Here is a 56,652-nt window from a genome sequence, read left to right on the forward strand (position 1 = left end):
GGTACTGCATCATGGTGGAGATGGTGATCGTCGATGTGTCGTGCGCAGCCATCAGCAGGAAGATCATGTGATCGATGACCTCGTCGTCGCTGAACCGCTGTCCTGCTTCGGATTCGATATGGCAGAGGACGGAGAACAGGTCGTCGGTCTCCCGCGATCGTCGCGCCGGTAGGTACTGCCGGAAGAACTTCTCCAGAACCCGGCGACCGTCGAGTCCTCGCTTCCATCTGGTGCCCGGGAGAGGATAGCGGACCATCGAAGTCGCTGCCTGCACGCAATCCACGAATGCTTTTTTCACCGCTTCGATTTCGCGGTCGGTGGACTCCTCGGCCCCACCCATGAAGATCTCGGTGGCGAGATCGAGGGTGAGCGTCTTCAGTGCCGTGTAGGCCAGGAAATCATCGGTGGGTTCCCAAGCGTCGAGCGCGTGGCCGATCGCCGGGTTCAGGGCATCGACGGTCTTCTCCAGGCGTGAACGGGTGAAGGCCTGCTGCATTATCCGGCGGTGGCGCAGATGCTCATCCGAATCGAGAAGCATGAGGCCACCGTGGAAGAAGGGGCCGATCAGCGCCGACCAGCCGTCGCTGTTGACGAACACCCGATCCTTGTTCTGCAGTACTTCCTGGCAGGCGTCGGGTCCGAGGACTGCAACCCAACGCCGACCGGCCACCGAGAACCAGGAGATCTCGCCGTAGCTGTCCCACTGCCGGCGCATCATCGCGAGCGGATCGCGGATGTACTCGAGGACGTGCCCGATACCGGGCAGCCCCGGCCGCCCCGGGATCGGGCGCAGCTGCGACTGGGCGGGGGGAGCAGCCAGGATCTTCACCACGACGAACCTCCACTTCAGAGTTGATCTGACATGGCAGCCTGTCAGATAAGGGGTAGTGTGCGTCACACTTGCTTTCTCTGTCAAGATCGATGCATGGTTTCCTCCACTTCCCGCCGCTACGCCGGTTTGAGCGGTGAGCAACGGGTCGCGCTACGGCGTGAAAGCCTGCTCGAGGCGGGCCTGGACCTCTTCGCGGCCTCGGGTAAGAGTGGCGCCACCATGACCGCGATCTGTGCGCATGCGAAGTTGACCGAGCGCTACTTCTACGAGAGCTTCACCAGCAGAGACGATCTACTGCAGAAAGTTCTGGACAGAATCGCCGACGAGGTACGCGAGGCCGTGCTCGTTGCTCTCCGGGCAGGCACCGGAACACTCGACCAGCTCGTGCGAAATGCCATCGCCTCGTTCGTAGCGATTCTCACCGACGATCCGCGCAAGGGCCGTGTCGCGCTGATCGAGTCCGCCGGTTTCGAGCCGTTGCGCACCCACAGGCGCGCAGCCCTGCGAGGTTTCGCCCAGATGGTCGCCGACGAAGCGACTCGCATGTACGGCGATCGTGCGTGGCCAGGGGATCGCGGAGAGATCAACGGATTGTTGTTCGTCGGTGGCTTGGCGGAACTGGTCACCGCCTGGTTGAACGACGAGATCACCATCACGCCCGACGAGATCGTCGATGCGGCGACCTACCAGTTCATCTCCACGGCCCACAGGTAGGACCGTCACCGTGGCGCGGCACGGCGCACCTGCTCGTCGATCGTCAGTCGTCGCCGTTGGATTCCTTGTCCTCTCCCCGCCGGCGCAGGAAGTTGAAGCCGGGCACTCCGACGATGGCCTGTCGCACGTCCTTCGCGACGAGGAGCAGTTCGTGGATCTCGGGTGCGACGGTGTCCAGCGTCGCCATGATCGGCAGCACTGCGTCGACCCGCTCGGTGATGACCGGCAGCATATCGATGAGCTGGACCGCAGCATGCACCTCTGCGGGTGAGAACTCTTCGACGAACCGGGCGGCCAGCGGGGCGGCCCGCTCGGCGAGGGGGCGATAGGTCTCGAGTAGTTCAGCAGCGGCATCCGAGCTGCGACCTGCAGATTCGACGACGACCCTCGCATCCGTGGCGACTGCGGTGGCATCGCGCACCACCCCGCCCGTGGAGTCGATGATCTCGGTTGCCCGCGAGACGGCATCGGCGGCTTCCTCCACCACACCGATGGTCGACGCGATCACCTGTGTCGCCTGCGCGACGGCCACCGAAGCCCCTTCGACGATATCGGTGGCATCGGTGACGACCGTCTCGATGCGGCGAACCAGGGACTCGACGGAACCGATGAGCGATTCGGCCTCGTCGAGCAGGGCTTCCACCCGCGCCGGGATCGATATCGCGAACTCCGCAGTGTCGAGTGTGCGTCCGAGCACCGTCCGAGTGACGTCGACGACGGAGCCGACGACCGAGAGTCCGAGCGTGGGCACAGGCAGCGAGATCATCTCGTCATAGTGCAGCACGGCCCACGGTCGTGATCACGGACCTCACATTTTCGACGTCCGGCCCGTCTACCCGGTACGAAGCGCACACCGGATGGAAGGATCGTAATCGTGACGGTATTGCGTACCCACACCGTGATCGACTCGCCGATCGGAGAACTGACGTTGGTGAACACCGACGGCATCCTCAGCGGCGTCTACATCGCCGAACACCGTCCCGCTCCCGATCGCGGGAGTTTCGGCGAACAGGCCCCGGAAGGGTTCGACGAGGCCATCACCCAGTTCGAGGAGTACTTCGCCGGTCGTCGCATCCACTTCACCGTCCCGACGTCGCCTACCGGAACACCCTTCCAACGCGCGGTGTGGGAGACGCTGAAGAAGATCGAGTACGGCACCACACGTACCTATGCAGAGATTGCGCTCGACCTCGGCCGGCCCACTGCGGTACGGGCGGTGGCCGCAGCCAACGCTCGTAACCCGCTGTGCATCGTCGTCCCGTGCCATCGGGTCATCGGTAGCGGGGGCAAACTCACCGGCTATGCCGGGGGTCTCGAGCGCAAGCGCTTCCTCCTCGATCAGGAGGCACGGATTCTGAGCGCAGGACATCCTCGTGGCCCGGGCAGCACCCATGTCCCTGCCTGACCACATTCCGCAGGCGCACCTCCCGCCCTTCGAGGAAGTGGTGAGCCGGCACGGCACCACCGTGCTGAAGGTCTGCCGCGCACTACTCGGGCCTGTGGAGGCCGACGACGCCTGGTCCGAAACCTTCCTCGCGGCGTTGCGTGCTTATCCGGCGCTGCAGCCGGGCAGCAACCTCGAAGCGTGGCTCGTGACCATCGCGCATCGGAAAGCCGTCGACATCCACCGGGTGCGCGGACGGAACCCGATACCCACGGAGAAGATGCCCGACCCCGCGTCGACCACGGGGATACCAGGGGAGGGTGACGACGAATTGTGGGCCGCGGTCGCAGAGCTTCCCTTCACACAGCGTGCGGCCCTCGTCTACCACTATGTCGGGGGCCTTCCCTACGCCGAAATAGGCACGATCCTCGGCAACAGCCCCGCCGCAGCGCGCCGTGCCGCAGCCGACGGCCGGGCTGCTCTGCGTCGTCACATCGAATCCGGAACAGGATGCCGCTCATGACTTTTCCACAACCGTCGGTCGGGCCGGCCGATCTCGCGTGGTTACGGGAGAAGCTCGTGCTCGATGCCGAGCAAGCGGGTCTACTCGACGTCGCCTTCCGCGTCGCCGACACTCCCGTGGGGCCGCTGCTGCTGGCGACGACCGCCGCCGGACTCGTGCGGGTCGCCTACGTCGCCGACGGGCCCGACGCCGTCCTCGACGAACTCTCCCGGCGAATCAGCCCGCGTGTTCTCGGCTCGCCACGGCGGCTCGACCCCGTCGTCCGGCAACTCGACGAGTACTTCTCGGGCACCAGAACGCATTTCGATATTCCACTCGATCTGCGTCTGGCCGGTGGGTTCCGTCGAGAGGTGATCACCCGATTGCCCGACATCGCGTACGGGCGAACGGCAAGCTACGCCGAAGTCGCGGCTGCGGCAGGGAGCCCTCGCGCGGTGCGGGCGGTCGGCACTGCGTGTGCAAAGAACCCCCTTCCGGTGGTGGTGCCGTGTCACCGTGTGGTGCGCAGCGACGGCAGCATGGGCAATTACGTCGGGGGTCTCGAAGCGAAGAGGGTTCTGCTACAACTCGAGTCGGCGACATGATCACAGTCCTCCGGATCCCGATGGCGGAACCCGTTGCGGTAGCACCGATGCTCGCGATGCTGCGAAGTCATGTCGTTCCCGGTCACGAACACCATGATGCCGAGAGCGGCACTCACCGTCGCGCGGTCCGTACGAAGGGCGGCGCCGCACATGTCACCGTGCGTTTCGAAGACCTGATGAAACCGTCCTCTCGAGAGCCGGGGGAAGTGCGACATCTCGAAGTTGTCGTCGAGACCGCCTACGCCGTCGAGGTCGAGGAAGTCGTCGCGGTCGTGGAGCAGTGGCTCGACCTCGCAACAGATCCCACGGTCGTGGATTCGGCATTCCGGTCCGATCCCGTGCTCGGTCCACTCGTGCGAGCCAATCCAGGGCTACGGGTGGTCGGTACCACCGATTGGTTCGCGACGGCGGTGTCGACGGTCCTCGGACAACAGGTGAGTGTTGCTGCGGCATGCACATTCGGCGGGCGTCTCGTCGCAGCATTCGGCGACGATGCCACTGGCGGGTTGCGGTGCTTCCCCGGTCCGCATCGACTCGCGAGAATCGACCCCGACGAACTTCGCGCCGCGATCGGCACGACGCAGTCTCGTGCCCGCACGCTCGCGCACCTGGCCCGCGCGGCAGCCGACGGCCTGGCTCCGGAGCAATCGTCGTTCGCAGAAGACCTCCTCGCCCTCCCGGGTATCGGGTCGTGGACCGTCGACTATCTGTCTCTGCGGATCGGTGATCGAGACGCCTGTCCGTCCGGCGACCTCGTCCTCCGGCGAGCTCTGGGGGTGACGACGGCGCGGGAGGTCGCCCGGCAAGCAGAGAGGTGGCGCCCCTGGCGGGCCTATGCCGTCATGCACCTGTGGATGCAGGCCGCCTATTCGCTTCCGAAGTCCTCGGCGTAGACGGTGCGCACCGCGGTGTCCATCGGGAAGCGAACCTGGGTGTCGCCGAACATCAGTCGCGTTGCCACGTCGACCGCCGCCGTGATGTGCGAGGACGCACGTTCCGGGTTCCCGGTATGCACCACGACCTCGTCGTGCTGAAAGAAGACCAGGTCGCCGACATCCGGATCGGGGTCGGTGGACAACCGCCGACGCAGTTCGGCGAGCAGGCACAGAGCCCACTCGGCTGCAGTGGCCTGCACGACGAAATTCCGCGTGAAGCGGCCACGTGCGTGCGCGTCGCCGTGCGAGTGGAAGCTCGGAGGAGCGGGTGGGCACGCCCGGCCCAGCCACGAATGCACCACCTCGCCTCGTTCACCGGCGCGCGCTGCACGTTCGACGAACTCGACGGCGGTGGGGAAGCTTCGGCGCAGCACAGCCAGCAGAGCTCGTGAATCACCGGACGTGGCCCCGTACAGTACACCCAGCACCGCGACCTTCGCTTTCGCGCGGTCGCCGCCGAACGACGTGGCGGCGATGGGGGCGTACAGATCGTCCGCACCGGCGGCGGCGACCATGCGCCTGTCACCCGACATCGCCGCCAGGATGCGTGGTTCGAGCTGGCCCGCATCGGCAACGACGAACCACCGGCCGGGATCCGCTACCACGCTCGAACGCAAAGCCTTCGGGATCTGCAGAGCGCCACCGCCCCGACTCGCCCATCGACCCGAGACGACGGCACCGGGCACGTAGACCGGGCGAAACCGGTCGTCGCGTACCCAGGTGTCGAGCCAGTGCCAGCCGTTCGTGCTGAACAACTTCGACAGCTCGCGGTGCCGCAGCAACAGGGGCACGGCCGGATGGTCGATCTGCTGCAGCACATGCTTGCGCGTCGACTCGACGGCGATCCCTTCCCTCCGGAAGGCTTCGAGTACCTCGCTGTGCGATGCAGGATTGACGGGCCGGCCGAACACAGCGCCGATCTCCTCGACGACTTCGGCGATGCGGCTCGGTAATTCGTAGCCGGCGGGGCGTGGCCCGAGAGTGTCCTCCAGCAGACGACGATGGGCCTGCGCCGAGAACGGTAGGCCGTCGAAACCCATTTCGGCGGCGGCGAGTGTGCCGGCCGATTCGGCGGCGGTGAGCAACTCGAGGCGGGCATCGCCCGCTATGCGGCGTCGCTGGTCGGCGTACTGCTCGAGGACGGCGTCGATGCCGATCGTGGGCGCGGCGTCGAAGAGACCGGGCCGCTCGTCGGCGGGTTCCTCCACGGCGGGTGGGAACGACCCCTCCCGCACGGCGAGAATGGCTCCGGTGGTGGCGAGGTCGTGGCACCGCTGCACCCGAACCCCTGCGCGCAGTAGTTCGGGGTAGACGGTCGCCGTCGATGCCCACACCCATCGGGGCCGAGATTCGGCTTCGATCTCCGCGACCGCCGCCGCGAAATCCTGGTGTTCACGGACAGGTCCGAGTGGCTCGCCGGTTGCGTCGGCCTCGACGACACTCGCGCCACGACGACCGTGGCCGTCCGCAGGATGAGGAACAACGACGGTGCGCACTCCTACAGTGTGCTCCTCCGCTCCGGCAGGCTTCGACGCGCCGGTAACCCTGCCAATCACCCCCGAAATCACCCGAAGCGGGCGAGAAGCCGGCAGCTGCCGCCGTTACCGTGAAAGCCGGGGGACTCCGCCGCTACCCCCGACGCGCGGCGGGGTCCCCGTCTCCTGCGAAGGCTCCTCCTGCTCGTCGGGATCGACAATCCTGCGGTCGTCCGTGCTGTGCGCGGTGACCGTGAGATCCGACAGGCGGTTTCGAGACGGTCTCCAGGGCAGTCGTGCAGGCGCGTCCGGGGTTCGGTGGAATCCGATGCGGTCGTAGGTCCATGTCACGAGGGCGCCGACGACGACTCCGAACACGAGTCCGGCCAATGTCATGGTGGCGCCGTGACCGAGCCCTGCATCGGACCGTCCGTCGAAATAGAGGATGGCTCGCACCGCGAGGTAGACCTGATGCATGGGCTCGAAGGTCGACAACCATTCGAACAACTTCGGGGTGGCCTCGATCGGGATGGTGCCCCCGGATGAGGGAAGACCGAGCACGATGAACACGACCAGGTTCACCAGCAGGCCCGCCGCGCCGAAGATCGACATCACGGCCAGGGAGGTGATTCCCACCGCGGAGATCGCGAGTGCCCCGTACTCCCACAGCAGCAGTGCACGCGGTACCGGCATTCCGAGACCGGTGGCGATCCACAGATACAGCGCCGAGACGATCATCGACATGACGACAGTGATGCCCCACTTGAGCATCAGCACCTGCAGCCGCGACATCCGGGTCGTCTCCTTGGCGATATAGAGCGGGCCGTACTCGGTGGGTACGAATCCGAGATTGCCGTCGACGACCGCGTTGATGATCGTGGCGCCCGTGAACCCGGCCAGGATCAGCAACAAGGTGTAGAAGAAGGCGGACAGACCCGCACCGGTCCCGTCGGGCAGGGGTTTGTGTTCGACGGTGAGGACAGCGATCGGTTCGGCGAGCGTGAGACTGCTCGCTCCGGATACCTGGAGGTCGGGGGCGGTTTCGGTGAGGGTCGCGGTAACCCTCGCGGTCAACTCCTCACCGACCGCGCCGTTGACCTCGGTCATGGCACGGTCGCCGATCGTGGTCACGATGCCGGTCGCGAACGCGCCTGTGCGGGGGTTCGTGTACACGGTGATGATCGGTTTTTCGATGTCGCCGGGGATGACCGAAGCCTGCGCCAGGATGGAGACGCGTTTGGTGAAGTCGCTGGGGATGACGATCGCTCCGTAGAGGCTGCCGTCGTCGAGGCCGTCGGTGGCGGCCGCGATCCCCATCGGTTGCAGGTCGATCTGCTCGGGATCGATGCCCTCGAGGATCCCCTCGGCGATCTGGTCCCCGAAATTGCGTTGCTCCTCCGATCCGGGGAGAACATCGCCGACGTCCTGATTGACGAGGGCCATCGGGAACTGTCTCAAGTTCTCGCTCGGATCGAGGAGTGCGCCGAGATAGAAGTACGCCAGGGCGCTCATCACCGCCGCGACGACGGCGAAGGGTGCGAGCCAGAAGCGCGCGCTGCGCACTGTGCCGTGGTGTGGATCGGACAACGATCGGGATGAACTCACCTGTCGATTGTGCACACAGGTGTGTTCCGTTGTCGGCATCGAGTGCGCGAATGCACCTGAAGACCGCGGGTGCGGAACTCCTCACTCCGGGTTCCGTCGACCGTGTTCGCTCACCTCAACAATTCGCCGAGGGCCGATGCGGCAGAAACCACGGCGGCCGCGAGGCGTGGTTCGTCTGTGGCATCGAAAACCGAGACACCTATCGCGGCCTGGGTGCCGCCGGCACGGCTGGGCACTGCGGCCGAAATGCCGATGGTGGTGGATACGACCTCGCCTGTGGAGACCGCGTAGCCCATCCGTCGGGCGCGCGTCACCTCCGGCCGTTCCTCCGGACGTGGAGGCATCGAGCCGAGAATCGCCAGGCCGGCCGAACCTCGATCAAGGGGATGCACCTGCCCGGGACGGAACGCGATGTGGACATCGGATCGGCGAGGTTCGATCACCATCATTGCCCGCACCGTGGTGTCGGATTCGCGGACGACGAGGTGGGCTGTGGCCTCGACGCTGTCGGCAAGGTCTTCGAGGATCGGCCTGGCGAGAGTGCGCAGATCCTGCTCGACGGATTCGGCGAGGGTCACCAGGCCCGTGCCCAGGGTGATGCGCTTGTGGTCGTCGCGTCGACAGAGGCGGTGGGCCTCGAGGGTTCGGACCAGTCGGTGGGCGACCGTGCGGTGGACGGCGAGTCCGTCGGCGATCTCGCTGACCGACAAACCGTGCGGATTCCGGGCGAGCAGTTCCAGGATCTCGAGGCCGTTGTGCAGCGTCTTGGACATTCCGGCATCGGGCTCGACCCGAAGATCAAAATTCTCCGTTTGTGCAGGTAGTTCCCGCATTCGTGGCATGACTCCCGTTACCTCTCTTGACGTCTGTGAACTGTAACACCTAGCATTTTCGTTAATCGCACGCTGAGTGCGATTATCGCACACAAGACGAAACGGTTTCGAACGACATGACACGGACTGACGACAGCGTGGACGAGGCGGTTCTCGCCCGGATCCACCAGCTGTACGGGCGGCAGAGCCACCTCATCGACGGAGGCGCTGCCCGCGAGTGGGCCGAGACGTTCACACCGGACGGTGAGTTCTGTTCACCCAGCTACCCCGCCCCCGTGGCAGGTACCGACGCGCTCGAGGATTTCGCCGAGCGCTTCTATGCCGCTGCGCAGGACGCGGGTGAAGTGCATCGGCACGTCGTCACCAACCTCGCGGTCTACCGCCTCGACCGCGACACCCTGCGAGTCCAGGCCTATCTGCAGATCGTGGCCACCGCACGCGGCGGAGAATCCCGCCTCGTCCGGTTCACCACCATCGACGACCGCCTCGTCCACATCGACGGCGAATGGCGCATAGCCCGCCGCGTCGTCTCCCGCGACGACCGCTGACCTTCACACCCTCTTTCCACATTCGTTTCGCACTCCCGGAGGAATCACCCATGACCGCTGACGCCCAGAACCCGGGCCGCACCGTCACCACCCCGATCGCTGCCGTCTACCCGGAGATGGCGAACAAGGTCGCCGTCATCACCGGCGCGGCCCGTGGGATGGGTGCACAGTTCGCGCGAGGACTGGCCACGCGCGGTGTGAACGTCGTCGGTGGCGACATCAACGACGTCCAGATGAAGGAAACCGCCGAGCAGATCAACGCGGAACTCGCAGTCGAGTCCCTCGTGGAGAAGCCCGGGGTCGTGGTGGGAGAGCGGGTCGACGTCACCGACCCCGACGAGCACGAAGCACTCGCTCAGCGCGCGGTGCAGGAGTTCGGCCGCATCGATTTCTGGATCAACAACGCCGGAATCTTTCCGTTCGCACTCGCCGAAGAAATCTCCAGGGAGCAGATCGCGGCAACGCTGGACGTCAACGTCGAGGGCGTGCTGTTCGGTGCCCAGGCTGCCGCCCGGCACCTCGAGCCCGGTGGCGCGATCGTGAACATGTCGTCGGTTTCGGCCTTGCGGGTACGCAAGGGGCGCGGCGCCTACTGCGCGTCGAAGGCAGCCGTTGCCCACCTCACCGAATCGCTCGCAGTCGAGTTCGGCGACAAGGGGATTCGTGTCAACTCCATCGCGCCCGGATACATCGACACGGAGATGACCCGTTGGGTTCAGGACGACCCGGCCGCACTGAAGCACGCGCTCGACGTCGTACCGCTGCACCGGATCGGTTCGCCCGAAGAGGTCTTCGGGCCGTTGCTCTTCCTGCTCTCCGACAGTGCCCGCTACGTCACCGGACACTCGATCGCCGTCGACGGTGGATCGCGGCATGTCTGACGGTGTCCTCGAATCCGTGTCCTACCCCTCGGTCGTACTTGTGACGGGCGCGGCCGGCGGGATGGGAGCCAACCACGCGCGTGTACTCGCGGCACGAGGATCGCATGTGTGCGTGGCCGATATCGCCGACCCGACCGAGGTCGTCGAACAGATCGAAGCGGCGGGCGGGTCGGCGTCGGCACACACGCTCGACGTGTCCGATGCTGCCGAGTGGATCAGGGTCGTCGCCGAGATCCGCTCACAGCGCGGTGAACTCGGCGGACTGGTCAACAACGCTGGGATATCCCGGCGCCTCGAGTTCATGGACACCCCGGACGACGTCTGGGAGAGAACCATGCGGATCAATCTGTTCGGCCCGTTCTACGGCATGAAAGCCGTCGCTCCGCTCATGCGGGAGAGCGGTGGCGGCTCCATCGTCAACATCTCGTCGATCTCCGGACAGATCGGGTACTTCTCTCCGGCCTACTCGTCGAGCAAATGGGGTCTGCGCGGACTGTCCAAATCGGCCGCGGGGAACTTCGCACGCTGGGGCATCCGGGTCAACTCCGTGCATCCAGGACTCGTCGGCACACCCCTGCTCGGCGGCGCCGACGCCTTCGTCGACGCAGCGCTGAACAGTGTGCCCGCCGGCCGGATGGCCACCGTGGACGAGATCACCGACGCCGTGCTGTTCCTGCTGTCCGATCGCTCGAGCTACATGACGGGCAGCGAAGTAACCGTCGATGGCGGAATGACGTCCAACGGCCTCTACCACCGCATCATCGCGGAGACGGGAGATCAACTCTCATGAACGACGACATCATCGACGTCGTAGTGATCGGTGGCGGCGGTGCCGGACTGGCTGCTGCCGTCTCGGCAGCCGAAGCCGGTGCGAGCGTGCTCTTGTTCGAATCCGAGACCGAGCTCGGCGGCTCGACCCAGTTGTCCGCAGGGCTGTTCACCGCGGCGGGAACGAGCGTGCAACGCGGCCTCGGCATCGAGGATTCGGCCGAGAAATTCTTCCAGCACTACATGGATCTGAACCAGTGGGTGCTCGCGCCCGGACTGGTCCGCGCGTTCTGCGAGAACGCGGGCCCGACTCTCGAATGGCTGATCGGACTCGGTGTGGAGATCCCGGCCCGGGAATCGTCGAACGCACACATGCCCGGCCTGTGCCAGGCCGGCGTCGAAGACGTCTGGCGCGGCCACGTGCCGAAGGACCAGGGTTACGGACTGGTGCAGACCCTCGATCGTGCTCGTCGCGCGCACGGCGTGGAGGCGGTACTCGGCACACGCGTTCAGCGGTTGATCGTCGAGGACGGACGTGTTGTCGGTGTCGTCGCCGACGACATCGAGGTGCGTGCCCATGCCGTCGTGGTCGCCTCCGGTGGGTTCGCGCAGAACCGCGACCTGCTCGAACAGTACTACCCGTATCCGCTCGGAGCGGGCGAGTCGCTGTTCGTGGTCGCCGCGCCCGGTAGTCGCGGTGACCATTTCCGGTTCGGAGAGCAGGTCCGTTCGGCGATCACGGGCAAGGACTGGGGGCTGACCATGCCCACCGCATACTTCCAGCGCTATCACCACTGGCAGGCCGGCTTCCCGCCCAAGTCGCGGGTGTACGTCAACGCATCCGGTCGTCGATTCATGGACGAGGACGCCTCCTACGCGGTGTCCGGCGGCCTCATGGATCTTCAGGACGGTCCCGTGTGGGCGATCTTCGACGAGAAGGCACGCACCGAATTGCCGTCCGGATACACCGACTGGGATGCCGACCGGATCGCCGAGGAGGCCGACGCCGGTCGCACCCTGCGCGCCGGCAGTCTTCCCGAACTCGCCGAGCTCATCGGGGTGCCGGCGGACGCGTTGGTCACCACGATCGAACGCTGGAACAACCAGTTGCCCAACGGAATCGACGACGACTTCCTGCGGCACCGCACACTCGCCAACAAGGGCTCCACCTCGAATCCCGACCCCATCGTGGAGGGCCCGTTCTACGCGGCACGTATGCTGCCCGCCGAACTGGTCTGCACCCACGCCGGACTCGAGATCAACCGGAACGCCGAAGTTCTCGACACGATCGGGAACGTCGTACCCGGCCTGTACGCGGCCGGGGAAGCGGGCGCCGGCATCCTCGGCCTCCGTTATGTCGGTGGCGGCAATGCCGTCGCCAATGCACTGACCATGGGCCGTATCGCGGGTCGCAATGCGGCGCGGTCGGCTGTATCCGGCGCCGCTCCACGCGCCGAACTCGGCGTGTGACGCCGTCTCCCCTCACACTCGAAAAGGACACGAACATGCTCGGATCGGATGCGGTATCACCCGCGGAGAGTCCAGCTCAGACCGGCACTCCCCAGCCGAAGCAGTCGACGACGAAGGTCATTCGTGCTGCCGTGGTGGGCACCATCGTCGAGTACTACGACTTCGGTATCTACGGCTACATGGCGACGATGGTCGCCACCTTGTTCTTCGTCGCCGAAGACGAGACCGCGGCCCTGCTGGGCACGTTCGCGGCGTTCGCGGTGGCGTTCTTCCTCCGGGTGCCCGGTGGCATCTTCTTTGGGCACATCGGTGACAAATACGGGCGGAAGAACGCCCTGTCGTGGACGATCCTGCTGATGGTCGTCGCGACGGCGGCCATGGGCCTGATGCCCACCTACGCCACCCTGGGCGTGTGGGCGACCGTCATGCTCGTTCTCGCGCGCTGCCTGCAGGGCTTCGCCGCAGGTGGTGAGCTCGGCGGTGCGAACGCATTCGTCTCGGAGTCCGCACCCACCCGCTGGCGTGCCACGCAGACATCGCTGGTCAACTCGGGTACCTATCTCGGTTCGCTCGTCGCCTCGCTCGTCGCACTCGGTATCACCACGATCTTCACCGAGGAGCAGATCCTCGAGTGGGCGTGGCGTATTCCTTTCCTGCTCAGCGTCGTCATCGGCGTCGTCGGCATCTGGATTCGGAACCATCTCGAGGACACCCCGCAGTTCGAGGAGCTCGAGGAGAAGGGGGAGACGAAGAAGCTGCCGATCGCCGAGCTTCTGAAGACCTCGGGCGGCAGCGTAGTCAAGATCATTCTGCTCGGGGCACTCATCATCGGTGGCTACTACATCGCCTCGGTGTATGCCGCGACCTACCTGCAGACCACGGGTGGCCTGTCTTCGTCGGTGGCGTTCCTGTCGACGTGCCTTGCGCTGATCCTCGGCGTGATCACGTTGCCGATCGCCGGTTACCTCGCCGACAAGTACGGCCGCAAGCCGGTGCTGTTCGCCGGCAGCGCGGCGTCGGCGGTGGTCGGCGTCCCGATGTTCATGCTGATGTCCGGCGGGACGGTCTGGCAGGCGATCATCGGGCAGTCCGTGCTGTTCATCTGTGTTTCGGTGGTCAACGGAGCGTCCTTCGTGACCTACGTCGAGATGCTCAAGGCATCCGTGCGGTACAGCGGAATCGCGCTCGGCAACAACGTCACGAACATGTGTCTCGGTGGTACCGCGCCGTTCATCGCGACGTGGCTGATCGACCTCACCGGGAACTCGCTCGCACCGGCCGGGTACTTCGTGTTCTGCGCCCTCCTCACTCTGGGTGCCGTCTTCTTCATCGAGGAGACGAAGGGCATCGAACTGCGCACTGACTGAGTGCAGTCGACGGCCGGAATTGTCGGTACCCGTCGGGACCGGCAATTCCGGCGTTCGCGCCGTAGACGGCTACCGTCCGTGCTTCGATGTCCTGGAACACGGATGAGGGGGGACGATGGCTACCAGTTCTGTCGGATGCCGGAGAAGCCTCCGCGCGGGAGTGATCGCCGCGCTCACCGGGGGAGTCGTTCTCGGCGGAGCCGGAATAGCGACCGCACAGGACGAATGGCCCACCCAGGTCCCGGGCAGTGCGGTAACCGTCTCCGATGCCGACCCCGATTCCTGGCTCACCCCGGAAGACCCGGCCTACTGGAATCCGTCGGTGGACGAGCCTCGGCTCACTTCGCCGTTCGGCACGAGTACCCGCATCGTCTGTCAGCACTTCCACGGGGTGTCGATAGGTTGCTGGCAGGCAGACCAGGACGGCCGTCCGCACAGACTGGTGCCCCTGCCGGCCAACCTGCCCAACGTGACGGGTTCGAGCATGCCCGGTGGCGGCGTGCAGCATTACGTGTACCCGATCTTCTGACCGCCGAGATGATAAACATCTGAATCAACTCTGCACTGCGGTACTGTGACCGCATGTCCGGACCCCGCGACCTCGACTACTGGTCCTTCGTCGAACTCGCACAAGAGCGATTGAACAGCAAGTTCGGCGAGCACCACCGCAGCGCGACGGAAGTTCTGCTCACCCTCAACCGGGCCTCGGACATCGTCACCTACGACCTCGAGGCCGCGGTGCACCGCCCGCGCGGCAGGTCGTGGTCGGCGTATCGGCTGATGTTCGTCGTCTGGCTCGCCGGCCCGATCGAGCCGAATGCGGCCGCCCGTCTGACCGGGATGAGTCGCGCAGCCGTTTCGAATCTTGCGAAGCCGCTGGTCGAAGCTGGGATTCTGGAGAAGACCCCGGTCAGTCACGACGGGCGTTCGGTGCAGTTGTCGCTCACCGATGCCGGGGAGAAGGAGATCGCGGAGACCTTCCGCGCGCAGAACGAGCGCGAAGAGGCGTGGGTGGAGGTCCTCAGCCCCACCGAGCAACAGATCCTCGTGATGCTCCTGAACAAACTGATCACCAACCGCAGCCAGTTCGACGTGCGCGGACGCAACTGACACGGGGACGTGACCTGTCTGTGGTTGCGCTCACGCCCACCTTTTAGTTAAGGTGTTTACTAATTCGGGCGGCGACCACTCGCACGCCCGCGATCCGCGAGGAGTCACATCATGGCGTTCTATCGACAGCTCGGTTTCATTCCGCCGAAGCGTCACACCCAGCATCGTGACGAGAACGGCGACCTGTACTACGAAGAGCTCATGGGCGAGGAGGGCTTCTCGTCCGACTCGGCGCTGCTCTACCACCGGTACATTCCCTCGGCGCTCGTCGACGCCACCGAGTGGAAGCTGCCCGATCAGACCACCACGCCCAACCATCCGCTCAAGCCGCGGCACCTGAAGCTGCACGACCTGTTCCCCGAAACAGTCTGGGCGGAAACGGATGTCGTGACCGGTCGCCGCCTGATCCTCGGCAACGCAGATGTCCGGCTCTCGTACGTGGTGTCGAAGAAGCCGTCACCCCTGTACCGCAACGTCGTCGGCGACGAGATGGTCTACGTCGAGTCCGGCGCCGCCACCGTCGAGACCGTCTTCGGTCCGCTCGAAGCGAAGGCCGGCGACTACGTCCTGCTGCCGATGGCGACCACCCACCGCTGGGTCCCGAAGGGCGACGAGCCGCTGCGTGCCTACACCATCGAGGCGAACAGCCATATCGTCCCGCCGAAGCGATACCTGTCGAAGTTCGGACAGTTCCTCGAACACGCACCCTTCTGTGAGCGCGACCTGCACGGCCCGACCGAACTGGTGCAGGTCGAGGAGGAGAACGTCGAGGTTCTCGTAAAGCACCGCACCTCGCACGGCATCGTCGGAACCCGCTACGTGATGCCCCATCACCCCTTCGACGTCGTGGGCTGGGACGGTTGCCTGTATCCCTACACGTTCTCGATCCACGACTACGAGCCCATCACCGGCCGTGTCCACCAGCCGCCGCCGGCGCATCAGGCGTTCGAGGGCAACAACTTCGTCATCTGCAACTTCGTGCCCCGCAAGGTGGACTACCACCCCCTGGCCGTTCCCGTGCCGTACTACCACTCGAATGTCGACTCCGACGAGGTGATGTTCTACTGCGGCGGAGACTACGAGGCCCGCAAGGGTTCCGGCATCGGTCAGGGATCGATCTCCGTCCATCCGGGTGGTCATGCGCACGGCCCGCAGCCGGGTGCCTACGAACGCAGCATCGGCGTCGAGTTCTTCGACGAACTCGCCGTCATGGTCGACACCTTCCGCCCGCTCGAACTCGGTGAGGGGGCGCTCGCGTGTGAGGATGCCGCCTACGCGGGGAGCTGGAGCCGCAACGCGGGGTCCGGAAAATGAGTTTCGGTCCTCTTCTCACGGGATTGTGCGACGACGCAGCGCTCTTCCCTCCCGGAAACGCCCCGCTGCCTGTCGCCGTCCCCGCACACGCCGAGCACCGTTCTGCCGCATACGCGCCACTGGTCGGAGCGTTCGTCTTCCCGGTGGGTCGACTCGACGAACTCGAGGAGTACCTCGCGCAGCATCCGTATCCGGGTGAGCTGTCCCTGAGCCTGACCGCCCCCACCGGTACCGACGCGGTCGGACCCGCGCTGGAGAAGGTCGAGGCGCTGGACTCGGTTTCCGTCGTGGCGCTCGAGATCGCAGTTCCCGCAGAACAATCCGTAGACGAGCTGTTCTCGGCGCTCGGCGAGATCGCGGTGGCGAATCCGGAAGTGGATGTCTTCGTCGAGGTCCCGCGGGACGAGCGTCGTGCCGAGATTCTGGCCCGTTTGGCCGGGACGCCCTACGCGGCCAAGTTCCGCACCGGTGGCATCGTGGCGGAGGCATACCCGGACGAGGACGAACTCGCCGCGGCAATCACCACGGTGGTCACCACAGGAGTGCCGTTCAAGGCGACCGCCGGACTGCATCATGCAGTGCGCAACACCGATCCGAAGACGGGATTCGAACAGCACGGATTCGTGAATCTGCTGGCCGCGGTGGACGCGGTGCTGGGCGGAGCCGACACCGGCGAGGTCGCCACCGTGCTCGCCGACCGCGACGGGGGTGCGCTCTCCGCACGCCTCCGTGAACTGTCCGACGACCGGGCCGCGGAGGTCCGGCGCCGTTTCCTGTCGTACGGCACCTGCAGCATCGCCGAGCCTCTCGAGGACCTGTTCGGCCTGTCGCTGGTGTCGTCGACGGTTTTCCCGATCACCGAAGGAACGAACGCATGACCACCATCGCTATTCCGGAGGGTTCGCTCTTCGGCATCGACAACCTCCCGTACGGGATATTCTCCACCGCCGACACCGAACCCCGAGTGGGTGTCCGGGTCGGGGATTCGGTTCTCGACCTGAGCCGTGTCTTCGAGGATGACGTCGTGTTCGCCGAACCGTCGCTCAATGCCTTCATGGCGCAGGGCCGCGCACGGTGGGACGAAGTCCGCGCTGCGATCAAGGAACTCGTGACCGGTGACGTCGCCGACGACGCCGTCTTCGATGTCGCCGATGTGACGATGCACCTGCCGATCGAGGTGGCCGACTACGTCGACTTCTACGCGTCCGAGAACCATGCGTCGAACCTCGGCCGGTTGTTCCGCCCGCAGAACCCCGATCCGCTGATGCCGAACTGGAAGCACCTGCCCGTGGGCTACCACGGCCGATCCAGCACCGTCGTGACCTCGGGTGTGGACATCGTGCGGCCGTGCGGTCAGCGCAAGGGCCCGAACGATCCTGCTCCGGTGTTCGGTCCGTCGATCCGCCTGGACATCGAAGCCGAGATGGGCTTCATCGTCGGTGTCGGTTCACCGATGGGGTCGCAGATCCGTCCCGACGAGTTCGCCGACCACTGCTTCGGTGCCGTGATCCTCAACGACTGGTCGGCCCGCGACATCCAGGCGTGGGAGTACGTGCCGCTCGGCCCGAACCTCGGGAAGTCCTTCGCGACTTCGATCTCCCCGTGGGTGGTGCCGCTCGCCGCGCTCGAAGCTGCACGCATCGATACGCCGGTGCAGGATCCCGAACCGTTGCCGTATCTGAAGGGCACCGAGAAGTGGGGCCTGGACATCGATCTCGAGGTCGAGTGGAACGGCCACGTCGTCTCACGCCCGCCCTACGCGCAGATGTACTGGTCACCGGCACAGATGCTGGCCCACACCTCGGTCAACGGTGCCGCCACCCGCACCGGTGACCTGTTCGGATCCGGCACGATCTCGGGACCGGAGAAGGACCAGCGCGGCGCGTTCATCGAACTCACCTGGGGTGGAGCAGAACCCGTTCAGGTCGGTGACGAGACCCGGACCTTCATCGAGGACGGGGACGAGATCGCCATCTCCGCAACCGCTCCCGGACCGAATGGCACCCGTATCGGCTTCGGCGAGGTCCGCACCCGCATTCTTCCCGCAACAGGGGAATAGAAGGTCCGCGTCGAGCCGGAGCGCCACCGGCCGGACCGTCCGACGATGCCCGGAACCCACAAGGTTCCGGGCATCGCTGCGTTGCGGCTCGATCAGTCGACCGAAAGAATCTCTCCCACAGAACAATCCAGCACACGACACAGAGCGGTGAGGGTGGAGAACCGGATCGCGCGGGCACGTCCGTTCTTCAGCACCGACAGGTTGACGACGCTGACACCCACCTGCTCCGCCAGTTCCGTCAAGGTCATCCCTCGCTCCGCGAGGAGTTCGTCGAGGTGACACCGCACGGCATGCTCGGCCTCCGGGGGCATCAGACGAGCCCTTCGTTGTCGCGTGCCATGCGGTTACCGATCCGCAGGACCACGGCCACCGCCGAGAGCGCCATGCAGAAGACGTAGGCGTACCAGAATTCGGGACCGAGCGGCGCGTTCTCGAGCATATCGTTCATACCCACGTCCCGGATCAGCATGTTGGTGCCCAGGGTGCGGGGAATCGTGGGGACGATGATGGTCGCTATCGCCACGATCGACGCGATCCACACCAGGCGGATCACCCCCTGATCGAACAGCCGGCCTCGGACGAACCGCACCACGATCCAGCTCAGCAGGCCCAGAGCGGACAGGTAACCGAGAGTCTGCAGCGCTTCGGCCGCGCGGAGGAATCCGACGGTGACGGGCGAGAGGGAGTCGGTGGACACGTCGACGACGACGGTCGAGGCGATTTCGACGCCGGCGTCCGTTGGCGTCGCCAGTGCCGGCGGAGCCGTGTCGCCGAACTCCACCCGTGCTGTCACGATGCCGTCGCCGAGGGAGTGCACGAGTGTGTGGATGTAGGTGGCGAGCACGATCAGTGCGGTGAGGGCGAAGACCGCGAGTGAGGCCCACAGGTCGGTGCGGTCCTTCTTCGAGGTCTCGGTGGGGGAGACCGCACCGGGGGCGGCGTCTGCGCTTTCGGACATGGGTTTCATGGTCGTCTCCGAACTTCTCGCACGGCGGACTATCGATTATCGATAGTATCGACAATCGTTATACCCATCGACAAACGATATGTCCAGAGGTGGTGGGTCACCGAATCTCGACCGCGTCGCCCTCGGCGATCGTGCCTTCCGCTCGGACGGTCGCGTACACGCCGATGCAGGGCGCGGGCTTCTCGTCCGGGAGAGTGGGCACCTGATGGATCTTCATGAGGTCGCGCAGCATGTCCCTCCTGGCCGGAACCTCCTGATGGTCGAGGGTCACCATGACGCACCTGGCGGTGCGTTTGCTGGGCTCGAGCACAGCTGCGCTCATGGTGACCTTGCGCCCGATCCAGTCGTCCTCGACGAAGCCGGCGGGACCTGACGTGGCGACGACGATCTGCGGCCGGAAGCGCCGCAGCGCCACGTCCGCGGGTTCCCCGGTGCCGAGGGCGTCGACCGCGGCCCGCGACACCAGGTGCAGTGGTGCCTCGTCGTACGACCGTGGCTGCGCTTCGAGCCGAACGGGTCGTCCGACGACCTGCGACAGCAGATCGTGTACTTCCCGGTCGCAGCCGCGGACCGTCGTGCCGTCGGGCAGGACGAGTTCGAGAGCCTCGGGGTCGCGAGCATCGGTATCGTCGACGATCCGTGCCGCGCAGCTCAGCAGGACTCCGAATCGGCGAAATTTCTTCGCGCTGACGATATTTCCCGAATCGGAATCGACCACCGCCCACACATGGTCGCCGCGCACGCCGTCGGCCTCGATCGTTGCCGCGTCGATCCGCTCACCACCGAACGACTTCACCGGGTAACGCCACAACTGATCTATATGCACGGAATACGAGCATAGGGGCTGCGCGCGCGCCAGGAGGGTGACCGATTTCGCGACGGATCTCGCGCGCTCGCACATGACGTGGACCACACGGTCGCTAGGGTGGCGGCATGACGGAGAACACAACGAGACGATGGGGCCTGACCATTCCCCTCGACGGCATCCCGCTTCCCGACCAACGTCGCATCATCGAGGAACTGCCCGACCTCGGTTACACGGACGTGTGGTCGTCCGAGGCGGGCGCGGCGGACGCATTCACACCGCTCACCCTTGCGAGTGTCTGGGCGCCGTCGCTGCGCCTCGGAACGGCGATCGTCCCCGTCTACACCCGCGGTCCGGCAACGCTCGCGATGTCGGCGGCGTCGCTGGCGTCTGCGGCTCCCGGACGTTTCGTCCTCGGGGTGGGCACCTCGTCCGATGTGATCGTCGAGAAGTGGAACGGCATCGACTTCGACGAGCCGTACAAGCGTGCCCGCGACACTCTGCGGTTCCTACGGGCGGCCCTCTCCGGGGAGAAGGTCACCGAGAAGTACGACACGTTCGCCATCGACGGATTTCGTGCGGGGCTCGTCGCCGAACCGGCACCGCCCCTGCTGCTGGCCGCCCTGCGGCCCGGCATGCTCCGGCTGGCCGGCCGCGAAGCCGACGGCGCCATCGTCAACTGGCTCTCGGTGGACGACGTCCGGACCGTCGCGCCGTATGTGCACGAAGGCGGCGAGGGCAGGGAGATCGTGGCCCGGGTGTTCGTGTTGCCCGGTTTCGACACCGACACCGCCCGCGCCATCGGCCGACGCATGATCGCCGCCTATATGAATGTCCCCGTGTATCGGGCATTCCACGAATTCTTGGGTCGCTCCGAGGATTTCGCGGCGATGTGGAAGCTCTGGGCAGAAGGCGACCGCAAGGGTGCCCTCGAAGCGATCCCCGATCATGTCGTGGACGCTCTGGTGATCCATGGTGAACCGGAGGCCTGCCGCGAGCATGTGGAGCGGTACATGGAAGCCGGCGTAACGACACCTGCGATCGCGCTCGTCCCGGCCGGCGACCCGATTCCGATGATTCGGGCCCTCGCACCACGGCGATGATCCGTACATTGGGTGTGAGGGGAGGCGGGGCGGTGGTATCGCCGACGATGTGCATGCATGCCCGGACGGACCGCGGCAGGACGGGTGGTGCGCCCCGCGCCCATCCGGCAGGCTGACCGTATGACCGAGACTTCCGGAACCGAAACCACCGCACCCGTGCTGATCGCCGTGGACGACGCCAGTGGAATCGGCGTACTCACACTGGATCGTCCGCGGGAGCGCAACCCGCTTTCCGTACACGCGATGCGAGAGGTGATCGCAGGCCTGACGGCGCTGTCGGCGGACTCGAAGGTGATCGTGGTCCGCGCAGAAGGCCCGGTCTTCTCCGCCGGCCACGACCTGCGGGAAATGATCGGCCGTACGCTCGACGAGGAACGTGCGATCTTCGAGACCTGCAACGAGATGATGCGGACGGTGCAATCGATCCCGCAACCGGTGATCGCATCGGTGCAGGGAACGGCGCTCGCGGCGGGTTGTCAGCTGGTAGCCGCATGCGATCTCGCCGTCGCGGCCACGGACGCACGGTTCGGTACCCCCGGGGTGCGGATCGGGTTGTTCTGTTCGACACCGATGGTCGCGGTCAGTCGTGCGATCGGACGCAAACGGGCGCTTCAGATGCTGCTCACCGGTGAGACGGTCGACGCGCGGACCGCCGCGGACTGGGGGCTGGTGAACCACGTCGTCGAGCCGGAAGCGCTGGAGACCGCGACCACCGAACTCGCCCTCAGGATCGCGAGTGCGTCGCCCGCGACGATCCGGATCGGTAAGGAAGCGTTCTACCGCCAGATCGACCTGCCGCAGGAGACGGCGTACGCGGCGATGGCGGAGACGATGGCGTCGAACGCGATGATCGAGGACGCTCAGGAAGGAATGACTGCATTCGTCGAGAAGCGTGCACCGATCTGGCAGGGGCGCTGAACTCGGCGATCGCTGAACCTGGACTATATGGTTGGACGTCCTATAACCTTCGCTCCATGACCACCGATCCGCGTCGGAGCACTGTCGACGGCATCCTCCACCGCACCGCCGCGCGTTACCCGGACCGCGTCGCGCTGCGCTTCGGTGACCGGGAGTTCACCTACCGCGAACTCGACGACGCGGTCACCCGGTCCGCCGCCCACCTGCTTTCTCTCGGGCTGAGCAGCGGCGACCGTGTGGCCGCCTACGGCACGAATTCCGACGCCTATGCGATCGGTTATCTCGCCGCCGCACGTGCCGGACTGGTGCACGTGCCGATCAACTACGCACTGAGCGGTGAAGAACTGTCGTACCTGCTCGGTCAGTCGGGCGCGAAGGCAGTGCTCGTGGATCCCGCTTTGGCGGACAACCTCCGGCAGGTGCTTGCCGAGATACCGGCCGAGACCGTCGTGCCCCTGCGGGACGCCGACGATTCGCTGCTGTCGGTGGCGCAGTCCGGCGCCGTGCCGGCGCTCGACGTGACCGTCGCCGACACCGATCTCGTGCAGCTGCTCTACACATCCGGTACGACGTCGAAGCCCAAGGGCGCCATGATGACCCACCGGGCGCTGATCTTCGAGTACGTCTCGTCGGTCGAGGCGCTCGACCTGTCCGCGGACGACGACCCGCTCGTGTGCATGCCGCTCTATCATTCGGCCGCCATGCACGTCTTCCTGCTCCCGTATTTCGCGGTCGGTGCGACCGTGCGATTGCTGCCCGCACCCGATGTCGCCGAGATTCTCCGGCTGGTCGAGGAGGAAGGCATCGGATCACTGTTCCTCGCCCCGACCGTGTGGGTGCCGCTGACCAACCACCCCGATCTCGACACCCGCGACCTGTCGTCGCTGCGCAAGGCGCAGTACGGGGCGTCGATCATGCCCGTCACCGTCCTCGAACGACTTCGCAGTCGATACCCCGATCTCGGCTTCTACAACTGTTTCGGGCAGTCCGAGATCGGCCCGCTCGCCACCGTGCTCCGCCCCGAGGAGCACGACGCGCGTCCCGCCTCGTGCGGCCGGGCGGTGCTGTTCGTCGAAACCCGTGTCGTCGACGCCGAGGGTAACGACGTTCCCGATGGTGAACCCGGCGAGATCCTCTACCGCTCACCGCAATTGTGCCTCGGCTACTGGGAGAACCCGGACGCCACCGAAGAAGCGTTCCGCGACGGATGGTTCCATTCCGGCGACCTCGTCACCCGGGACGAAGCAGGATTCATCACCGTCGTGGACCGCATCAAGGACGTCATCAACACCGGCGGCATCCTCGTCGCCTCGCGCGAGGTCGAGGACGCGATCTACACGCACTCGGCTGTCGCGGAAGTCGCCGTGATCGGCACCCCCGACGACAAGTGGATCGAGGCGGTCACCGCGGTGGTCGTACTCAAGGACGGGCACGAGGTCACCGAGAGCGAATTGACCGATCACGTCAAGCAGCGTCTGGCGCCGTTCAAGGTGCCGAAGAAGGTGCAGTTCGTGGACACGCTGCCCCGCAACCAGAGCGGAAAACTCCTCAAGCGCGAATTGCGCGGTTCCTGACTCGATCCCTTCCGATCCGACCCCTGCGAAAAGGAATCCACCGAATGGCGAAGAAGCATGTCCCCTCCTGGCACGACGAAGAGGTCTCTGCCGTCTACGATCTCGCACGCGACTTCTTCGAGCGCGAGGTCATGGCGAAGGCCGAGAAGTGGGACTCGCAGCGTCGCATCGACCGTGAGGTGTGGCTCGAGGCCGGCAAGCTCGGTCTGCTGTGCTGTTCGATCCCCGAGGAGTACGGCGGTGGCGGCGGCACCTTCGCTCACGACCTTGCGGTGTTCGATGCGCAAGGTTATTCCGGCGATCTCGCCTTCGGCAATTCCGTCCACAGCGGCATCGTCGCGCACTACATCCTCGAGTACGGCAACGAGGAGCAGAAGAAGGCATGGCTCCCGGGCATGGCCACCGGTGAGATCCTCGGCGCAATCGGCATGACCGAACCGGGCGCCGGCTCGGACCTCAAGGCCATCAAGACCACCGCGACCCGCGACGGCGATCACTACGTCGTCAACGGTTCGAAGACCTTCATCACCAACGGCTCGTCGGCCGACGTCATCGTCCTCGCCGTCAAGACCGACCCGAAGGCCGGCGCCAAGGGCGTGTCGCTGCTCATCGTGGATCTTCGTGACACACCGGGCTTCTCGGTGGGCCGCGTGCTCGACAAGGTCGGCCAGCACGCCGCCGACACCTCCGAGCTGTCGTTCGTCGACGTGCGAGTGCCCGTGACGAACCTGCTCGGCGAATCCGAAGGCCTCGGCTTCGGCCAGCTCATGGCGCAGCTCGTGCAGGAACGCCTGATCATCGGTGCGCAGGCCGCCGGTGCGATGGACCGGGCTGTCGAGGAGACCGTTCGCTACACCAAGGCGCGACAGGCGTTCGGGCACAGCCTGTTCGAGTTCCAGAACACGGCGTTCGAACTCGCCGAGTGCCAGACCATCGCTCGCACGAGCCGCATCTTCCTCGATCACTGCATCGAGCAGCACCTGAAGGGTGAACTCGACGCGTCCGACGCCGCGATGGTCAAGTACTGGCTGACCGACAAGCAGTGTGAGGTCATCGACCGTTGCGTGCAGTTGCACGGCGGATACGGCTACATGCGCGAATATCTCATCGCGCGGATGTACGAGGACGCCCGCGTCCAGCGAATCTACGCAGGTGCCAACGAAGTTATGAAATCGCTTATCGCACGGTCGCTCTGAGGTAGACCTCGGGGCGGTACCTCACCACGGCCGACTCGTGGTGAGGTACTTCGCCATCTCCTGGCTCTGCCGGCGGTGCACTCGGCGATGCTCCGCCCGCTCGTCGCCGGACTTGTTGAGTTTGCGTTCCTCTTCGGACTCCGGGAGTACCGGAGGGACGTGCGTGGGTCGTCCGCCGTCGTCGATCGCGACGAAGGTCAGGAAGGCCGTTGCGGCGATGCGTCGATCACCGCTGCGCAGATCTTCGGCGGTGACCTTCACGAACACCTCCATCGAACTGTGGCCGGTCCAGGTCACGAACGATTCGAGGCACACGGAGTCCGAGGGGCGGACGGGTTCGAGGAAGGCCACCGAGTCGGTCGACGCCGTCACAACGGAGGCGCGACTGTGGCGTGTCGCCGAAATCGACGCGGTCATGTCGATGTCGCTCATCAGTTTCCCGCCGAACAACGTGTTGTGGTCGTTGACGTCGTTGGGAAACACCCTGCTGGTCTTGATGACTCGTGATTCTCGGCAAGGTTTGGCCTGCACGCGTGGTCCTTTCGTAGGTCGTGCTCGCGGCGGGATCTCCGCCGGATGCACCTCGTCAAGCCTACGGCTGTTTCGCAGGGACGGACGCCGGCCGCGTGTGATGTTCGACGAGCTTGGTCAGCATCGAGCAGAGCAGGTCGCGTTCGTCCGCGTCGAGGGGTGCGAACGCCTCGTCCTGCGCTTCGGTCAGCACCTGTTCGAGATCGAACAGCCGCCTGCGACCCCTGCTCGGGAGAGTGATGATGTTGCGCCGCCGATCGGCAGGGTCGGGAGTGCGTTCGACGTACCGCCGATCGACGAGCGCGTCGACGGTGGCCGCGACGTCGCTGCGATCGAGGCCGCAGCGTCGGGCCAGGTCGACCTGGCTGGACGGACCGTACTCCGCGAGGGCTGCCAGGATTCGATAGTGGTGTCCGCGGGCGTCGGTGGAATCGAGTCGGTCGAACACGACGCGATGTACGTGTCGCGCTGCCTGGGTCATGAGGTAGCTGGGAAGGTGCCCGAGGCGATCGGGACCGGCCGCGTCGTGGGTGGCGGACATGCGGTCGAGTCTACGAGCACGCCGATGGTGGATCGAGACCCCGTCACCGCTGTCGGTGGTCGGTGATCGGCGTGCGGGGCCCGCGCTTGGGCACGCGTGCAAATCCCCCGGACTCGACGATCAGTCGTACGGCCCGATATCGTTGGGGGCGCAACGGTTCGAGGTACTCGATCATGCCCGCATCGTCGAGAGGCCTGCCGAGCAGTGCCCACCCGACGACCTTCGCGAGATGGTAGTCGCCGACGGAGAGCGCGTCGGCGTCGCCGAACGCGCGTTGTGCGACCTCCGCGGCCGTCCACACTCCTACTCCCGGCACGACCCGCAGCGTGCGCCGGGCCTCGGCGGCCGGTTCGTGCACGAGTCGCTCGAGGGAGTCGGCGAGCCGGGCACATCGCACGAGGGTTCGTGCCCGCCCGGGATCGACATTCGCACGATGGAACTCCCACGACGGCACCGTCCGCCACGTCTGTGCCGACGGCGGGACGTGCATACCTTCCGGTGCCGGCCCCGGCGCCGGATCACCGAACCGTGTGACGAGGCGCCGCCACGAGGCGAACGCCGCCACCCCGTGCACGCGTTGTTCGAGGACGGCCGGCACCAGGGATTCGAGCACCCGGCCGGTGCGGGGAATCCGCAGGGCGGGCATGCGCCGGTGAGCCTCGACGAGCAGAGGGTGCTCCGGAACGAAGCCGGACGGGTCGTCGTCGGCGCCCAGCAGCGCCGGCAGTCGCTCGACCAGTTCGGATGCACCCGGACCCCACGCCAGACACCGCGCGCCGTGCGGGCCGTCCTGGGTGAGCCGGTAGGTCACGGCTCCGGTGTCCATGCGGGAGGTGCGCCAGACGGCGCCTGCGACGACGCGATGACACGGATCCCACGGCCCGCGCTGAAGCGGGCGCAGGGTGCGCACCACATCGACCGGCCACGGCACGCGCACGCGGGTATCGAGAGGTGCGTCGTCCACCACCCTCGCGATGCGACGGTCACGCTCGTGGGACACGGTCACCGTCCTACCGTACTCCGGGCGCTGGAGCCGACTTTCGCGGTGTCGGAGGGTGCGGCTATGGTCGGGCGCATGATCATCGTGAGCACCGACGGATCCTGCCTTCGCAATCCCGGCGGCGCCATCGGGTGGGCGTGGGTCAATCACGAAGGGCCCAGCGCCTCGGGCGGCGAGCGTTCGGGCACGAATCAGATCGCCGAGCTCCGAGCGGTGCTCGAGGCGCTGCGCGCGCATCCCGGTTCCGAGCCGATGATCATCGAATCCGATTCGCAGTACGCGATCAAGTGCGCCTCCGAATGGCTGCCCGGATGGAAGCGCAAGGGCTGGAAGACGGCCACGGGCGCGCCGGTGAAGAACCTCGAGCTCGTACGCGCCATCGATCACGAACTCACCGAGCGCACCGGTCCGGTGCGCTTCCGGTGGGTGCGCGGCCACGTCGGCAACCACTTCAACGAGATGGCCGACACCCTCGCCGGGCAGGCCGCCCGCGAGATCGCGGCGCGTCCCGGTCCGATCGAGGTGCCCAGCACGCCTGTGGTCGCGCACAAGCCGGCGAAGCGCGTCGACGACGCCGAGTTGACCCTGTTCTGAGCGGCCCCCGGCGGGGATCCCGGTCCGTCAGCGTGCGTAGACGGCTGTGGGTTGCCCGTTGATGTCGTGGACGGTCACGGGGGTGTCGAACACGTCGGTGAGGATCTCGTCCTGCATGATCTCGGCGGATGGGCCGCTGGTGACGATCAGACCGTCACGCAACGCGATGATGTGATCGGAGTACGCGGCGGCGATGTTCACGTCATGGATGACGAGCACGATCGTCTTGCCGAGTTCGTCCGCTGCGCGTCGCAGCTGACGCATCATCAGCACGGCGTGCTTCATGTCGAGATTGTTGAGCGGCTCGTCGAGCAGGACGTACTTGGTGTCCTGCGCCAGCACCATCGCAACGAAGGTGCGTTGCCGCTGTCCGCCGGAGAGCTGGTCGAGGAAGCGGTCGGCGAAGTCGGTAAGGTTGAGGAACTCCATCGCCTCGTCGACATGCCGCTCGTCCTCCGCGGTGAGCCGGCCCTGGCAGTGCGGAAACCGGCCGAAGCCGACCAATTCGCGGACCGTCAGGCGCGCGGTGATGTGGTTCTCCTGCCGCAGGATCGACACATGCTTGGCGAGTTCCTGCGTCTTCGTGGAATGAACGTCGAGCCCGCCGACGGTGACGGTGCCGGTGGTGGGCTGGAGGAGGCGCCCGATGATCGTCATGAGCGTCGACTTGCCGGCGCCGTTCGGTCCGATGAGCGACGTGATGCCGCCTTCGCGGATCGTGCCGGAGACTGGGCCGAGGACCCGCTTGTCCAGGTACGACATCGAGACGTCGTGGAACTCGATCACAGCGTTCCCTTTCTCAGGAGCATGAACAGGAACAAGATGCCGCCGACGAACTCGATGATCACCGTCAGGAATCCGCCCGCGTAGAAGACGTGCTGCATGAAGAACTGGCCGAAGGCCAGGGTCGTCACACCGAGCAGGAAGGCCATGGGCATGACGTACTGGTGCTTGTACGAACCTGTGATCTGGTAGGCGAGGGTGGCGATGAGGAAACCGAAGAAGGTCATCGGTCCGGCCAGTGCGGTCGCGAACGCCACGAGCAGCGCGATGAGGACGAGCATCAGCGTCAGCTCGCGCTTGTAAGCGACACCGATGTTGGTCGCGGTGTCGCGTCCGAGCAGCAGTGCGTCGAGGCGGTGACGACGACGCCACAGGATCACACCGACGACGATGCAGATGCCGAACGCGAGAGGCAGATAGTCGCCGGGTACCGAGGACAGCCGGCCCATCAGTTCGACCGAGAGCATGTCGTACTCGGTGGGGGAGAGCACCCGCTGGATGAACGTCGAGAGACTGTCGAAGGCCATACCGAGCACGACGCCCACGAGCAGCATCAGGAACAGGCTGCCGAAACGCCCGGAGAACAGCCAGCGGTAGAGCAAGGTCGCCAACGCCACCATGAGGGCGGTCTGCAGCACGAGCTTCGGGATGCCCTCGGACGTCGCGATCGCGGTCGCTCCGAAGAAGAAGACGGTCAGCGTCTGCATCAACGTGTACAGGGAGTCGAACCCGATGATGGACGGCGTGAGGATGCGGTTGTCCGTGACCGTGTGGAACACGACCGTTCCCATGCCGTGCGCGAACGCCGCGACCAGCATGGCTCCGAGGACGGTGAGACGGCGCGGGAAGGTGAAGTCGAACGAACCGCGGATGAACAGGAACAGATAGCAGGCGACCGCCAATGCGGCGATCACCGCGACGATCGCCAGACGCACACCCGGCGACAGACGGCGACGTTCGGCCTTACCGGCCGAAACGGCCCGCGTGCGTACGGAATCAAGCACTGACATGACGACGCTGCCTCAGAACCAGAGTGATGAAGACGACGGCGCCGACGACGCCGAGGACGACGGACGCGGGAATCTCCATCGGAGCGACGATCGTGCGGCCCACGAGATCGCACGCGAGAAGCAGCCCGGCGCCGATGACGGCGACCCACGGCAGGTTCTTGTGCATGTCGTCGCCGAGCATCATCGACACGAGATTCGGGACGATCAGGCCCAGGAACGGGATGAAGCCCACCACCACGGTGGTGACACCGGTCGCGACGGCAACGAGGGTGACGCCGAGGAAGACGACTTGCTCGTATTTGAGGCCGACGTTGGTGGCGAGATCCTTACCGAGACCGGCGATGGTGAACCGGTTGGCGAGCAGATAGGCGAGGACCGCGACGATGAGCACGGCCCACAGGGGTTCGTAGAAGCCGCGCACCACGCTGCTGAAGCCACCCGAGCGCCAGGCCGACATGGATTGCAGCAGGTCGAAATTGCCGGCCAGGAAGGTGGTGATCGAGCCGACGACCGCGCCGAGCATGATGCCGACGAGCGGCACGATGATCGACGATTTCAGAGCGATCCGGCGCAGGACGACGATGAAGACCATCGTGCCGGCGAACGCGAAGATCACCGCGATCACCATCTTGGTCATGGGCGAGGCGTTCGGAGCGACGATCAATGTCGCCAGCAGCCCGAGACCGGCCCACTGTGCCGTGCCCGCGGTGGTCGGTTCGACGAACTTGTTCTGGGTGATCAACTGCATGATCACGCCCGAGATGCTCATCGCGGCCGCCGCGAAGATCAGGGCGAGGGTGCGCGGCACGCGGGAGATGAAGAACATCTCGCGGGCCGCAGGGTCGTTGATCAGCGACTCGATGGTGATGTCGTAGCCGCCCACCATCAGGGACGCCACGATCAGTGCCAGCACGACCACCGAGATCACCGGCAGCAGCACTTTGTTCTTCGTCATGGGACTCGGATCTCGAGAAGTGCACTCGCGCATGCAGCCTGCCCCGGCCCGTGATCCGGGCCGGGGCAGGCTGCTTACGGAGCGCTGAGCAACAGGGACTTACCGAGCCGACGTGTTCGCGGCTTCGAAGGCATCGGCGATCTGCCGGAACGCCTCGGTGTAGGACTCGATGCCCTCACGCTTGTAGAAATCGCCGTCCAGGTAGATGATCTGGCCGTTCTTGGCGAAGGTGGTGTCCGCGAACGCTTCCTGTGCGTCGAAGACGGCGGCGGCCGGTTGCGGAGCTTCCTCGCCGGCGACAGCAGTGGCGGCGTCGCGATCCATCACGATCACCCAGTCGGGGTTCGCCTGTGCGATGGTCTCGGGAGCCAGGCCGGAATCGCCGTGGACGTCACCGGCGTCACCGGCGAAGACATCCTTCAGGTTCACCCCTTCGAGCAGACGGCCGATACGACCCGCGCCGTTGTCGATCTTGCCGCCGGAGACGACGGAGAGGAATACGGTCTCACCGTTCGTGGCTGCCTGGGCAGCCGCGGTTGCGGACTCGAGCTCGGCGACGATCGCTTCGGCTTCGGCTTCCTTCTCGAAGATCTGGCCGAGCGCCAGGGTCTGGTCCTTCAGTCCCTGGATGTAGCCGCCCTCGGAGTCGTCCAGCGCGGAGACGTCGACGACGGGAGCGATCTTCGACAGCTCGTCGGTGAATTCGGTGAAGCGCGATCCGCCGATGATGAGATCCGGCTCGGCCTCGCTGACGAGCTCGAGCTTCGGCTCGCGATGCGTACCGACATCGAGGATGGACTCGTCCTCGCGCCACTGATCGAAGCCCGTGTTGGGGAGGAGGGTCTTCGGCAGTGCGACGGGCGTGACGCCCCAGTCCCGCAGCATTTCGAACGACTTGTTGTCCAGGGCGACCACGCGCTCGGGGTTCGCCGGAACTTCCATCTCACCGTTGTTGGTCTCGACGGTGACGGTCGCGCCGTTCTCGGAGGTGGTCTCGTCGGAACCGCTGTCCCCGCAGCCGGTGAGGACGAGCGCGCCGGCGAGGGCCGGGGCGAACAGCATTCGCTTGAAGTTCAATTTCACGGTGTGACTCCGAGGGGGCGGGTGGGCGTCGTGACGAAAGCCAAAACGCTCAACATTTGGTAATGCAACGGTCACATAGTATTGGTTAGGCAATCCTTTGTCGCCATCGGCTCTTGTGACATGGATCGCTCCGATGAGGGCTTTCAATTGCCGCTCTCGCAGTGATAGAAGCCCGGCCGGGTACGGTCGCGTCATGAACGAAGTCGAGCGGATCGCCCGGTTCCGTAGCAACCACGGGATCGACCACCTCGTCGATGTCCACACGCATTTCATGCCTCGCAAGGTCATGGACAAGGTGTGGGCGTACTTCGACTCGGCAGGACCGCTCATCGGTCGCCCGTGGCCGATCACCTACCGGCACGACGAGGAGGGACGTGTCGCTCGTCTGCGCGAGTTCGGGGTGCGGCGGTTCACCTCCATGCTGTACCCGCACAAACCGGAGATGGCGGCGTGGCTCAACTCCTGGGCGGCCGATTTCGCATCACGGACTCCCGACTGCCTCCACACCGCCACGTTCTATCCGGAGCCGGACGCGAAGGATTACGTGGCGTCGGCGATCGGCGCGGGCGCTCGCGTGTTCAAATCCCATATTCAGGTCGGGGACTATTCGCCGCTCGACCCGCTCCTCGACGATGTGTGGGGTGTGCTCGAGGACGCGGGAGTGCCCATCGTCGTGCATTGCGGGTCGGGGCCGGCGCCCGGAACGCACACCGGCCCCGCGCCGATGGAGGAGCTGATGCGCCGCTACCCGAAACTCACGGTGATCGTCGCGCACATGGGCATGCCCGAATACCGCGAGTTCCTCGACCTCGCCGAACGGTACGAGCGGGTGTACCTCGACACGACGATGGCGTTCACCGATTTCGCCGAGGAGGATGCCCCGTTCCCGTCGGATGAGCTGCCCCGTCTCGACGTGCTTCGGCAGAAGATCCTGCTGGGCAGCGACTTCCCGAACATCCCCTACGGCTATATCCACCAGCTCGAGGTGCTCGAACGCGTTGCGCCCGACAGTGACTGGATACGAGCGGTGTGCCGCGACAATGCTGCTGCCCTGTTCGGCCTGGACGGGTGAAGCACGGTCGCGGCGTACCGCTGATCAGACGGTGACGGCGCGGCGGACGATCTTGCCTGTCGCGTTGCGGGGAAGCAGATCCTGCGTGATCCGCCAGACGGTGGGGACCTTGTAGTAGGCCAACCGTTCGGCGCAGAACGACCGCAGATCGTCCTCGGTGACGGTGCTCGTGGGCCGCAGCACGACGACAGCTGCGACCTCCTGCCCCAGATCGTCGTCGTCGACGCCGATCACGGCGCTCTCCACAACATCGGGGTGCTCGTCGAGACGCTGCTCGATCTCCGTCGGATAGACATTCTCCCCACCACGCAGGATCAGGTCCGAGCGTCGCCCGGTCAACCGCAGGCGGCCGTTCTCGACCGTGCCGTAGTCGCCGGTCCGCAACCATCCGTCGGCGGTGATCGCGGCATCGGTGGCCGCCGGATCCTTCCAGTAACCGAGCATCACATAGGGACTGCGGACGCACACCTCGCCTTCGGTGCCGTCGGGTACCCGTTCGCCGAACGGATCGCGGATCTCCATGCTCACGGTGATGATCGGGCTACCGAGTGTGCCCGGGAACGCTTCGAGTTCGGGGGCGGTGGCCACGGCGACGGCCGTACTGCACTCGGTCAAACCGTAACTGTCCACCAACGCCTGGTCGGCGAAGGTGAACTTCTCGCGCAGCCGCTGCTTCAGCGCGGGAGACGACGGCGCCGAGGCGAGTGCGAACGCCGTGAGCGAGGACAGGTCGTACTTACCGGGGTTCTCGTGCTCGAGCATGCGGGCAGCCATGGTCGGCACGGCACCCCAGTTGGTCACCCTTTCCTGTTCGATCAGGGAGAACACCTTGTCGATGTCGAATGCGCCCTCGGTCATGACGACCGCGCTGCCGGTCGCCAGTCGCGGCACCGCGAGATTGTGCAGGCTCGCGATGTGGAAGAGAGGTGACGCCAACAGATATCGATTGTCGCTGGGTACCGAGTCGTCGTAGGGGACCTGCCGCATAGCTGCGACCAGCGCATCCGAATAGCGGTGGTAGTCGACCACCGCGAGCAGGTTGCGATGCGAGTGCAAGGCGCCCTTGGGGCGTCCGCTCGTCCCGCTGGTGAACAGGATGACCGCGGGATCGTCCTCGTCCACATCGGCGGACGGCAGTTCCGCGCCGGACCGCTCCGCGACGATCCGGGGCACATCCTCCTCGATGCCGAGCAAGGTGAATCCCGAGACGTCGGCTGCGGCGAGATGCGCGGCGCGCTTGGCGTCGGCCACGATCACCTTCGGTTCGACGAGCTCTGCTCCGTAAGCGATTTCGGCCGGCGTCCACCAGGAATTGAGCCCTACCGTGATCGCGCCGAGGCACTGGGTGGCCCAGAACGTGATGATCCATTCGGGTGTATTCGCTGCCAGGATGGCGACACGATCGCCTTTGCCCACGCCGTAGTCGTCACGCAGTGCGGTTGCGAGCGCGGCTACCGCATCGGCGTGCTCGACGAACGAGATGCGGCGGTCGGCGGTGACGATGTAGTCGCGATCTCCCCACCGGCGGGACTCGGCGACGAGGTCGCCGACGCGGCGATCGCGGTTGCGCATCACCTGCATGCGATTGCCGCGAACGTCCTCCTCCACGATCTCGAACCGGCCGCCGGGGCCGGTGAGCCGAAGAACGACCTTCTGCATCATCTGCTGCAGATCTGCTGGTGCTGTCAAGGATTCGCCTTTCTGGGGATCCCGCACGTAATCGTCGCGTGGCAGGGCGGACACAGGGGCTCGGTGGCTGTATCCGAGTGACGGAGTACACCTGATCCTACGTGCTGTGTCGACAGTCACAGAACAGTCTCGGTGAGTGGGAGTGGCGCAAGTCTCATTCGTCCGGATGGCTACCTTCGCGGCACCCGGCCTACTGTCCGGCGCCCCTCATCGCGCCTCGGCCCAGACCGAGACGAAGGAGTACATCGTCGTGAAACTCAGTGCTGCATCGAAATCGATGGCGAGCCTGTTCGCCATCGTAGTGGCAACGTCCGCTTGTGCGTCGGACCGCGGTGCCGACCCGTCGGCCGGCGCGCTCGCCCCGGCAGGTGCCGTCGGCGCGGTGGCTGCCCAATCGGCCGAGGAGTCGTTCGGAACCCTCGCATCCCCGTGCGGTCCCGGTGACGCTGCAGGAAGCACCGATCAGGGGGTGAGTGATGCCGAGATCCGGATCGGCTACGGCGACGATCGGGGCTACTCGAAGAGCCCCGGACTGAACAAGGAGATCGGTGACGCAGTCGCCGCCATGATCGACTGGTGCAACGCGCAAGGCGGCATCAACGGTCGCACGATCGTCGGCACCCACTACGACGCTGCGATGATGCAGGCCAACGCCATGATGCAGAACGCGTGCGCGAGCGAGTTCATGATGGTCGGCCACGGCTTCGCCATGGACCAGACTTCCGAGCAGACACGTGTCGCCTGCAATCTCGCTGCTGTTCCCGCCTTCACGGTGTCTCCCGACGCGGCCAACGGCCCGATGACCTACCAGGGCGTCCCGTTCCCCGTCGACTATGCGAACGGCTCGCAGTGGTTCCAGATCGCCGAGATGTACCCGGAGTTGGTCGGCGATTTCGACGTCGTCGACAGCACCATGCCCACGATCATCTCGGCGAGCACCAAGATCCGGTCCATCGCGAAGGCCGCCGGTTTCACACTGAAGAACTGCGGGGTCACGCTCAACTACGAGGGGGAGTCGAGCTACGCGCCCTTCGCCGAGAAGTTCAAGCAGTGCGGGGTCAAGGGTCTGTGGACCTCGCGTTCTCCGGTCCCGGCCGAGTTCAACTTCGTGAAGGCGCTCGACCAGGCGGGCATCGATCCGATCCTGCTCGGTGAGGCCACCTGGTACGGCAACGCCGCTCAGGCGTGGAACGGCGAGAACGGCCTGCTCGACAATCTGCACGCCGGCATGACCTTCCAGATGATCGAGAACGCCGACGCGGTCCCGGCCGTGAAGAAGTACGTCGACCTCGTTTCGGAACAGGGCGGAAAGACCGCCTTGCTCGGCATGCAGGCAACCTCGTCGTTCCTGCTGTGGGCGACCGCCGCGGACGCGTGCGGATCCGATCTGACCCGTCAGTGCGTCATCGACGAGCTCTCACAGATCAACGAGTGGGACGGAGGTGGCCTGCACGCGGTCACCGATCCGGGCAACAACATGCCGGCAACCTGTGGGCTCGTCGTCAAGCTCACCGGTGCCGAGTACACCCAGGCGTTCCCGGCAGAGGCGGGCACCTTCGAGTGCGACGACCGTTACCGCGTCGCCACCGATCCGAGCACGTGGGGCACCGAACTCGGCCCCGATCGCATCGCGACGAAATACCTGAACCCGAACGTCATCAGACCGACCGTCTGATCCGAGGGCACGGTGCCGGCGAGGCGTGACACGCGCTCGCCGGCACCCCGACCAGAGGTACTCGCATGGACACCTTTCTGACCTTCACGGTCGTGGGGCTGGTGCTCGGATCGGTTTACGCGATCGCTGCATCGGGCCTCGTTCTCACCTACAACACGTCCGGCATCTTCAACTTCGCCCACGGCGCGCAGGCGATGCTCGGGGCGTTCGCCTACTGGCAACTGCGCTACGGCTGGGGTCTGCCCACGCCGGTCGCACTGCTGCTCGTGCTCGGCGTGCTCGGTCCGATGATGGGCCTGCTGCTCTATGTCGTGATCATGCGCGGGATGCGCGACACCGCCGAGGTCACCAAGATTGTCGTCACGGTGTCGATCCTGCTCGGCATGCTCTCGGTTTCGCACTGGTTCTGGCATCCGGAGACCGCCCGCACCATGTCGATGTTCTTCGGAGACCAGGCGAAGATCGAGATCTTCGGCGTCGCCATCCGCTACCACGAACTGATCTGCCTTGCGGCTGCGGCGCTGATCGCAATCGGACTGCGCGTCATGTTCGTTCGCACGCGCGCCGGTGTGGCCATGCGAGGCGTGGTCGACGATCCCGATCTACTGCGGTTGAACGGACACGACCCGGACCGGCTCGCAGCGCTGTCCTGGATGATGGGTTCGACGCTGGCGGTCCTCGCGGGTGTCCTGGTGACGCCGATCAACGGCGGCACCCTCGAAGCGAACATGCTGACCTTGCTCGTCATCGACGCGTTCGCGGCCGCGATGTTCGGCCGGCTGCGCAGTATTCCGCGCACCTTCGCGGGAGCGTTGTTCCTCGGCCTGGCGGCCACCTATGTGCTCGCCTACTTCCCGACCGCCTGGACGTGGACCTCCAACCTGCGGGTGTCCCTGCCGATGATCGCGCTGTTCGTGGTTCTCGTCGTGCTGCCGCAGGATCGACTGCGCGGCGCGGTCGTCCGTACCAGGGAGCGCTATCACGTGCCGTCGGTACGCAAGGCTGTCGCCTGGGCGGTGGCGCTCGTCGTCATCGTCTACGCCATTCGCTTGCTGATGGTGACGTCGGCGATCACCACGCTGACGATCGGCATGACCTTCGCGATCATCGCGCTGTCGCTGACCTTGCTCACCGGATATGCCGGTGAGATGAACCTGGCGCCGGTGTCCTTCGGGGCCATCGCCACGATCGTGGCATTCCATTTCGGTATCTCCGGAAGCGGATTGGCCGCCCACCTGAACCTGTGGGGCGTCGCGCTCGGTGTGGCTGTTACCGCGGTGATCGGCGGGCTCATCGCGCTCCCGGCCCTGCGGTTGCGCGGTCTCTATCTGGCTCTGGCCACCATGGCATTCGGGGTGTTCCTGTCGAACATGGTGCTGCGCGACACCACGCAGCACGAGCTGTTCGGCATCAAGTTCTCGCTGTTCACCGACGGCAACATCGCGATACCGCCGCTGAAGGTGGGGCCGCTGGACCTGCGGAACGAGACGACCTTCCTCATGACGGTGACGGTGCTCTTCGCCGTTCTCGGTGTGGGCGTCATCGCCTTGCGCAACAGCGGCTATGGACGGCGGCTCGCCGCAATGAAGGACAGTCCTGCCGCGACGGCCATGCTCGGCCAGAGCCTGGTGCGTCTCAAGCTCGGGGTGTTCACCCTTTCGGCAGGTATCGCAGGCCTGGGTGGTCTGTTCATGTCGAGCGCCATGGGCTCGGTGTCCAACGAGAGCTTCTCGATCATGGTGAGTCTGTCGCTGCTGATGCTCACCGTCGTCGCTGGAATCGGATACGTCTCCGGCGCGTTGTTCGGCGGTCTGCTGTCGGGTGTCGGTTTCGCCGTCATCATGGTGTCGTTCTCGAATCTGGCTGCGGACCAACCGGAGTTGGCCGGCATGTGGACATTCCTCGGGCATGTCGCCGCGGTCAGCCCTGCCCTGATCGGTATCGGCGTCGCCGCCAATCCGAGCGGCAGCGTCCACCAGATGGTGGAGGGCTACCGTCACCTGAAGAACGCCAAACCCGTCCTGGCCGGAGGTGCTGCGGTCGTACTCGTGTCGTATCTGCTCGCACTCCTCGGTGTGCTCGACAACTGGTGGTTCGCGTCGATCACCATCGCGACGGTCTTCATGCTCCCGGTGATGGGCCGGTGGCTGATGCCCGAAGCGGTGCTCGGTGCCGAAGAAGCACAGCGCCGCGCGCCCCTGATCCCGGAGCGGGTGGGTATCGACGAGCCCTACAGTGCGCACGCACGGGAGGAGATCGATCGTGAACTCGGCATCGACGGATATCTGCCTGTTCGCCCCGCCGGTTCGGAGAAGGAATTGATCCCCCATGGCTGACGCACCGATTCTGGAAACTCGCGGCATCACCGTGCGATTCGGTGGTCACGTCGCCGTCAAGGACGTGAGCATCGGAATCGAACCGGGAACCGTGACAGGGCTGATCGGCCCGAACGGCGCCGGGAAGACGACGCTGTTCAACACTGTCACCGGCTTGCAGCGCCCCACGGCCGGAAAGGTATTCCTCGACGGCCGGGACATCACTTCCCTGCCGCCGTACAAACGGGCTCGGATGGGTATGGCTCGCACCTTCCAGCGCCTCGAGCTGTTCGTGTCGCTTTCCGTACGGGACAATCTCCGGGTAGCGGGTGACATCCACAATGCCAACGGAAACAACAAGATCGACGTCGATGCGGAAGCCGATCGCCTTCTCGAGCTGACCGGACTGTCCGATATCGCGAACACGGACGTCTCGGATGTTCCCACCGGCCGGGCTCGCGTCGTGGAGGTCGCTCGGGCGTTGATGACGTCCCCGCGCGTGCTGCTGCTCGACGAGCCCGCGTCCGGGCAGACGGAGCAGGAAACCGAGGCGTTCGCCGGCCTGCTCCGTGAACTGGCAGACGACGGACTCGCGATATGTCTTGTCGAACACGATATTCCGCTCGTGATGAAGATCTGCTCGAGGATCCATGTACTCGACTACGGGGCGGTACTGGCGAGCGGTCTTCCGGACGAGATCAAGAACGATCCGGCAGTGATCAATGCCTACATCGGCACCGAAGAGGAGGCGGTATGAGCACCGAACCTTTGCTCGAACTGTCCGGTGTCCGAGCCGGATACGGAGCCATCGAGGTGTTGCACGGTGTAGACCTCGTGCTCGGACCCGGAACGGTGGTCGCGTTGCTCGGACCCAATGGCGGTGGGAAGACGACAACTCTGCGCGTGTGCTCCGGAATCCATCCCGTGTCCTCGGGAGAGTTCCGGTTGGCCGGCCGTGTCGTCAACGGGGTGTCCGCAGCCGAACTCGCACGCCTGGGCGTGTGTTCGATTCCGGAAGGGCGGGGCGTCTTCCCCAACCTCACTGTGCGCGAGAACCTCTGGATCGCGACGGGCACCGGGGTGTCGCTCGCGGACCTCGAAGAGGTGGCCTATACCCGGTTCCCGGTGCTCGGTGAACGACGGTCGCAGTTGGCCGGTTCGATGTCCGGTGGCGAGCAGCAGATGCTCGCGCTGTCGCGGGCGCTGGGGACCCATCCGACGGTGCTGCTCCTCGACGAGCTGTCGATGGGCTTGGCGCCACGTATCGTTTCCCAGATCTACGACATCGTCGGCGAACTCGCTGCCGAGGGTGTATCGATTCTCGTCGCCGAGCAGTTCGCACGTGCAGTCCTTCCGATCGCCACCAGCGCCGCGCTGATGCTGCAGGGCCGCGTGGTGCGTACCGGTGACCCGGCGGAAATCGAAGAAGAACTTTCCACCACCTATCTAGGAGGATGACCATGACCGCACTCGTCGACGAACGACGTGAACAGTTCAAGAAGGATGTCGCGGCACTGGGGCTCGACGCTCCCCGCTCCGGATCGGGTGGAAAAGCCCGGATCATCGGCCTGATTCTGATGGTGGTCGGGGCGGCGGCGGTCTTCGTCGTCTACATCGCCTCGCTGACACTGTCCGACGCCCGCGACCTGCTGTCCTATCAATTGCTGGCCTTGGGATTCGTGGCGATCACTCTGGTCGGCGCTGCCGTCTATCTCGCGGCTGCCGTCACCCGTGTCCTGAGCCTGTGGTTGGTCAGGCAACTGCTCGAGAGCAGCGCGCAGGCCGAGCGGTTCGCGGAGGCTGTCGTGCGCAAGGACTGACATCCGGTGTGCCGAGAGTCGATACGGCAAACGACGGCCCATCCCCCTTACGGGAGGATGGGCCGTCGCTCGTCGTCGAACCCGTCGGATCAGCTACCTGCGGCCTCGAGGCCCGCGGTGATGTCGGCGAGGATGTCGTCGATGTGCTCGATGCCCACTGCGAGCCGCACGAGGCCCGGAGTGACGCCCGCGGCGAACTGCTCGTCGACCGTGAGCTGAGAGTGCGTCGTCGACGCGGGGTGGATGACCAGCGACCGGACGTCGCCGATGTTCGCGACGTGGCTGTGCAGGGTCAGCGCGTTGACGAACCGCTTGCCTGCGTCGATGCCGCCGGCGAGTTCGAACACCACGATTGCGCCCGCGCCCTTGGGAGTCAGCGCCTGCGCGCGGTCGTACCACGGCGAGGACTTCAGGCCGGCGTACGCGACCGATGCGACCTCGGGGCGGCTCTCGAGGAACTCGGCGACCTTCTGGGCGTTCTCCACGTGCCGTTCGATGCGCAGGCTCAGCGTTTCGAGGCCCTGCGAGATGAGGAATGCGTTGAACGGCGAGACCGCCGCACCGACGTCACGCAGCAGCTGCACGCGCGCCTTGAGTGCGAAGGCCGGTGCACCGAGGTCGGCGAAGACGACACCGTGGTAGCTCGGATCGGGTGTCGTGAAGCCGGGATGCCGGCCCTGCGTCCAGTCGAACTTGCCACCGTCGACGATGACGCCGGCGATCGCCGTTCCGTGGCCACCGAGGTACTTGGTGGCGGAGTGCACGACGATGTCGGCACCGTGCTCGAGCGGACGCAGCAGGTAGGGAGTGGCGACCGTGTTGTCGACGATCAGCGGCAGCCCGTTCTCATGGGCGACCTCGGAGATGCCGGGCAGGTCGAGGATGTGGTTCTTCGGGTTGGCGATCGTCTCACCGAAGAACGCGCGCGTGTTGTCGCGGATGGCCTCGCGCCAGTGGTCGAGGTTGTCGGGATCCTCGACGAAGGTGACCTCGATGCCCAGCTTGGGCAGCGTGTAGTGGAACAGGTTGTAGGTGCCGCCGTAGAGATAGGGGCTCGACACGATGTGGTCGCCGGCCTGCGCCAGGTTGAGAATCGCGAAGGTCTCCGCGGCCTGGCCGGACGCGAGCAGAAGGGCGGCGACGCCACCTTCGAGGGCGGCGATGCGCTGCTCGACCGCGTCCTGCGTCGGATTCATGATGCGGGTGTAGATGTTGCCCGGCTCGGCCAGGCCGAACAGCGCTGCGGCGTGATCGGTGCTGTCGAAGGTGTAGCTGGTGGTCTGGTAGATCGGGAGCGCCCGGGCCTTCGTGTCGCCGCCGGCGGGCTGGCCCACGTGGATCTGCTTGGTCTCGAAGCTCCAGTTCGCGCTGGGGTCGATTGCGTCGGGGGTGGTGTCACTCATGGTTCTGCTCCGGATTCGGGAGATGGTCGGATCGTCGACGTGCTGACCTTCGGGCCTCGGGCACGACGCCACCGCGGGGTGGCCGTCGTGGGGGCAGGGGCGGGTGCGGCGGTCAGCGGGCCCGGCACCCGCAGATACACGAAAGGTGTGCACGACGGTGCGGTCGCTGTGCCGACCACTCGTACGTCTTGCTCACGGTCCCGACAATAACCTGTCCGGCCGATCCCGACCAGACACGTAGGGATTCCCTCCCGTCGAAGTCTTCGCAGCGGCGTACCTACAGTCTGTGTGCACCTCTTCCGGTGGCCCCTGTGATACTGCTAACGTACTGGAACAGATTCCAGTTTCATGAGGCGCGCAGGGTCGTGGCCAGGACTTATGGAGGTGCAGTTGACCGCCGTCGACTCCTCGCTCGAGCCCGTCGGAACCTCGGCGAAGCGTGAACTTCCGCCATCGATGGTCGACCGGATGACCTTGATCCTCGAGGCATTCGACAGTCGAGGCGCCCTCACTCTCGAAGAGGTCACCTGTCGCTCGGGTCTGCCGCGCTCGACTGTGCACCGGATCCTCGATCATCTCGTTCGCCGCGACTGGATCGAGCACGCATCCTTCGGGTACTGCCTCGGCTCGCGTGCTCTCGGCCTCGGTGGCAGCGACACCGGGCACCGCCGCATCCGGGAGGCCGCCGCACCGCATCTCCACGACCTGGCGATGCAGACCGGTGCCGTGGTGCATCTGACGGTCCTCGAAGGAAACGAGGTGCTCTACCTCGACAAGGTCGGTGGACAGCTCGTGTCCAGCGTGCCGTCGCGTGTCGGCGGACGATTCCCTGCCTACGCGACCGCGGCCGGAAAGGCCATCCTGGCGTGGCTCGAACCCGAACGCATCGATGCCCTCTACGGCAAGCAGTTGATCCCGTGCACCGAGCGCACGATCCGCGACCAGGTGGCGCTGCATCAGGAACTCAATCGCATCCGCAAGCGCCGCGGTGTCGCCTTCGAGCGCGAGGAGGCGGCACGCGGCATCGGATGTGTGGGTGTCGCGCTCCGCGGTGTCGACGGTCCGGTCGCGGCTCTGTCGCTGGCCGCGGATGCCCGCTCGACCCGTCTGGAATGGGTGGCTCCGATCGTGGCCGACACCGCCCGGAAGATCACGCGATTGCTCTTCCCGGAGCAGGAGCGCGACGACACTCTGGCCGGTGCCACCGAAAAGGTCGGCTGACGCCACCACTTGCTCTACAGACGACCCGTGCGCAGTTCTCGTCGTGGACCCTCTGGGGATCGACGGCAAGAACTGCGCACGCGGTCGTTTCGGGCTGGCCCCCCCTCAGAGCAGGTGGACCTTCTTGTAGAGGATCTTCGACGGTCCGCCGACGAGGCCGACACTGTCGAGGAAGGTCATGAGCTTGGCGCCCGACTTGCGCACCCGATCGTGATAGTGCTTGTTGCCCTTGGCTTCCCGAAGCGCGCGTTCGCGGTCGAGGCCGGCATTGGCGTAGACGTCCGGGTGGATCATGCTCTTGACGACGAAGAACACCACGAGGGCGGTGTTGAAACGCTCGATGGCGAGTCGTGCACGACTCGCCCCGGCGAGGCGGCGTGCCACCTCCTCGCGGGCGAACCGGATGTGACGCGCTTCTTCGAGGACGTGGATCTTCGACACCGCCCGGGTGACGGGCTGGACCCGCTCGTCGCGCATGAAGTCGCGCTGCATCATGTCGAGGATCTCCTCGGCAGCCATGACGGCGGCGTAGGCGTTGGCGCCCTTGAAGAAGTGGCCCCACAGGCGGCCGAGCTGGTGGATGTAACGCGCAGGCCCGTAGCCCGGCATGTTCAGTCGCTCGCCGGCGCGTGCGAACATCACCGAATGGCGGCACTCGTCGGCGACTTCGGTGAGAGCGAACTGGACGTGGCGCGAATGCTTGTCGCGGTCGTAGACGTCACGCAGGAGCATCTGCATGAGCAGGATCTCGAACCACAGGCCGACGCTCGATACGCTCGCGGCCTCGTGCTTCGTCAGCTCGATGCGCTGTTCGTCGGTGAGTTCGTCCCACAGTGCAGTGCCGTAGAGCGTGCTCCACTCGGGTGTCATGCCGAACTTGTCGTCCGGGACGGGGGCTTCCCAGTCGACCTCGACGACAGGGTCGTACGACTTGCGCGCCGACGAGGCGAGCAGCCGTGCGGCCGTTTCCTCGCGATCGGACAGTGCGACGCCGGGAACGAAGCCCTTGCTGGTCTCGCGGGTTAGCGATGCGGTCATGTCTCCACCTTTTAGTGTGACGACTGGTAACTGTTATCTAGGTTAGCGTGACACCGCGCACAGCACAATGCCCGCGACTCGTGTCGCGGGCATCGGGAAGAACCGGTGGCGGATGTCTACGAGCGTCCGGGCGCCCAGAAGGCCGAGATCACGGCACCGATCAGCAGGATCGCAGCTACCGCCCACGACGCTTGCTGGAGTCCGTCGAGGAATGCGTTCTGTGCGAGCTCGGCGAGCTGCTCGCCCTGCGGACCGGCCTGCTCCGCGACCGCTATCGCCGCGGCGAGCGAATCCTGAACTGCGGACCGTGCCGGTTCGGGAATCATCGGTGCGACCGGATCGACTCCGTGGCCGTAGGCCGCGGCAAGGACGCTACCCGTGATCGCGACGCCGATCGCCGCACCGATCTCCCGAGTCGCGTCGTTGACGGCCGATGCCACCCCGAGCTGGTCCTCGGGGGTATTGGTGACGATCGCGTGCGTCGCAGGAGCCGTGCAGATTCCGACGCCGAAGCCCGCGACCGTCAATGTGAACGCCACTTCGACGTACGAGGACTCGGCGTCGAGCAGGCCCATGAGGGCGAGGCCGAGGCCGATCAGGGCCAGACCGGCGCTCAGCAGCACGCGGATACCGGTCCGCTTCAACAGGATCGGTACCGCGAGGGACAGTCCCATAACCACGAAGAAGATCGGTGTCAGTGCCAGCGAGGCGCGAAGCGGCGAATAACCGAGCACGAGCTGCAGATACTGCACGATCAGGAAGAAGAGACCGAAGCCGGCGAGATACTGGAACGCCAGTCCGGCCGCGCCCGCCCCGAAGGCCCGCCCGGTGAACAGGCGCACATCCAGCAACGGCGCTTTCGATCGAAGTTCGACGAGGACGAAGCCGGCGGCGGCGACCAGGCCCGTGATCATCGCCCCCAGCGTCACGACGTCCGCCCATCCGCGGTGTGGGCCTTCCATCACACCGAGGACGAAAAGTCCCACTGCGAGGACGACGAGGATCCCTCCGCCGAAGTCGAACGGCAGCGGTTGCGCCGATCGCGACGATCCGATGGTGAGTGATACGCCGACCAGCACGAGCGCGATGGCGGCCGAGCCACCGAAAATCACCTGCCACGACGCGTACTCGAGGACCAGTCCCGAGAGGATCATCCCGAGTACGGCCCCTGATCCGGCCACACCAGCCCAGATGCCGATCACCCGCGCGCGCTGCGCCTCGACGAAACCGGCAGTGATCAAGGACAGTGTCGACGGCATGACGAGCGCCGCGCCGACCCCCGCGACCGCTCTGGCCCCGATGATCCACAAGGGTGCGTCGGCGAACAACGGCATCAGCGAGCCGAATGCGAACACGATCAGCCCCACGATCATGACACCGCGACGGCCGAACCGGTCGCCGAGCGCACCCGCAGGCAGGAGCAGGGCTGCCAGCGCCAGGGTGTAGCCGTCGACGATCCACGTCAACTGGCTCTGCGTGGCCCCGGTGTCGACCGCGATGTCCGGCAAGGCCGTGTTCAGGGATGCCATCGCGGCGATGACCACGGCGACCGCAGAGCACGCGACGGCGAGCAGTCGGATCTGCGCCCCGGTCATGCGGGGCGGGGCACTCGGATTCGTGGTCGGGCTGGCGGTGTCGGACACGGGAGCCTTCCGGAAGCGGAGGAAATGCCGGGAACCGAGAAACGAGACTATCGGTATCGTAGCGGAACCGCTGGTCTTGCAACACGCTCAGCGCGCAGCGACTACAACTGGAGATGTGAGCGTCGACCCCGGAGCGCAGTCCCGTCATGAACCTGTCGCTCGGCTCGGCAGCGTTGCCCGCGACGAAGACCCCCGCAGGGTGCGATCGCGGGCGCGCCTGCTCGACGCGGCGACCGCACTGCTGGCGACCGGCGGCGCCGACGCGGTCACGATCGATGCAGTCACCGCGTCCGCGGGTGTGGCCCGCGCGACGCTCTACCGTCACTTCGCCAACGGCACCGAGTTGATTGCCGCAGCCTTCGCGCGGCTGCTCCCACCGGCTCCGCCCGTACCGGACGGCGGAGACCTTCGCACACGGCTGGTCGAACTGCTCGCCGCGCAGGCACGCATCATCGAGGAAGCGCCCATCCCGCTGACGGCGATGTGCTGGATGGGTCTGGGACCGGGGCTCGGTGAACTCGTGAAGGAGCCGGGTCGCGAGGCCCGTCCCGAACTGCAGTCGCTACGCGAGATCCTCGTCGACCGGTACCGCTCGTCGTTCGACCGCGTGCTCGCCACTGCCGATGCCCGCAGCGAACTCGGGGAATTCGACTACGACCTCGCCCTGGTCCAGTTGCTCGGGCCGATCGTCTTCAACCGACTCGCCACGCTCGCGCCGCTCGACCGGCGCGCATGCGAGCACATCGTCGACGATTTCATCGCTGCGCGCAGGGCGCGCAGGGCGGATCGTTAGAGGCCCATGTCCTCGTCGCCGAGAGCGTCTGCTCCGGCGCTCGCCTCTCGGTCCTCGTACGGGCGACGCAGTACGTACAAGCGGGAATGGTGGAAATCCCGCAGCCGTAGGGTACGCACCGTCTGGAACCGGAACTCTTCGCAGTCGGCGAGCGCGTCGGCGAGGTTCTCGTCGACGAGGATCGTGCCGGGCCGCGCGGCACCGGTGAGGCGGGCTGCGATGTTGACGACCGAACCGAACAGGTCGCCGAAGCGGGGCAGGGCCTGGCCCCATGCCAATCCGACCCGCAGATCGGGGTAGTCCTTCTGGGCGACGAACGAATCCTGCAGGTCGAGTGCGATACGCGCGGCGTCGACAGGTCGTTCGGCCGCGAACATCACCTCGTCACCGACGGTCTTGATCACCCAGCCGTTGTGCCGGGCGATGACGTCGGAGACCTCCGATTCGAAGTAGTCGAGCAGTTCGCTCAACGCGGCGGCATCGATCTGCCGGGTCAGCCGCGTGTATCCGACCATGTCCGCGAAGCCGACGACGAGTTCGTGGAGCTCGCCGGAATCCTGCGGTCGCGCCGCGGTCCGGGCGGTCGTGGCCACGAGGTGCCGGCGCCACATATGGCTCTGCAGGCCCACCGTGAGCTCGGCCGTGCGCTCGACGATGTGGTCGACGAGCGCACGGATCTCCTCCTCCTGCGGGGGCGTGTCCGCCTTCTCGTAGGCAGCGGCGAGTCGCGTGAACACGTGGGTGTTGAGCAGATTCAGCTGCCACTCGGTCAACCGCGACATCGACTGGCCGATCGACCGGGCGGCGGGCACCTCGAGGCGTTCGTCGATCGCTCCGCTCTCGATGATCGCCGCTGTGCAACGCAGCGCTTCGACGTCCCCGTCGGTGAACATCACCACGTCCGGATCGGGATCGACGGTCAGACCGAGGGCCTGCCAGAGTCGGCGCACACGATCGGGTTCGAGCCCACACGACTCGGCCACCTCGGTCAACGTGTAGCGAAGAGGGCCTCCGAGCAGCGCGTTCTCCAGTTGTGACTGGATCACGGACAGCACGTCGGTTCCTGATGCGGGTGCCGGATCGGACGGGGTCACGCATCCATCCTTACCGTGCCCGGCTCGCACGTGCGCGGCAGGTCGCACGGAACACGTGCGCACGGTGTCGTACAGATGTGCGACAGTGACCGTCATCGAAGCCCTGCCGACCCTTCGGCGCACCGAGAGAGGACGTCGCATGCCGCCCCGCAGACGCGCGGATCACCTTACGGAGGAACAACTCGGAGAGCTCGGCGCGGCTCTCGCGGAGGGGCGCCGCGCGACCGTCTACCTCGTGGAAGGTATTCCGAGTCTCGGCATCGATCCCGGGACGTCGGCGCGCGTGATATCGATCAGCGGGAGCACGGTTACAGTGCGGCCCAAGGGCGTCGACGACGAGTTGCCCTTCGAGGTCGACGAACTGCGCTCGACCCGAGAGCCGGCCGGAGCGAAGCGTCCCCCTGCGAAGGCCGCGAACGCGTCCGCCCCCGCACAGCCCGCGCCACCGGCGAAAGCTGTACCTGTGAGGCCTGCAGCCCCGAAACCTGCAACCCCGAAACCTGCTGCCGCCCCCCGCGCCGAGGAGAAGACACCCGTGAACCAGACGACCCCCATTTCGTCCGAGGCTTCCGCCCCCCGCCCGTCTGCGGTTGCGGCGGCGAAGCCGAAGGCCCCGGCCCGCAAGACGAAGAAGGCGCCGTCGATCACGATCACCCTCACCATCGATCCGGAGAACGAGTGGACCGTGGGGGTCGCGCACGGCACCCGCAAGGTCGGAAAACCCACGCCGGTCGCGCCCGACGCCGTCGAACGGGCGGTCGGTGAACTCGGCGATCCGACAGCGACCGAAGCGGTCCAATCGGTCATCGAAGAAGCTCGTCGTGCGGCCGAAGAGCGGGTCGCGCAGCTCAGCCGAGAACTCGAAGAAGCCCGTCAAGCTCTGGAAAGCTTGGGCACAACCCGGAAATCTGAAGGAAACCTCTAGTACGCTCATTCCGACGGCCGCCCGTGGTGGCAGTGCAGGAGGGGCACCATGTTCAAAAAACTCGTTGTAGCAATTGCGGGAGTACTCGCACTGGTCGGAACGGGTTCGGGTGTGGCCGTCGCGGCTCCCCCGGTAACCCTCGGCGGAGGGTCGGGAATCACTCTCGGATCCGGTGGAGAGGACATCTACGACTGCACTCTCACCACGATCGGTAACGATTCGGCCGGTCGCCTCGTCGGTCTCACCGCAGGACACTGCGGAGAACCGGGCATGACGGTGAAGGCCGAATACGACACTGCCGCGGGACCGGTGGGTCGGGTAGCTTCGAGCGTCCCCACGCTCGACTACGCCGTCATCGTGTTCGACCGAGACAAGGTGGTCCCGGTCAACCGTGTGGGCAACGTGACGATCACGGGTGTCGGTGCCCCTGCGAATTTCCCGGACGTCGCGTGCAAGGAAGGCCGCACCACCGGCAACACGTGTGGCGTCGTGTGGGGCGACGTGTTCGGCTCGCAGGAGACCTGGACGCAGGTCTGCGTCATCGAAGGCGACTCGGGTGCCCCGGTGGTGGTGGGCTCGACCCTCGTCGCGATGGTCAACGCCTATCTGCTGGCACCGTGCGCAGGTCCTGCGGTCGGAACGAACATCGACGTGATCCTGTCCGACATCAACGCCGGTGGTGGCCCGGGCGCAGGTTTCCGCCCGATCTAGCATCCCCGGACGCGGGGAGGACTCACCCGGCCCTCACCCGCACACCGCACCGTTCGAGGCGGAGCCGACCAGCTTCGTGTACTTCGCCAGTACACCCCGGGTGTAGCGCGGCGGCAGAGGTTCCCAGCCTTGCCGCCGCGTTTCCATTTCCTCCTCGTCGACCAGCACATCGAGACGTCCCTGCGAGACGTCGAGACGGATCCGGTCGCCGTCGCGGACGAACGCGATGGGACCGCCGTCGACGGCCTCCGGAGCAACGTGTCCGACGCACAGCCCGGTAGTGCCCCCGGAGAAACGGCCGTCGGTGAGCAGCAGGACGTCCTTGCCGAGACCGGCGCCCTTGATGGCCCCCGTGATCGCGAGCATCTCGCGCATTCCGGGACCACCTTTGGGCCCTTCGTAACGGATGACCACCACATCGCCGGCCGTGATGGTGCCGTCCTCGAGCGCATCCATCGCCGCCCGTTCGCGTTCGAAGACCCGCGCTGTTCCCTCGAAGACCGATTCGTCGAAGCCGGCAGACTTCACGACCGCTCCACCCGGCGCGAGGCTGCCCCGCAGGATGGTGATGCCACCGGTGGGATGAATGGGGTCGTTCAGCGCACGCAGCACCTTGCCGTCCGGGTCCGGGGGCGCGATGCCTGCCAGGTTCTCCGCCACCGTGCGCCCGGTGACGGTGAGGCAGTCGCCGTGCAGCAGACCGGCGTCGAGCAGTGCCTTCATGATCACGGGTACGCCGCCGATGTGGTCGACGTCCTTCATCACGTGCCGTCCGAACGGTTTCACGTCGGCAAGGTGCGGCACCCGTGCGCCGACACGGACGAAATCGTCGAGCGTGAGATCGACGCGAGCCTCGTGAGCGATCGCGAGCAGGTGGAGCACGGCGTTCGTGGATCCGCCGAACGCCATGACCACCGCGATGGCGTTCTCGAAGGCTTCCTTCGTGAGGATGTCCGACGCGGTGATGCCGCGGCGCAACAACTCGACCACCGCTTGTCCGCTGCGGCGGGCGTAACCGTCGCGACGACGATCGGTCGCTGGAGGGGATGCACTCCCCGGCAGTGACATCCCCAGTGCTTCGGCGGAGGCAGCCATCGTGTTCGCGGTGTACATGCCGCCGCAGGCGCCCTCGCCGGGACAGATGGCGCGTTCGATCGCATCGAGGTCGGTCTCGGACATCAGGCCACGCGCGCAGGCTCCGACCGCCTCGAAGGCGTCGATGATCGTCACGTCGCGTTCGGTGCCGTCCGAGAGCTTCGCGATGCCGGGCAGGATGGAACCGGCGTAGAGGAAGACGGCGGCGAGATCGAGTCGCGCTGCGGCCATGAGCATTCCGGGCAGCGACTTGTCGCATCCCGCGAGCAGCACCGAACCGTCGAGTCGCTCGGCCTGCATCACCGTCTCGACGCTGTCGGCGATGACTTCCCGCGACACGAGCGAGAAGTGCATTCCTTCGTGCCCCATCGAGATCCCGTCGGATACGGAGATGGTGCCGAATTCGAGTGGGTAACCACCCGCGGCGTGCACGCCTTCCTTGACCGCTCGGGCCAGGCGGTCCAACGGGAGATTGCACGGGGTGATCTCGTTCCACGACGAGGCAACGCCGATCTGCGGTTTCCCCCAGTCGTCGTCGCCCATCCCCACCGCGCGCAGCATCCCGCGCGAGGCGGCCTTCTCCATGCCGTCGGTGACATCCCGGCTGCGGGGCTTGATGTCGGGCCGGTCCGTCATGAGGCCTGCCGGGGGTCGCGGCCGGTAAGTGCGAGGAGCCGGTCCTGTGGAGGAGCGTCGTCCGAGACCGGGACGGGATCGGCGAACAAGCCGCTCGAGGCGAGCATGTCGCGTTGGGGTTCGAGTTCGGCCAGCACCGCGTCGACGAGTTCGCCGTCGAGATTCTCGTCCGCGCCGATCGCCCGCGCGAGATCCCAGGTGTGCACCGCGACATCGGCGACCTGCTGTTTCAGATATTCGATGCACGGGACCGTCCCGTACGACAGATGGACCTCCTGAGCCGGTGAGGTCATCGCCCACGCGGCGGTCGCCTGTTCGGCGAATCGTGCCCAGTCGGCGGCGAGGTCGTCACCGATCGGTTCGAGCGCGGCCTTCGCGTCGTCGAGGGAACGGCCGGACAGCAACGGCTGGATCCAGCGCTGCTCGTCGACCACATGCCACACCAGGTCGGAGACGTCCCATTCGGTGTCCGGTGTGGGTACGTGCCAGTCGCTGATCTGCGCGACACGATCGTCGAACTCGCGGCGGGCAATTCGTTGCAGGGTGAGCCAGTCGGTCGCCATGGCTTCCAGCCTAGGTTGCGACCTCCTCGGCTCACGGCGATTTCAATTCCTGCGCTCGCGGGCGATGTGCGGGACGATCGGAAGCCCGCACAGTGTCGCCATCGAGGAGAAGTACATGTCTGTTCCCACCGTCGAACTCGCGCCCGGCCTGGTCGTCAGCGCCCAGGGTTACGGTGCGATGTCCGTCGCCCCCGCCTACGGCGAGGTGGACCTCGACGAGGCGCTCGCAACCCTGCACCACGCCGTGGACCTGGGTGTCACCTTCATCGACACGGCCGATGTGTACGGCGGCGGCACGAGTGAGAAGGTTGTCGGCAAGCTGCTTGAAGAGCGGCGGGACGAAGTCCAGCTGGCGACGAAGTTCGGTCTGGTCGGCGCGGTCGGGGGCAAGGGCACCGCCAACCGTCGCATCAACGGCCGCCCCGAGTATGCGAAGCAAGCCATCGACGACTCGCTCGGACGTCTGGGCGTCGACCACGTCGATCTGTACTACTTGCACCGTGTGGATCCCGAGGTGCCTGTCGAAGACACCGTGGGTGCTCTTGCCGAACTCGTACGGGCCGGCAAGGTGCGGCACATCGGATTGTCGGAGGCCACGGGCGACGAACTACGTCGCGCGCACGCCGTACATCCGATCGCGGCGATCCAGTCGGAATGGAGCATCGTCTCGCGGGACGTCGAACGATATGTAGTGCCCACCGCCGCAGAGCTCGGTATCGGTTTCGTGCCCTACTCGCCGGTGAGCCGGGGTCTGCTCACCGATGCCTTCGATCCCCGTCAGGTGAAGGAGAACGACCTGCGCAAGCGGTTCCCCCGCTTCGACCCCGATGCGCTGCCGGCCAACCTCGAGGTGCGCGAGGAGGTGCGCAGGATCGCGCAGGAGGCGGACGCAACGATCGCACAGATCGCCCTGGCGTGGCTGGACGTGAAAGGCCGTGAGTTCGGGTTGCCGTCGGTGTCGATTCCCGGTACCCGGTACGCGAATCGTGTCACTGAGAACGCCGGTGCGCTCGACGTCGTCCTCACGGACGAGCAGCTCGCGCGGTTGGACCGTCTTGCGGACAAGGTCGCCGGTCCTCGCGCAGCCGACCCGACGTGGGTGTCGCTCGGCCGCGAGTGATCCCCGATTGATTAGCCAGGTAAAAGACCTCGGAGTATCGTCTCCTCCCCATGAGGGCATGGCTGGTCTGGGGTGTCGGGGTATTCGCCTACATCGTCGCCGTCCTCCACCGGACGGCGTTCGGCGTCTCCGGCCTCGCAGCGACCGAACGGTTCGCGATCTCGCCGTCCGTGCTCTCCGGATTCGTCGTCCTGCAGCTCATCGTGTACGCCGGTATGCAGATCCCGGCCGGTGTGCTGCTCGACAGGTTCGGGTCGAGGCGGATGATCGCAGCCGGGGCCGTGATCCTCGCGATCGGCCAGGTCGTGCTCGCGACCACCGAGTCCTTGCCGGTCGCGTATCTCGCGCGAGTGTTGGTCGGCACAGGTGACGCTCTGACCTTCATTTCGGTGTTGCGACTCGTACCCGTGTGGTTCGCTCCCCGCCGGGTGCCTGTCGTGTCGCAGTTGACGGGCATCTTCGGCCAGCTCGGACAGGTACTCTCCGCGGTTCCGTTCGTCTTCCTGCTCACCGGCGTGGGCTGGAGTGCTGCTTACGCCGGCGCCGCGGCGCTGGGGCTGCTTGCTTGTGTGCTCGTCCTCGCCGTCGTGCGCGACACCCCGCGCGGCGAGGCGCGGGAGGTCACCGCGTCGGGATTGCGGGAAGTGATGGGCGGTCTCGGCACGGTGTGGCGTCGCCCCGGCACCAAGCTCGGCTTCTTCACGCACATGGGGACGCAGTTCTCGGTGACCACTTTCGCTCTGATGTGGGGTGTGCCGTATCTGGTCTCCGCGCAGGGCCTCTCACCTGCGGCCGCCGGCTCGATGCTGACCGTCTCCGTGATCACGGCCATCTCGGCCGGGCCGATCCTCGGGGTGCTGTCGGGGCGCTTTCCACTCAGGCGCTCGTGGCTCGTCCTGACGATCATCCTGGGGAGCGCCGTGACATGGTCGGTGGTGCTCGCCCTGCCCGGTCCCGCGCCGATCTGGCTGCTCGTAATGCTCGTGATCGTCATCTCGGTGGGTGGGCCGGGGTCGATGATCGGCTTCGACTACGCCCGCACGTTCAACCCCGGCTCCGCTCTCGGCACAGCGAACGGCATCGTCAACATCGGTGGCTTCCTCGCCACACTCCTCGTCGTGCAGACGATGGGGATCGTGCTCGACCGGCTCGGTGGTTACACCTTCGACGCGTTCCGGGTCGCATGGTTCGCGCAGTACCCGATCTGGGTGATCGCGTTCGCCGGTGTGCTCGTCACCCGGAGCCGTGCGCGCCGCGACGCCGGAGTCGAGACCCGATCGCTCCGCACGGTCGTACACGATCGCTTCGTCAGCGGCGGACGTTGAGCACCTCGGACGAATTCGCCGGCTCGCCGCTCGCCGAAAGCCCTATCATCGGGCGCTGAGCGGCCGACTGCGAACCGAGGAGACGATGTGACGAAGACCGGTCCCGAGAACGAGGTGCTGCTCGAACATCACGGTCCCGTCGCCGTGATCCGGCTGAACCGTCCAGATCGCCTCAACGCGTTCACCAACGAAATGGGAGAGCGACTCATCTCTCTCTTCGACGAGACCGACAGCGACGACGACGTACGGGCCGTCGTCCTCACCGGCACGGGCCGCGGGTTCTGCGCAGGCGCCGATCTTGCAGCAGGTGGCGACACCTTCGCTCTCGGCGACGACCCCGACACCGGTGGGGCTCCGCCGGACCTGGGCGGTCGCGTGACCCTGCGCATCTATCGATCTCTCAAGCCGGTGATCGCCGCGATCAACGGGCCGGCCGCGGGCGTGGGTGTCACCATGACCTTGCCCGCAGACATCCGCATCGCGGCGGACACGGCCAAATTCGGGTTCGTATTCACTCGTCGCGGCCTGGTCCCGGAAGCCTGCTCCACCTGGTTCCTTCCTCGGGCGGTCGGCGTCTCGACCGCTGTGGAATGGACCGTGGGCGGACGGATGGTGCCCGTCGAGGAAGCACTGGAACGTGGTCTCGTCCGTGAGGTGGTTCCCGCCGAACGCGTTCAGGAGCGTGCCCTCGAGATCGCACAGGAACTCGTGTCCGGAACCGCGCCGGTCTCGGTGGCGCTCACTCGGCAGCTGATGTGGCGGATGCTCGGAGCTCCGGACCCGCACGTCGCCCACAGGGCAGAGTCGATCGGGATCCACGTCCGGGGAACGTCCGGCGACGTCCGCGAGGGAGTGGAGTCCTTCCTGGAGAAACGGGAGCCGAAGTTCCCCGACCGGGTCTCGGACGGCCTGCCCGATCTGTTCGAACATCCGCATCCTCCGACCTGCACGTAGCGGAGCCTGAAGTCGCCCGTCGTCGTCGGGCTGGCAGACTCGATACCGAAGCACATCGAGGAGGAATCGAGTGACGACGACGGTGGGTGGACCCGAACCGGGTTCGCCGGCATCGGACGACGTGCAGGCACCGCTGGTCGCAGTGGAGCACCTCGCACAGGATCTCCGACGCGTTCTCATGGTGTACAAGTTCGGCGTCGACGAGATGATGACGAAGATCAACATCCTGCGCGAGGAGTTCACCTACGCTCGCGAATACAACCCGATCGAGCACGTCAAGTCGCGCCTGAAAAGTCCCGAGTCGATCCTCGCGAAGGCGGAACGCAAGGGTGCGCCGGCCTCACTCGACGGCATCCGCGAAACCGTTCGTGACATCGCCGGCATCCGCATCACGTGCAGTTTCACCTCGGATGTGTACCGGCTCATCGACATGATCACCGGGCAGCCCGATGTGACGGTGGTCGAGATCGAGGACTACATCGCGCGGCCCAAGCCCAACGGCTACAGCAGCGTGCACGTGATCGTCCAGATCCCGGTGTACATGTCCGACCGTGTCGAGCACGTCTACGTCGAGTTGCAGATCCGGACGGTCGCGATGGACTTCTGGGCGAGTCTCGAGCACAAGATCTACTACAAGCACGACCGGGTCGTGCCGGACGATCTTCGTGAGGAACTGCGGCTGGCTGCCGAGACCGCACGTGATCTGGACGTGCGGATGGAAGCCTTGCACGATCGCGTGCACGGTGTGCGCCCCCGCTGACGTCCGTCCGGGTGTACGAACGCCGCGCGGGCTCATGTCCGGATGCCCGGTGTCACGGGGTTACGGCCCGGTGGTCTGCTCGGTGGTCTCCTCGGCGGTCGGTGCGTCGCTTCCGGTGCCTTCCGCACTGTCGCTCCCCACGCTCTCCTTCTCGGTGCTGTCGCTCCCGGCGATGCCTTCGATGACGAGGCCGCCGTCGCCGACATCCACGTACACGGTGTCGCCGGCGACCAGGGCACCGGAGAGGATCAGTTTCGAGATCCGGTTGTCCAACTCCCGCTGCACGGTGCGCCGCAGGGGGCGGGCACCGAACTCCGGTTCGTAACCTTCCTCGGCGAGCCAATCGACGGCACGTTCGGTTACGTCGAGGCGCAGATCCTGCGCGCGCAACAGTCTGCGGGTGCCGTCGAGGATGAGTTCGACGACCTCGCGCAACTGTGCTTTGTCGAGACGATGGAAGACCACCGTTTCGTCGATGCGGTTGAGGAACTCGGGGCGGAAGTACGAGCGCAACCGTTCCATCAGCTGCGGGGTGAGGCTTTCGATGTCGTCGCCGGGGTGGGAGAGGATCAGATCGGATCCGAGATTACTGGTGAGGATCACGATGGTGTTCTTGAAATCGACCGTGCGTCCCTGTGCATCGGTGACGCGGCCGTCGTCGAGCAGCTGGAGAAGCACATTGAAGACGTCGGCGTGTGCCTTCTCGACCTCGTCGAACAGCACCACCGAGTAGGGCTGCCGCCGAACCTTGTCGGTGAGCTGCCCCGCCTCCTCGTATCCGACATATCCGGGTGGGGCACCGACCAGACGGGAAACCGTGTGCTTCTCCTGGAACTCACTCATGTCGAAACGGATCATCCGGCTTTCTTCACCGAAGACCGCCGAGGCCAACGCCTTGGCCAACTCGGTCTTGCCGACGCCGGTGGGACCGAGGAACAGGAACGAACCTATCGGGCGAGTCGGGTCCGCGAGACCGGCGCGTGCCCGGCGAACGCCTTCGGCGACGGCGCTCACCGCTTTGTCCTGACCGATCACTCGTTCGTGCAGAACGTCCTCGAGATCGAGCAGTCGCTGGCGTTCCTCGGCGGTCAACTCGGACACCGGGATACCGGTCTGACGCGAGATCACTTCGGCGATGTCCACCACCTCGACCTGAGGAGTGGAGGTCGGTGCCTCGGCTCCGGTGCGTTCCTGAAGTGAGACGATCTCCTTCTTCAGTTCTGCGGCTTTGCCGTAATCTTCCGAGGCGACGGCCGAATCCTTCTCCCGTTCCAGGCGAGCGAGTTCTTCTTCCTGCGACCGCGTGTCCGGATCCGGTGTCTTGGTCCGCAGCCGAAC

General features: G+C 65.9%; 57 protein-coding genes (2 of these 57 running past the window's edge). 34 read left to right on the forward strand and 23 right to left on the reverse strand.

All coding sequences use genetic code 11. From position 1 onward, the window contains the following. Positions 1-832: the 5' portion of a cytochrome P450 gene (locus tag ABZ789_RS07110; RefSeq protein WP_358421014.1), read on the reverse strand. The gene continues 548 nt to the left of window position 1, outside the view; the window shows 832 of its 1,380 coding nt (coding positions 1-832); the start codon lies at positions 830-832; the stop codon falls past the left edge of the window. A gap of 93 nt (positions 833-925) precedes the next feature. Here ABZ789_RS07110 and ABZ789_RS07115 point away from each other — a divergent pair, with 93 nt between their 5' ends. Beyond that, positions 926-1,546: a TetR family transcriptional regulator gene (locus ABZ789_RS07115; protein WP_358421017.1), complete on the forward strand. Its 621-nt coding sequence runs from the start codon at positions 926-928 to the stop codon at positions 1,544-1,546. 43 nt (positions 1,547-1,589) lie between these two features. On the opposite strand, the gene ABZ789_RS07120 is transcribed toward ABZ789_RS07115, so the two are convergent. Next, positions 1,590-2,312 (reverse strand): ribulose 1,5-bisphosphate carboxylase large subunit, encoded by a 723-nt coding sequence (locus ABZ789_RS07120; protein ID WP_358421020.1) that lies wholly within the window; start codon positions 2,310-2,312, stop codon positions 1,590-1,592. A gap of 108 nt (positions 2,313-2,420) precedes the next feature. Between ABZ789_RS07120 and ABZ789_RS07125 the strand changes: the two genes are divergently transcribed. The 4 genes from ABZ789_RS07125 to ABZ789_RS07140 are packed head-to-tail and all read left to right on the forward strand — an operon-like array spanning position 2,421 to position 4,930. Further along, a complete protein-coding gene (locus ABZ789_RS07125; protein WP_358421023.1) occupies positions 2,421-2,951 on the forward strand; it encodes a methylated-DNA--[protein]-cysteine S-methyltransferase in 531 nt (176 codons plus the stop codon). Next, positions 2,938-3,453, forward strand: coding sequence for an RNA polymerase sigma factor (locus ABZ789_RS07130; protein WP_358421026.1), 516 nt, complete (start codon positions 2,938-2,940; stop codon positions 3,451-3,453). The genes ABZ789_RS07125 and ABZ789_RS07130 overlap by 14 nt, the downstream gene beginning before the upstream one ends. Continuing rightward, positions 3,441-4,037, forward strand: coding sequence for a methylated-DNA--[protein]-cysteine S-methyltransferase (locus ABZ789_RS07135; protein ID WP_358421029.1), 597 nt, complete (start codon positions 3,441-3,443; stop codon positions 4,035-4,037). The genes ABZ789_RS07130 and ABZ789_RS07135 overlap by 13 nt, the downstream gene beginning before the upstream one ends. Next, positions 4,034-4,930, forward strand: coding sequence for an AlkA N-terminal domain-containing protein (locus tag ABZ789_RS07140; RefSeq protein ID WP_358421032.1), 897 nt, complete (start codon positions 4,034-4,036; stop codon positions 4,928-4,930). Before ABZ789_RS07135 ends, ABZ789_RS07140 begins: the two co-directional genes overlap by 4 nt. Here the strand turns inward: ABZ789_RS07140 and ABZ789_RS07145 are convergent. From ABZ789_RS07145 to ABZ789_RS07155, 3 genes are all read right to left on the reverse strand, one after another. Beyond that, a complete protein-coding gene (locus tag ABZ789_RS07145; protein WP_358421035.1) occupies positions 4,903-6,468 on the reverse strand; it encodes a bifunctional 3'-5' exonuclease/DNA polymerase in 1,566 nt (521 codons plus the stop codon). The genes ABZ789_RS07140 and ABZ789_RS07145 overlap by 28 nt on opposite strands. A gap of 105 nt (positions 6,469-6,573) precedes the next feature. Further along, positions 6,574-8,052, reverse strand: a complete 1,479-nt coding sequence (locus ABZ789_RS07150) for a DUF3533 domain-containing protein (RefSeq protein ID WP_358421038.1) — start codon at positions 8,050-8,052, stop codon at positions 6,574-6,576. Positions 8,053-8,162: 110 nt separating this feature from the next. After that, positions 8,163-8,825, reverse strand: coding sequence for a helix-turn-helix domain-containing protein (locus ABZ789_RS07155; protein WP_358421041.1), 663 nt, complete (start codon positions 8,823-8,825; stop codon positions 8,163-8,165). 176 nt (positions 8,826-9,001) lie between these two features. Here ABZ789_RS07155 and ABZ789_RS07160 point away from each other — a divergent pair, with 176 nt between their 5' ends. The 10 genes from ABZ789_RS07160 to fahA all read left to right on the forward strand — a co-directional run bounded on the left by ABZ789_RS07160 (position 9,002) and on the right by fahA (position 18,402). Further along, positions 9,002-9,433 (forward strand): nuclear transport factor 2 family protein, encoded by a 432-nt coding sequence (locus tag ABZ789_RS07160; RefSeq protein WP_358421044.1) that lies wholly within the window; start codon positions 9,002-9,004, stop codon positions 9,431-9,433. A 50-nt stretch (positions 9,434-9,483) separates the two neighbouring features. Then, the gene (locus ABZ789_RS07165; protein WP_358421047.1) at positions 9,484-10,314 is read left to right on the forward strand and encodes an SDR family oxidoreductase; all 831 of its coding nucleotides are present in this window, start codon (positions 9,484-9,486) and stop codon (positions 10,312-10,314) included. After that, positions 10,307-11,104: an SDR family oxidoreductase gene (locus ABZ789_RS07170; protein WP_358421050.1), complete on the forward strand. Its 798-nt coding sequence runs from the start codon at positions 10,307-10,309 to the stop codon at positions 11,102-11,104. Before ABZ789_RS07165 ends, ABZ789_RS07170 begins: the two co-directional genes overlap by 8 nt. Next, a complete protein-coding gene (locus ABZ789_RS07175) occupies positions 11,101-12,552 on the forward strand; it encodes an FAD-dependent oxidoreductase (protein WP_358421053.1) in 1,452 nt (483 codons plus the stop codon). The genes ABZ789_RS07170 and ABZ789_RS07175 overlap by 4 nt, the downstream gene beginning before the upstream one ends. Before the next feature lie 35 nt (positions 12,553-12,587). After that, the gene (locus tag ABZ789_RS07180) at positions 12,588-13,919 is read left to right on the forward strand and encodes an MFS transporter (RefSeq protein WP_358421056.1); all 1,332 of its coding nucleotides are present in this window, start codon (positions 12,588-12,590) and stop codon (positions 13,917-13,919) included. A gap of 115 nt (positions 13,920-14,034) precedes the next feature. Then, positions 14,035-14,448, forward strand: a complete 414-nt coding sequence (locus tag ABZ789_RS07185; RefSeq protein ID WP_358421059.1) for a hypothetical protein — start codon at positions 14,035-14,037, stop codon at positions 14,446-14,448. Between the two features lie 53 nt (positions 14,449-14,501). Further along, positions 14,502-15,029 (forward strand): MarR family winged helix-turn-helix transcriptional regulator, encoded by a 528-nt coding sequence (locus tag ABZ789_RS07190; RefSeq protein WP_358421062.1) that lies wholly within the window; start codon positions 14,502-14,504, stop codon positions 15,027-15,029. A gap of 111 nt (positions 15,030-15,140) precedes the next feature. Further along, positions 15,141-16,343, forward strand: a complete 1,203-nt coding sequence (locus tag ABZ789_RS07195; RefSeq protein ID WP_358421065.1) for a homogentisate 1,2-dioxygenase domain-containing protein — start codon at positions 15,141-15,143, stop codon at positions 16,341-16,343. Then, positions 16,340-17,221 carry a hypothetical protein gene (locus tag ABZ789_RS07200; RefSeq protein ID WP_358421067.1) on the forward strand — a complete coding sequence of 294 codons (882 nt, stop codon included), beginning with the start codon at positions 16,340-16,342 and terminating at the stop codon, positions 17,219-17,221. Before ABZ789_RS07195 ends, ABZ789_RS07200 begins: the two co-directional genes overlap by 4 nt. Further along, entirely contained in the window at positions 17,218-18,402 is a 1,185-nt protein-coding gene (fahA, locus tag ABZ789_RS07205; protein ID WP_358421070.1) for a fumarylacetoacetase, read from the forward strand. The genes ABZ789_RS07200 and fahA overlap by 4 nt, the downstream gene beginning before the upstream one ends. Positions 18,403-18,494: 92 nt before the next feature. Here fahA and ABZ789_RS07210 read toward each other — a convergent pair whose 3' ends face one another. The 3 genes from ABZ789_RS07210 to ABZ789_RS07220 form a co-directional block, all read right to left on the reverse strand. Then, the gene (locus ABZ789_RS07210; protein WP_358421073.1) at positions 18,495-18,713 is read right to left on the reverse strand and encodes a helix-turn-helix transcriptional regulator; all 219 of its coding nucleotides are present in this window, start codon (positions 18,711-18,713) and stop codon (positions 18,495-18,497) included. Further along, complete coding sequence (locus ABZ789_RS07215) at positions 18,713-19,360, reverse strand: hypothetical protein (protein ID WP_358421076.1); 648 nt, start codon at positions 19,358-19,360, stop codon at positions 18,713-18,715. The genes ABZ789_RS07210 and ABZ789_RS07215 overlap by 1 nt, the downstream gene beginning before the upstream one ends. A gap of 106 nt (positions 19,361-19,466) precedes the next feature. Further along, a complete protein-coding gene (locus ABZ789_RS07220; RefSeq protein ID WP_358421079.1) occupies positions 19,467-20,195 on the reverse strand; it encodes an MOSC N-terminal beta barrel domain-containing protein in 729 nt (242 codons plus the stop codon). A 107-nt stretch (positions 20,196-20,302) separates the two neighbouring features. Here ABZ789_RS07220 and ABZ789_RS07225 point away from each other — a divergent pair, with 107 nt between their 5' ends. From ABZ789_RS07225 to ABZ789_RS07240, 4 genes are all read left to right on the forward strand, one after another. Further along, complete coding sequence (locus ABZ789_RS07225) at positions 20,303-21,277, forward strand: LLM class F420-dependent oxidoreductase (RefSeq protein WP_358421082.1); 975 nt, start codon at positions 20,303-20,305, stop codon at positions 21,275-21,277. A gap of 120 nt (positions 21,278-21,397) precedes the next feature. Continuing rightward, positions 21,398-22,195 (forward strand): enoyl-CoA hydratase, encoded by a 798-nt coding sequence (locus ABZ789_RS07230; protein ID WP_358421085.1) that lies wholly within the window; start codon positions 21,398-21,400, stop codon positions 22,193-22,195. A 56-nt stretch (positions 22,196-22,251) separates the two neighbouring features. Then, positions 22,252-23,769, forward strand: a complete 1,518-nt coding sequence (locus ABZ789_RS07235; protein WP_358421088.1) for an acyl-CoA synthetase — start codon at positions 22,252-22,254, stop codon at positions 23,767-23,769. A 44-nt stretch (positions 23,770-23,813) separates the two neighbouring features. Then, on the forward strand, positions 23,814-24,965 hold the full coding sequence (locus ABZ789_RS07240) for an acyl-CoA dehydrogenase family protein (RefSeq protein ID WP_358421091.1): 1,152 nt from the start codon (positions 23,814-23,816) through the stop codon (positions 24,963-24,965). 21 nt (positions 24,966-24,986) lie between these two features. Here the strand turns inward: ABZ789_RS07240 and ABZ789_RS07245 are convergent, their stop codons facing one another. The 3 genes from ABZ789_RS07245 to ABZ789_RS07255 all read right to left on the reverse strand — a co-directional run bounded on the left by ABZ789_RS07245 (position 24,987) and on the right by ABZ789_RS07255 (position 27,004). Then, positions 24,987-25,496, reverse strand: a complete 510-nt coding sequence (locus ABZ789_RS07245) for an acyl-CoA thioesterase (protein ID WP_358421094.1) — start codon at positions 25,494-25,496, stop codon at positions 24,987-24,989. A gap of 61 nt (positions 25,497-25,557) precedes the next feature. After that, complete coding sequence (locus ABZ789_RS07250; protein ID WP_358421097.1) at positions 25,558-26,037, reverse strand: MarR family transcriptional regulator; 480 nt, start codon at positions 26,035-26,037, stop codon at positions 25,558-25,560. A gap of 43 nt (positions 26,038-26,080) precedes the next feature. Next, on the reverse strand, positions 26,081-27,004 hold the full coding sequence (locus ABZ789_RS07255; RefSeq protein ID WP_358421250.1) for a DNA-3-methyladenine glycosylase 2 family protein: 924 nt from the start codon (positions 27,002-27,004) through the stop codon (positions 26,081-26,083). Positions 27,005-27,112: 108 nt separating this feature from the next. On the opposite strand from ABZ789_RS07255, the gene ABZ789_RS07260 reads away from it, so the two are divergent. Next, positions 27,113-27,631: a ribonuclease H gene (locus ABZ789_RS07260; protein ID WP_358421100.1), complete on the forward strand. Its 519-nt coding sequence runs from the start codon at positions 27,113-27,115 to the stop codon at positions 27,629-27,631. Between the two features lie 27 nt (positions 27,632-27,658). Here ABZ789_RS07260 and ABZ789_RS07265 read toward each other — a convergent pair whose 3' ends face one another. From ABZ789_RS07265 to ABZ789_RS07280, 4 genes are all read right to left on the reverse strand, one after another. Beyond that, on the reverse strand, positions 27,659-28,417 hold the full coding sequence (locus ABZ789_RS07265) for an ATP-binding cassette domain-containing protein (protein ID WP_358421103.1): 759 nt from the start codon (positions 28,415-28,417) through the stop codon (positions 27,659-27,661). Further along, positions 28,414-29,424: an iron chelate uptake ABC transporter family permease subunit gene (locus ABZ789_RS07270; protein WP_358421106.1), complete on the reverse strand. Its 1,011-nt coding sequence runs from the start codon at positions 29,422-29,424 to the stop codon at positions 28,414-28,416. Before ABZ789_RS07270 ends, ABZ789_RS07265 begins: the two co-directional genes overlap by 4 nt. Then, positions 29,411-30,379 (reverse strand): iron chelate uptake ABC transporter family permease subunit, encoded by a 969-nt coding sequence (locus ABZ789_RS07275; RefSeq protein WP_358421109.1) that lies wholly within the window; start codon positions 30,377-30,379, stop codon positions 29,411-29,413. The genes ABZ789_RS07270 and ABZ789_RS07275 overlap by 14 nt, the downstream gene beginning before the upstream one ends. Before the next feature lie 99 nt (positions 30,380-30,478). After that, entirely contained in the window at positions 30,479-31,462 is a 984-nt protein-coding gene (locus ABZ789_RS07280) for an ABC transporter substrate-binding protein (protein ID WP_358421112.1), read from the reverse strand. 193 nt (positions 31,463-31,655) lie between these two features. Here ABZ789_RS07280 and ABZ789_RS07285 point away from each other — a divergent pair, with 193 nt between their 5' ends. Beyond that, positions 31,656-32,534: an amidohydrolase family protein gene (locus ABZ789_RS07285; protein ID WP_358421115.1), complete on the forward strand. Its 879-nt coding sequence runs from the start codon at positions 31,656-31,658 to the stop codon at positions 32,532-32,534. Positions 32,535-32,558: 24 nt separating this feature from the next. Here ABZ789_RS07285 and ABZ789_RS07290 read toward each other — a convergent pair whose 3' ends face one another. Then, positions 32,559-34,223, reverse strand: a complete 1,665-nt coding sequence (locus ABZ789_RS07290) for a class I adenylate-forming enzyme family protein (protein ID WP_358421118.1) — start codon at positions 34,221-34,223, stop codon at positions 32,559-32,561. Between the two features lie 277 nt (positions 34,224-34,500). Here ABZ789_RS07290 and ABZ789_RS07295 point away from each other — a divergent pair, with 277 nt between their 5' ends. From ABZ789_RS07295 to ABZ789_RS07315, 5 genes are all read left to right on the forward strand, one after another. Further along, the gene (locus ABZ789_RS07295; RefSeq protein WP_358421253.1) at positions 34,501-35,898 is read left to right on the forward strand and encodes an ABC transporter substrate-binding protein; all 1,398 of its coding nucleotides are present in this window, start codon (positions 34,501-34,503) and stop codon (positions 35,896-35,898) included. 65 nt (positions 35,899-35,963) lie between these two features. Next, on the forward strand, positions 35,964-38,234 hold the full coding sequence (locus ABZ789_RS07300; protein ID WP_358421120.1) for an ABC transporter permease: 2,271 nt from the start codon (positions 35,964-35,966) through the stop codon (positions 38,232-38,234). Then, positions 38,227-38,970, forward strand: coding sequence for an ABC transporter ATP-binding protein (locus tag ABZ789_RS07305; protein WP_358421123.1), 744 nt, complete (start codon positions 38,227-38,229; stop codon positions 38,968-38,970). Before ABZ789_RS07300 ends, ABZ789_RS07305 begins: the two co-directional genes overlap by 8 nt. After that, on the forward strand, positions 38,967-39,671 hold the full coding sequence (locus ABZ789_RS07310) for an ABC transporter ATP-binding protein (protein WP_358421126.1): 705 nt from the start codon (positions 38,967-38,969) through the stop codon (positions 39,669-39,671). Before ABZ789_RS07305 ends, ABZ789_RS07310 begins: the two co-directional genes overlap by 4 nt. Next, a complete protein-coding gene (locus ABZ789_RS07315; RefSeq protein ID WP_358421129.1) occupies positions 39,668-40,033 on the forward strand; it encodes a hypothetical protein in 366 nt (121 codons plus the stop codon). The genes ABZ789_RS07310 and ABZ789_RS07315 overlap by 4 nt, the downstream gene beginning before the upstream one ends. Before the next feature lie 89 nt (positions 40,034-40,122). On the opposite strand, the gene ABZ789_RS07320 is transcribed toward ABZ789_RS07315, so the two are convergent. After that, positions 40,123-41,436, reverse strand: coding sequence for a bifunctional o-acetylhomoserine/o-acetylserine sulfhydrylase (locus ABZ789_RS07320; protein WP_358421132.1), 1,314 nt, complete (start codon positions 41,434-41,436; stop codon positions 40,123-40,125). Positions 41,437-41,814: 378 nt separating this feature from the next. On the opposite strand from ABZ789_RS07320, the gene ABZ789_RS07325 reads away from it, so the two are divergent. Then, positions 41,815-42,657, forward strand: a complete 843-nt coding sequence (locus ABZ789_RS07325; RefSeq protein ID WP_358421135.1) for an IclR family transcriptional regulator — start codon at positions 41,815-41,817, stop codon at positions 42,655-42,657. A gap of 105 nt (positions 42,658-42,762) precedes the next feature. Here the strand turns inward: ABZ789_RS07325 and ABZ789_RS07330 are convergent, their stop codons facing one another. Both ABZ789_RS07330 and ABZ789_RS07335 read right to left on the reverse strand, forming a co-directional pair. Beyond that, complete coding sequence (locus ABZ789_RS07330; protein ID WP_358421138.1) at positions 42,763-43,695, reverse strand: diiron oxygenase; 933 nt, start codon at positions 43,693-43,695, stop codon at positions 42,763-42,765. 116 nt (positions 43,696-43,811) lie between these two features. After that, positions 43,812-45,338, reverse strand: coding sequence for an MFS transporter (locus ABZ789_RS07335; protein WP_358421141.1), 1,527 nt, complete (start codon positions 45,336-45,338; stop codon positions 43,812-43,814). A 199-nt stretch (positions 45,339-45,537) separates the two neighbouring features. On the opposite strand from ABZ789_RS07335, the gene ABZ789_RS07340 reads away from it, so the two are divergent. Beyond that, on the forward strand, positions 45,538-46,131 hold the full coding sequence (locus ABZ789_RS07340; RefSeq protein WP_358421256.1) for a TetR/AcrR family transcriptional regulator: 594 nt from the start codon (positions 45,538-45,540) through the stop codon (positions 46,129-46,131). Here the strand turns inward: ABZ789_RS07340 and ABZ789_RS07345 are convergent. Continuing rightward, complete coding sequence (locus ABZ789_RS07345; protein ID WP_358421144.1) at positions 46,128-47,225, reverse strand: adenylate/guanylate cyclase domain-containing protein; 1,098 nt, start codon at positions 47,223-47,225, stop codon at positions 46,128-46,130. The genes ABZ789_RS07340 and ABZ789_RS07345 overlap by 4 nt on opposite strands. 139 nt (positions 47,226-47,364) lie before the next feature. Between ABZ789_RS07345 and ABZ789_RS07350 the strand changes: the two genes are divergently transcribed. Together ABZ789_RS07350 and ABZ789_RS07355 are read left to right on the forward strand one after the other, a co-directional pair. Further along, positions 47,365-48,150 carry a DUF6319 family protein gene (locus tag ABZ789_RS07350; protein ID WP_358421147.1) on the forward strand — a complete coding sequence of 262 codons (786 nt, stop codon included), beginning with the start codon at positions 47,365-47,367 and terminating at the stop codon, positions 48,148-48,150. A 48-nt stretch (positions 48,151-48,198) separates the two neighbouring features. Then, a complete protein-coding gene (locus ABZ789_RS07355) occupies positions 48,199-48,861 on the forward strand; it encodes a serine protease (protein WP_358421150.1) in 663 nt (220 codons plus the stop codon). 33 nt (positions 48,862-48,894) lie between these two features. Here ABZ789_RS07355 and ilvD read toward each other — a convergent pair whose 3' ends face one another. Together ilvD and ABZ789_RS07365 are read right to left on the reverse strand one after the other, a co-directional pair. Then, positions 48,895-50,592, reverse strand: coding sequence for a dihydroxy-acid dehydratase (gene ilvD / locus ABZ789_RS07360; RefSeq protein WP_358421152.1), 1,698 nt, complete (start codon positions 50,590-50,592; stop codon positions 48,895-48,897). Beyond that, positions 50,589-51,155, reverse strand: a complete 567-nt coding sequence (locus ABZ789_RS07365; protein ID WP_358421155.1) for a TIGR03086 family metal-binding protein — start codon at positions 51,153-51,155, stop codon at positions 50,589-50,591. The genes ilvD and ABZ789_RS07365 overlap by 4 nt, the downstream gene beginning before the upstream one ends. Before the next feature lie 115 nt (positions 51,156-51,270). On the opposite strand from ABZ789_RS07365, the gene ABZ789_RS07370 reads away from it, so the two are divergent. From ABZ789_RS07370 to ABZ789_RS07385, 4 genes are all read left to right on the forward strand, one after another. After that, positions 51,271-52,275 carry an aldo/keto reductase gene (locus ABZ789_RS07370; RefSeq protein WP_358421158.1) on the forward strand — a complete coding sequence of 335 codons (1,005 nt, stop codon included), beginning with the start codon at positions 51,271-51,273 and terminating at the stop codon, positions 52,273-52,275. A gap of 50 nt (positions 52,276-52,325) precedes the next feature. Next, complete coding sequence (locus tag ABZ789_RS07375; RefSeq protein ID WP_358421161.1) at positions 52,326-53,600, forward strand: MFS transporter; 1,275 nt, start codon at positions 52,326-52,328, stop codon at positions 53,598-53,600. Between the two features lie 87 nt (positions 53,601-53,687). Continuing rightward, positions 53,688-54,554, forward strand: a complete 867-nt coding sequence (locus ABZ789_RS07380; RefSeq protein ID WP_358421164.1) for an enoyl-CoA hydratase-related protein — start codon at positions 53,688-53,690, stop codon at positions 54,552-54,554. Positions 54,555-54,624: 70 nt separating this feature from the next. Continuing rightward, positions 54,625-55,314 carry a GTP pyrophosphokinase family protein gene (locus ABZ789_RS07385; RefSeq protein ID WP_358421167.1) on the forward strand — a complete coding sequence of 230 codons (690 nt, stop codon included), beginning with the start codon at positions 54,625-54,627 and terminating at the stop codon, positions 55,312-55,314. 60 nt (positions 55,315-55,374) lie between these two features. Here the strand turns inward: ABZ789_RS07385 and ABZ789_RS07390 are convergent, their stop codons facing one another. Further along, positions 55,375-56,652, reverse strand: the 3' portion of a protein-coding gene (locus ABZ789_RS07390) for an ATP-dependent Clp protease ATP-binding subunit (RefSeq protein ID WP_358421170.1). The gene runs 1,245 nt beyond the window's last position; the window shows 1,278 of its 2,523 coding nt (coding positions 1,246-2,523); its start codon lies off the right edge, out of view; the stop codon is at positions 55,375-55,377.

Source organism: Rhodococcus sp. NPDC047139 (assembly GCF_040643435.1).
In the GTDB taxonomy this organism is placed as follows: domain Bacteria; phylum Actinomycetota; class Actinomycetes; order Mycobacteriales; family Mycobacteriaceae; genus Rhodococcus.

Coding starts and splice junctions, on each gene's coding strand:
- ABZ789_RS07115 (WP_358421017.1), top strand. CDS start 926: ATGGTTTCCTCCACTTCCCGCCGCTACGCCGGTTTGAGCGGTGAGCAA.
- ABZ789_RS07120 (WP_358421020.1), bottom strand. CDS start 2,312: ATGATCTCGCTGCCTGTGCCCACGCTCGGACTCTCGGTCGTCGGCTCC.
- ABZ789_RS07130 (WP_358421026.1), top strand. CDS start 2,938: ATGTCCCTGCCTGACCACATTCCGCAGGCGCACCTCCCGCCCTTCGAG.
- ABZ789_RS07135 (WP_358421029.1), top strand. CDS start 3,441: ATGCCGCTCATGACTTTTCCACAACCGTCGGTCGGGCCGGCCGATCTC.
- ABZ789_RS07140 (WP_358421032.1), top strand. CDS start 4,034: ATGATCACAGTCCTCCGGATCCCGATGGCGGAACCCGTTGCGGTAGCA.
- ABZ789_RS07155 (WP_358421041.1), bottom strand. CDS start 8,825: ATGTCCAAGACGCTGCACAACGGCCTCGAGATCCTGGAACTGCTCGCC.
- ABZ789_RS07160 (WP_358421044.1), top strand. CDS start 9,002: ATGACACGGACTGACGACAGCGTGGACGAGGCGGTTCTCGCCCGGATC.
- ABZ789_RS07165 (WP_358421047.1), top strand. CDS start 9,484: ATGACCGCTGACGCCCAGAACCCGGGCCGCACCGTCACCACCCCGATC.
- ABZ789_RS07170 (WP_358421050.1), top strand. CDS start 10,307: ATGTCTGACGGTGTCCTCGAATCCGTGTCCTACCCCTCGGTCGTACTT.
- ABZ789_RS07175 (WP_358421053.1), top strand. CDS start 11,101: ATGAACGACGACATCATCGACGTCGTAGTGATCGGTGGCGGCGGTGCC.
- ABZ789_RS07180 (WP_358421056.1), top strand. CDS start 12,588: ATGCTCGGATCGGATGCGGTATCACCCGCGGAGAGTCCAGCTCAGACC.
- ABZ789_RS07185 (WP_358421059.1), top strand. CDS start 14,035: ATGGCTACCAGTTCTGTCGGATGCCGGAGAAGCCTCCGCGCGGGAGTG.
- ABZ789_RS07190 (WP_358421062.1), top strand. CDS start 14,502: ATGTCCGGACCCCGCGACCTCGACTACTGGTCCTTCGTCGAACTCGCA.
- ABZ789_RS07195 (WP_358421065.1), top strand. CDS start 15,141: ATGGCGTTCTATCGACAGCTCGGTTTCATTCCGCCGAAGCGTCACACC.
- ABZ789_RS07200 (WP_358421067.1), top strand. CDS start 16,340: ATGAGTTTCGGTCCTCTTCTCACGGGATTGTGCGACGACGCAGCGCTC.
- fahA (WP_358421070.1), top strand. CDS start 17,218: ATGACCACCATCGCTATTCCGGAGGGTTCGCTCTTCGGCATCGACAAC.
- ABZ789_RS07210 (WP_358421073.1), bottom strand. CDS start 18,713: ATGCCCCCGGAGGCCGAGCATGCCGTGCGGTGTCACCTCGACGAACTC.
- ABZ789_RS07215 (WP_358421076.1), bottom strand. CDS start 19,360: ATGTCCGAAAGCGCAGACGCCGCCCCCGGTGCGGTCTCCCCCACCGAG.
- ABZ789_RS07225 (WP_358421082.1), top strand. CDS start 20,303: ATGACGGAGAACACAACGAGACGATGGGGCCTGACCATTCCCCTCGAC.
- ABZ789_RS07230 (WP_358421085.1), top strand. CDS start 21,398: ATGACCGAGACTTCCGGAACCGAAACCACCGCACCCGTGCTGATCGCC.
- ABZ789_RS07235 (WP_358421088.1), top strand. CDS start 22,252: ATGACCACCGATCCGCGTCGGAGCACTGTCGACGGCATCCTCCACCGC.
- ABZ789_RS07240 (WP_358421091.1), top strand. CDS start 23,814: ATGGCGAAGAAGCATGTCCCCTCCTGGCACGACGAAGAGGTCTCTGCC.
- ABZ789_RS07250 (WP_358421097.1), bottom strand. CDS start 26,037: ATGTCCGCCACCCACGACGCGGCCGGTCCCGATCGCCTCGGGCACCTT.
- ABZ789_RS07260 (WP_358421100.1), top strand. CDS start 27,113: ATGATCATCGTGAGCACCGACGGATCCTGCCTTCGCAATCCCGGCGGC.
- ABZ789_RS07270 (WP_358421106.1), bottom strand. CDS start 29,424: ATGTCAGTGCTTGATTCCGTACGCACGCGGGCCGTTTCGGCCGGTAAG.
- ABZ789_RS07275 (WP_358421109.1), bottom strand. CDS start 30,379: ATGACGAAGAACAAAGTGCTGCTGCCGGTGATCTCGGTGGTCGTGCTG.
- ABZ789_RS07285 (WP_358421115.1), top strand. CDS start 31,656: ATGAACGAAGTCGAGCGGATCGCCCGGTTCCGTAGCAACCACGGGATC.
- ABZ789_RS07295 (WP_358421253.1), top strand. CDS start 34,501: ATGGCGAGCCTGTTCGCCATCGTAGTGGCAACGTCCGCTTGTGCGTCG.
- ABZ789_RS07300 (WP_358421120.1), top strand. CDS start 35,964: ATGGACACCTTTCTGACCTTCACGGTCGTGGGGCTGGTGCTCGGATCG.
- ABZ789_RS07305 (WP_358421123.1), top strand. CDS start 38,227: ATGGCTGACGCACCGATTCTGGAAACTCGCGGCATCACCGTGCGATTC.
- ABZ789_RS07310 (WP_358421126.1), top strand. CDS start 38,967: ATGAGCACCGAACCTTTGCTCGAACTGTCCGGTGTCCGAGCCGGATAC.
- ABZ789_RS07315 (WP_358421129.1), top strand. CDS start 39,668: ATGACCATGACCGCACTCGTCGACGAACGACGTGAACAGTTCAAGAAG.
- ABZ789_RS07320 (WP_358421132.1), bottom strand. CDS start 41,436: ATGAGTGACACCACCCCCGACGCAATCGACCCCAGCGCGAACTGGAGC.
- ABZ789_RS07325 (WP_358421135.1), top strand. CDS start 41,815: ATGGAGGTGCAGTTGACCGCCGTCGACTCCTCGCTCGAGCCCGTCGGA.
- ABZ789_RS07330 (WP_358421138.1), bottom strand. CDS start 43,695: ATGACCGCATCGCTAACCCGCGAGACCAGCAAGGGCTTCGTTCCCGGC.
- ABZ789_RS07350 (WP_358421147.1), top strand. CDS start 47,365: ATGCCGCCCCGCAGACGCGCGGATCACCTTACGGAGGAACAACTCGGA.
- ABZ789_RS07355 (WP_358421150.1), top strand. CDS start 48,199: ATGTTCAAAAAACTCGTTGTAGCAATTGCGGGAGTACTCGCACTGGTC.
- ilvD (WP_358421152.1), bottom strand. CDS start 50,592: ATGACGGACCGGCCCGACATCAAGCCCCGCAGCCGGGATGTCACCGAC.
- ABZ789_RS07365 (WP_358421155.1), bottom strand. CDS start 51,155: ATGGCGACCGACTGGCTCACCCTGCAACGAATTGCCCGCCGCGAGTTC.
- ABZ789_RS07370 (WP_358421158.1), top strand. CDS start 51,271: ATGTCTGTTCCCACCGTCGAACTCGCGCCCGGCCTGGTCGTCAGCGCC.
- ABZ789_RS07375 (WP_358421161.1), top strand. CDS start 52,326: ATGAGGGCATGGCTGGTCTGGGGTGTCGGGGTATTCGCCTACATCGTC.